Source organism: Nonomuraea sp. NPDC003214, from assembly GCF_053590035.1.
This window is the reverse complement of the sequence record NZ_JBSFSX010000009.1, coordinates 393,984-450,133: the sequence shown is the minus strand read 5'-3', so window position 1 is coordinate 450,133 and position 56,150 is coordinate 393,984. Positions and strand designations below refer to the sequence as shown.

49 protein-coding genes (2 of these 49 cut by a window edge) are annotated in these 56,150 nt (G+C 73.1%); 20 read left to right on the top strand and 29 right to left on the bottom strand.

All coding sequences use genetic code 11. The features are described 5' to 3' along the window. The 3 genes in view from ACWDXC_RS29995 to ACWDXC_RS29985 are tightly spaced (at most 25 nt apart) and all read left to right on the top strand, a layout consistent with a single transcriptional unit that may run on beyond the window. A protein-coding gene (locus tag ACWDXC_RS29995) for a DUF6461 domain-containing protein (RefSeq protein ID WP_449987169.1) crosses the window boundary here: on the top strand, positions 1 to 541 show its 3' portion. 8 nt of this gene lie to the left of the window's left edge; the window shows 541 of its 549 coding nt (coding positions 9–549); its start codon lies beyond the left edge, outside the window; the stop codon is at positions 539 to 541. 3 nt (positions 542 to 544) lie between these two features. Then, positions 545 to 1,519 (top strand): threonine ammonia-lyase, encoded by a 975-nt coding sequence (locus ACWDXC_RS29990; RefSeq protein WP_449987166.1) that lies wholly within the window; start codon positions 545 to 547, stop codon positions 1,517 to 1,519. A 25-nt stretch (positions 1,520 to 1,544) separates the two neighbouring features. Next, a complete protein-coding gene (locus tag ACWDXC_RS29985) occupies positions 1,545 to 2,234 on the top strand; it encodes a class I SAM-dependent methyltransferase (protein ID WP_449987164.1) in 690 nt (229 codons plus the stop codon). A 10-nt stretch (positions 2,235 to 2,244) separates the two neighbouring features. Here ACWDXC_RS29985 and ACWDXC_RS29980 read toward each other — a convergent pair whose 3' ends face one another. Both ACWDXC_RS29980 and ACWDXC_RS29975 read right to left on the bottom strand, forming a co-directional pair. Next, entirely contained in the window at positions 2,245 to 2,685 is a 441-nt protein-coding gene (locus tag ACWDXC_RS29980) for a YybH family protein (RefSeq protein ID WP_449987161.1), read from the bottom strand. 56 nt (positions 2,686 to 2,741) lie between these two features. Then, a complete protein-coding gene (locus tag ACWDXC_RS29975) occupies positions 2,742 to 3,620 on the bottom strand; it encodes a LysR family transcriptional regulator (RefSeq protein ID WP_449987159.1) in 879 nt (292 codons plus the stop codon). 111 nt (positions 3,621 to 3,731) lie between these two features. Between ACWDXC_RS29975 and ACWDXC_RS29970 the strand changes: the two genes are divergently transcribed. Next, a complete protein-coding gene (locus ACWDXC_RS29970) occupies positions 3,732 to 4,115 on the top strand; it encodes a hypothetical protein (protein ID WP_449987157.1) in 384 nt (127 codons plus the stop codon). After that, positions 4,108 to 5,679: a multicopper oxidase family protein gene (locus ACWDXC_RS29965; protein ID WP_449987155.1), complete on the top strand. Its 1,572-nt coding sequence runs from the start codon at positions 4,108 to 4,110 to the stop codon at positions 5,677 to 5,679. Before ACWDXC_RS29970 ends, ACWDXC_RS29965 begins: the two co-directional genes overlap by 8 nt. On the opposite strand, the gene ACWDXC_RS29960 is transcribed toward ACWDXC_RS29965, so the two are convergent. Beyond that, positions 5,676 to 6,017 (bottom strand): YciI family protein, encoded by a 342-nt coding sequence (locus tag ACWDXC_RS29960; RefSeq protein ID WP_364171762.1) that lies wholly within the window; start codon positions 6,015 to 6,017, stop codon positions 5,676 to 5,678. The genes ACWDXC_RS29965 and ACWDXC_RS29960 overlap by 4 nt on opposite strands. Before the next feature lie 79 nt (positions 6,018 to 6,096). Then, positions 6,097 to 6,807, bottom strand: coding sequence for a helix-turn-helix domain-containing protein (locus ACWDXC_RS29955; protein WP_449987153.1), 711 nt, complete (start codon positions 6,805 to 6,807; stop codon positions 6,097 to 6,099). A gap of 76 nt (positions 6,808 to 6,883) precedes the next feature. Between ACWDXC_RS29955 and ACWDXC_RS29950 the strand changes: the two genes are divergently transcribed. Then, positions 6,884 to 8,119, top strand: a complete 1,236-nt coding sequence (locus ACWDXC_RS29950; protein ID WP_449987151.1) for an FG-GAP-like repeat-containing protein — start codon at positions 6,884 to 6,886, stop codon at positions 8,117 to 8,119. 97 nt (positions 8,120 to 8,216) lie between these two features. Continuing rightward, entirely contained in the window at positions 8,217 to 10,967 is a 2,751-nt protein-coding gene (locus tag ACWDXC_RS29945; protein WP_449987150.1) for a hypothetical protein, read from the top strand. A gap of 261 nt (positions 10,968 to 11,228) precedes the next feature. Here the strand turns inward: ACWDXC_RS29945 and ACWDXC_RS29940 are convergent, their stop codons facing one another. The 5 genes from ACWDXC_RS29940 to ngcE form a co-directional block, all read right to left on the bottom strand. Next, a complete protein-coding gene (locus tag ACWDXC_RS29940) occupies positions 11,229 to 11,699 on the bottom strand; it encodes a DoxX family membrane protein (RefSeq protein ID WP_219510345.1) in 471 nt (156 codons plus the stop codon). Between the two features lie 519 nt (positions 11,700 to 12,218). Next, complete coding sequence (locus tag ACWDXC_RS29935; RefSeq protein ID WP_449987149.1) at positions 12,219 to 17,456, bottom strand: amino acid adenylation domain-containing protein; 5,238 nt, start codon at positions 17,454 to 17,456, stop codon at positions 12,219 to 12,221. A 191-nt stretch (positions 17,457 to 17,647) separates the two neighbouring features. Then, entirely contained in the window at positions 17,648 to 18,508 is an 861-nt protein-coding gene (locus tag ACWDXC_RS29930; protein ID WP_449987148.1) for a carbohydrate ABC transporter permease, read from the bottom strand. Further along, on the bottom strand, positions 18,508 to 19,395 hold the full coding sequence (locus tag ACWDXC_RS29925; RefSeq protein ID WP_308126015.1) for a carbohydrate ABC transporter permease: 888 nt from the start codon (positions 19,393 to 19,395) through the stop codon (positions 18,508 to 18,510). The genes ACWDXC_RS29930 and ACWDXC_RS29925 overlap by 1 nt, the downstream gene beginning before the upstream one ends. A gap of 25 nt (positions 19,396 to 19,420) precedes the next feature. After that, complete coding sequence (ngcE, locus tag ACWDXC_RS29920; protein WP_357583478.1) at positions 19,421 to 20,812, bottom strand: N-acetylglucosamine/diacetylchitobiose ABC transporter substrate-binding protein; 1,392 nt, start codon at positions 20,810 to 20,812, stop codon at positions 19,421 to 19,423. Positions 20,813 to 20,879: 67 nt separating this feature from the next. Here ngcE and ACWDXC_RS29915 point away from each other — a divergent pair, with 67 nt between their 5' ends. The 7 genes from ACWDXC_RS29915 to ACWDXC_RS29885 all read left to right on the top strand — a co-directional run bounded on the left by ACWDXC_RS29915 (position 20,880) and on the right by ACWDXC_RS29885 (position 27,869). Further along, positions 20,880 to 21,899 carry a hypothetical protein gene (locus ACWDXC_RS29915; protein ID WP_449987146.1) on the top strand — a complete coding sequence of 340 codons (1,020 nt, stop codon included), beginning with the start codon at positions 20,880 to 20,882 and terminating at the stop codon, positions 21,897 to 21,899. Next, a complete protein-coding gene (locus ACWDXC_RS29910; protein ID WP_449987145.1) occupies positions 21,896 to 22,822 on the top strand; it encodes a BadF/BadG/BcrA/BcrD ATPase family protein in 927 nt (308 codons plus the stop codon). Before ACWDXC_RS29915 ends, ACWDXC_RS29910 begins: the two co-directional genes overlap by 4 nt. After that, a complete protein-coding gene (locus tag ACWDXC_RS29905) occupies positions 22,819 to 24,294 on the top strand; it encodes a glycoside hydrolase family 3 N-terminal domain-containing protein (RefSeq protein ID WP_449987143.1) in 1,476 nt (491 codons plus the stop codon). Before ACWDXC_RS29910 ends, ACWDXC_RS29905 begins: the two co-directional genes overlap by 4 nt. An 18-nt stretch (positions 24,295 to 24,312) precedes the next feature. Further along, complete coding sequence (locus ACWDXC_RS29900) at positions 24,313 to 25,521, top strand: ROK family transcriptional regulator (RefSeq protein ID WP_357583470.1); 1,209 nt, start codon at positions 24,313 to 24,315, stop codon at positions 25,519 to 25,521. Positions 25,522 to 25,572: 51 nt separating this feature from the next. Further along, positions 25,573 to 26,469, top strand: a complete 897-nt coding sequence (locus ACWDXC_RS29895) for a Rieske 2Fe-2S domain-containing protein (RefSeq protein WP_449987141.1) — start codon at positions 25,573 to 25,575, stop codon at positions 26,467 to 26,469. Between the two features lie 56 nt (positions 26,470 to 26,525). Then, complete coding sequence (locus tag ACWDXC_RS29890) at positions 26,526 to 27,107, top strand: TetR/AcrR family transcriptional regulator (RefSeq protein WP_449987139.1); 582 nt, start codon at positions 26,526 to 26,528, stop codon at positions 27,105 to 27,107. A gap of 351 nt (positions 27,108 to 27,458) precedes the next feature. Further along, positions 27,459 to 27,869 (top strand): PPOX class F420-dependent oxidoreductase, encoded by a 411-nt coding sequence (locus tag ACWDXC_RS29885; protein WP_219510334.1) that lies wholly within the window; start codon positions 27,459 to 27,461, stop codon positions 27,867 to 27,869. Between the two features lie 39 nt (positions 27,870 to 27,908). Here the strand turns inward: ACWDXC_RS29885 and ACWDXC_RS29880 are convergent, their stop codons facing one another. Next, positions 27,909 to 29,441 carry an alpha/beta fold hydrolase gene (locus ACWDXC_RS29880; protein WP_449987137.1) on the bottom strand — a complete coding sequence of 511 codons (1,533 nt, stop codon included), beginning with the start codon at positions 29,439 to 29,441 and terminating at the stop codon, positions 27,909 to 27,911. A 182-nt stretch (positions 29,442 to 29,623) separates the two neighbouring features. Between ACWDXC_RS29880 and ACWDXC_RS29875 the strand changes: the two genes are divergently transcribed. After that, positions 29,624 to 29,932, top strand: a complete 309-nt coding sequence (locus tag ACWDXC_RS29875; protein WP_449987136.1) for a hypothetical protein — start codon at positions 29,624 to 29,626, stop codon at positions 29,930 to 29,932. A 51-nt stretch (positions 29,933 to 29,983) separates the two neighbouring features. Here ACWDXC_RS29875 and ACWDXC_RS29870 read toward each other — a convergent pair whose 3' ends face one another. From ACWDXC_RS29870 to ACWDXC_RS29835, 8 genes are all read right to left on the bottom strand, one after another. Continuing rightward, on the bottom strand, positions 29,984 to 30,964 hold the full coding sequence (locus ACWDXC_RS29870; protein WP_449987134.1) for a glycoside hydrolase family 11 protein: 981 nt from the start codon (positions 30,962 to 30,964) through the stop codon (positions 29,984 to 29,986). 152 nt (positions 30,965 to 31,116) lie between these two features. Next, the gene (locus tag ACWDXC_RS29865; protein ID WP_449987132.1) at positions 31,117 to 31,476 is read right to left on the bottom strand and encodes a hypothetical protein; all 360 of its coding nucleotides are present in this window, start codon (positions 31,474 to 31,476) and stop codon (positions 31,117 to 31,119) included. 10 nt (positions 31,477 to 31,486) lie between these two features. Continuing rightward, positions 31,487 to 32,392, bottom strand: coding sequence for a WXG100-like domain-containing protein (locus ACWDXC_RS29860; RefSeq protein ID WP_357583460.1), 906 nt, complete (start codon positions 32,390 to 32,392; stop codon positions 31,487 to 31,489). Next, positions 32,389 to 32,781 (bottom strand): YbaB/EbfC family nucleoid-associated protein, encoded by a 393-nt coding sequence (locus ACWDXC_RS29855; RefSeq protein ID WP_449987129.1) that lies wholly within the window; start codon positions 32,779 to 32,781, stop codon positions 32,389 to 32,391. The genes ACWDXC_RS29860 and ACWDXC_RS29855 overlap by 4 nt, the downstream gene beginning before the upstream one ends. Before the next feature lie 74 nt (positions 32,782 to 32,855). Next, entirely contained in the window at positions 32,856 to 33,302 is a 447-nt protein-coding gene (locus tag ACWDXC_RS29850; RefSeq protein WP_449987127.1) for a nuclear transport factor 2 family protein, read from the bottom strand. A gap of 13 nt (positions 33,303 to 33,315) precedes the next feature. After that, complete coding sequence (locus tag ACWDXC_RS29845; RefSeq protein WP_449987125.1) at positions 33,316 to 33,507, bottom strand: ferredoxin; 192 nt, start codon at positions 33,505 to 33,507, stop codon at positions 33,316 to 33,318. Beyond that, positions 33,507 to 34,412, bottom strand: coding sequence for a pyridoxamine 5'-phosphate oxidase family protein (locus tag ACWDXC_RS29840; RefSeq protein WP_449987123.1), 906 nt, complete (start codon positions 34,410 to 34,412; stop codon positions 33,507 to 33,509). The genes ACWDXC_RS29845 and ACWDXC_RS29840 overlap by 1 nt, the downstream gene beginning before the upstream one ends. Positions 34,413 to 34,440: 28 nt before the next feature. After that, positions 34,441 to 34,893 (bottom strand): VOC family protein, encoded by a 453-nt coding sequence (locus ACWDXC_RS29835; RefSeq protein WP_449987121.1) that lies wholly within the window; start codon positions 34,891 to 34,893, stop codon positions 34,441 to 34,443. Between the two features lie 99 nt (positions 34,894 to 34,992). Between ACWDXC_RS29835 and ACWDXC_RS29830 the strand changes: the two genes are divergently transcribed. Continuing rightward, positions 34,993 to 35,607 carry a CGNR zinc finger domain-containing protein gene (locus tag ACWDXC_RS29830; RefSeq protein ID WP_449987119.1) on the top strand — a complete coding sequence of 205 codons (615 nt, stop codon included), beginning with the start codon at positions 34,993 to 34,995 and terminating at the stop codon, positions 35,605 to 35,607. Positions 35,608 to 35,701: 94 nt separating this feature from the next. Continuing rightward, positions 35,702 to 36,709 (top strand): serine hydrolase domain-containing protein, encoded by a 1,008-nt coding sequence (locus ACWDXC_RS29825; RefSeq protein ID WP_449987117.1) that lies wholly within the window; start codon positions 35,702 to 35,704, stop codon positions 36,707 to 36,709. Between the two features lie 135 nt (positions 36,710 to 36,844). Here the strand turns inward: ACWDXC_RS29825 and ACWDXC_RS29820 are convergent, their stop codons facing one another. After that, entirely contained in the window at positions 36,845 to 37,747 is a 903-nt protein-coding gene (locus ACWDXC_RS29820; RefSeq protein WP_449987115.1) for a GntR family transcriptional regulator, read from the bottom strand. A gap of 97 nt (positions 37,748 to 37,844) precedes the next feature. On the opposite strand from ACWDXC_RS29820, the gene ACWDXC_RS29815 reads away from it, so the two are divergent. After that, on the top strand, positions 37,845 to 38,936 hold the full coding sequence (locus ACWDXC_RS29815; RefSeq protein ID WP_449987113.1) for an FAD-dependent monooxygenase: 1,092 nt from the start codon (positions 37,845 to 37,847) through the stop codon (positions 38,934 to 38,936). Positions 38,937 to 38,985: 49 nt separating this feature from the next. On the opposite strand, the gene ACWDXC_RS29810 is transcribed toward ACWDXC_RS29815, so the two are convergent. From ACWDXC_RS29810 to ACWDXC_RS29790, 5 genes are all read right to left on the bottom strand, one after another. Next, positions 38,986 to 39,939 carry a GNAT family N-acetyltransferase gene (locus ACWDXC_RS29810; RefSeq protein ID WP_449987112.1) on the bottom strand — a complete coding sequence of 318 codons (954 nt, stop codon included), beginning with the start codon at positions 39,937 to 39,939 and terminating at the stop codon, positions 38,986 to 38,988. A gap of 61 nt (positions 39,940 to 40,000) precedes the next feature. Then, a complete protein-coding gene (locus ACWDXC_RS29805; protein WP_449987110.1) occupies positions 40,001 to 42,238 on the bottom strand; it encodes a heavy metal translocating P-type ATPase in 2,238 nt (745 codons plus the stop codon). Positions 42,239 to 42,261: 23 nt separating this feature from the next. Further along, on the bottom strand, positions 42,262 to 43,215 hold the full coding sequence (locus tag ACWDXC_RS29800) for a hypothetical protein (protein WP_449987108.1): 954 nt from the start codon (positions 43,213 to 43,215) through the stop codon (positions 42,262 to 42,264). A 91-nt stretch (positions 43,216 to 43,306) separates the two neighbouring features. Continuing rightward, positions 43,307 to 44,695 (bottom strand): MFS transporter, encoded by a 1,389-nt coding sequence (locus tag ACWDXC_RS29795; RefSeq protein WP_449987106.1) that lies wholly within the window; start codon positions 44,693 to 44,695, stop codon positions 43,307 to 43,309. Positions 44,696 to 44,837: 142 nt separating this feature from the next. Continuing rightward, positions 44,838 to 46,439 carry an ABC-F family ATP-binding cassette domain-containing protein gene (locus ACWDXC_RS29790; protein ID WP_449987104.1) on the bottom strand — a complete coding sequence of 534 codons (1,602 nt, stop codon included), beginning with the start codon at positions 46,437 to 46,439 and terminating at the stop codon, positions 44,838 to 44,840. A 254-nt stretch (positions 46,440 to 46,693) separates the two neighbouring features. Here ACWDXC_RS29790 and ACWDXC_RS29785 point away from each other — a divergent pair, with 254 nt between their 5' ends. Beyond that, on the top strand, positions 46,694 to 47,350 hold the full coding sequence (locus ACWDXC_RS29785) for a TetR/AcrR family transcriptional regulator (protein WP_449987102.1): 657 nt from the start codon (positions 46,694 to 46,696) through the stop codon (positions 47,348 to 47,350). Positions 47,351 to 47,381: 31 nt separating this feature from the next. Then, on the top strand, positions 47,382 to 48,911 hold the full coding sequence (locus ACWDXC_RS29780; protein ID WP_449987100.1) for a serine/threonine protein kinase: 1,530 nt from the start codon (positions 47,382 to 47,384) through the stop codon (positions 48,909 to 48,911). A gap of 90 nt (positions 48,912 to 49,001) precedes the next feature. On the opposite strand, the gene ACWDXC_RS29775 is transcribed toward ACWDXC_RS29780, so the two are convergent. The 5 genes from ACWDXC_RS29775 to kdpA form a co-directional block, all read right to left on the bottom strand. Then, positions 49,002 to 50,411 (bottom strand): MFS transporter, encoded by a 1,410-nt coding sequence (locus ACWDXC_RS29775; RefSeq protein ID WP_219517937.1) that lies wholly within the window; start codon positions 50,409 to 50,411, stop codon positions 49,002 to 49,004. Positions 50,412 to 50,535: 124 nt separating this feature from the next. Next, positions 50,536 to 53,067, bottom strand: coding sequence for an ATP-binding protein (locus ACWDXC_RS29770; RefSeq protein ID WP_449987098.1), 2,532 nt, complete (start codon positions 53,065 to 53,067; stop codon positions 50,536 to 50,538). Next, positions 53,064 to 53,894: a potassium-transporting ATPase subunit C gene (locus ACWDXC_RS29765; RefSeq protein WP_449987096.1), complete on the bottom strand. Its 831-nt coding sequence runs from the start codon at positions 53,892 to 53,894 to the stop codon at positions 53,064 to 53,066. Before ACWDXC_RS29765 ends, ACWDXC_RS29770 begins: the two co-directional genes overlap by 4 nt. Then, positions 53,895 to 55,925: a potassium-transporting ATPase subunit KdpB gene (gene kdpB / locus ACWDXC_RS29760; protein ID WP_449987094.1), complete on the bottom strand. Its 2,031-nt coding sequence runs from the start codon at positions 55,923 to 55,925 to the stop codon at positions 53,895 to 53,897. 1 nt (position 55,926) lies between these two features. Next, on the bottom strand, positions 55,927 to 56,150 hold the 3' end of the coding sequence (gene kdpA, locus ACWDXC_RS29755; RefSeq protein WP_449987092.1) for a potassium-transporting ATPase subunit KdpA. The gene runs 1,438 nt beyond the window's last position; the window shows 224 of its 1,662 coding nt (coding positions 1,439–1,662); the start codon falls outside the window, past its right edge — the gene reads right to left on this strand; it ends in the stop codon at positions 55,927 to 55,929.

Here is a 56,150-nt window from a genome sequence, read left to right as displayed (position 1 = left end):
CTCGGCCCACGCCTGGCTGTGCGCCGGGTTCACCGGCGACCCCGGCGGGCCCTGGCTGCACGCCGGGTTCGCCCGCGACCTGACGCCCGAGGAGGCCATGCGGCGCATCGGCGTCCCCCCCGGCCCCCTCGGCCAGGACGGGCACGGCGTCTCCGCCTACGCCGCCGACGGCGGGACCGTCCTGCTCGAACGCTTCGGCGACGGAGTCGTCCACGACGGGATCGCCCGCCTGTCGGCCGGCACGGTCGCGGCCGTCGTCCGGGTCACGCACAGCGGCGCGGACTTCGGCTACTACGCCGACGGGGAGCTGATCACCGCGTTCGGCCTGTTCTCCTACCGGCTCCGGCAGGGCGCCGACCCCGACCGGCTCGCGGACGACCTGCGGGCGCTCGGCGTCGACGTCGACGGCGAGCGGCCCGAGTTCCCCGGCCACCCCGTCGCCGGCGCGCTGGCCCTCGCCGAACGCGCCACGGGCGTCCGCCTGTCCAGCGCCAACCGCGCCGCCCCCGTCCTGACCGGCGTCGGCCGACCGGAGAGCTGACCGATGCCGCCCGCCGAGCCCGGCACGCGCCTCGACCTCGGCCGGATCCGCGCGGCCCGCGCGGTGATCGACCCGCGCTTCCTGGACACGCCTCTGTACGAGTGCGACGCGCTGGGGCAGCGGCTCGGCTGCACGGTGAGCGTCAAGCTGGAGACGGCGAACCCGGTCCGCAGCTTCAAGGCCCGGGGCACCGAGCTGGTCGCGAGCCTGCTGGCCGATCAGGGCAGGCCGGAGGTGGTGTGCGCGAGCGCGGGCAACCTCGGCCAGGCGCTCGCCTGGTCGGGCCGCCGCCGCGGCCTGGGCGTGACCGTCGTGGCCGCGCGCCGGGCGCCCGCCGCCAAGCTCGACCGCATCCGCGCGCTCGGCGCCGAGCTGGAGCTGGTGGCGGGCGACTTCGACCAGGCCCGCGAACGGGCCGCCGAGCTCGCGCGAGAGCGGGGCGTCCGGCTGGTCGAGGACAGCCTCGACCTCGAGACGTGCGAGGGCGCGGCGACCATCGGGCTGGAGCTGGCGGCCGGGACGCCCGCGTTCGACACGATTCTGATCGCCCTGGGCGGCGGGGCGATGGCCGCCGGCGTGGGACACGTCATGAAGACGCTGCTGCCGGAGGTCGAGGTGATCTGCGTGCAGCCGCACGGCGCGCCCGCGATGACCCGCTCGTGGCACGCGCGCGAGGTCGTCACCACCGACACCACCGACACCATCGCCGACGGCGTCGCCGGCCGCCGCCCGATCCCCGCCGTCCTGGCCGACCTGCTGGCGGTCGCCGACGACGCCGTCCTGGTCCAGGAGGCGTCGATCGTCACGGGTCTGCGGCTGCTGCTGGAGCACGCCGGGCTCGTCGCCGAACCGTCGGCGGCCCTCGGCGTGGCCGCCGTGCTGGAGGACCCGGACCGGTTCGCCGGACGCCACGTCGTCACCGTCGTCTGCGGCGGCAACGTCGACCTCGGCCCCTACCGGCGCTGGGTCGGCCTGTAGCGGGCGCTCACGCGATGATGGCCCGATGCGCACCGCTTACCATGACGCGCTCGGCGACCACTTCGCCGGGCATGCCGAGACGAGCCCGTACAACGCCTACACCGACAGGCCCGCGATGCTCGCGCTGGCCGGCGACGTGTCGGGGGCGCGCGTCCTGGACGTCGGCTGCGGAGCGGGCCACTACGCGGCCGAGCTGGTGGCGCGCGGCGCCCGGGTGGTCGGCGTGGACGGCAGCGCCACCCTGCTGGGCCACGCGCGGGCCCGCGTCGGCGGCCGGGCCGAGCTGCTGCTGCACGACCTGGAGGAGCCGCTGGGCTTCGCCGCCGACGCGTCGTTCGACGGGGCGCTCTGCGCGCTCGTGTACGAGCACGTCCGCGACCGGGCGCGGCTGCTGGGCGAGCTGCGCCGCGTGCTGCGGCCGGGCGGCTGGCTGCTGGTGTCGACCACCCACCCCACGGCCGACTGGCAGCACTTCGGCGGCTCGTACTTCAGCCACGACTGGCGGGACCTGCCGCTCGGCGACAGCGGACTGTCCATCCACTACCAGCGCCTGCCGCTGGAGACGTTCCTGGGCGAGCTGCTGGCGGCGGGGTTCGTGCTGGAGCACCTGGCCGAGCCCCGGCCCACCGCCGAGCTGCGGGAGGTCGACGAGGCCGCCTACGACCGGCTGCACCGGGCGCCGTCGTTCCTCGCGGTCCGGCTCAGGCGCCCCTGACCCGCTCGGGTCAGGGCTGGAGGTCGGCGACGCCCCGGCCGCTGGCCAGGTCGAACGGCACGGACACCTGGTCGTGCGCGATCAGCCAGCGGCCGTCGGCCTTGCGGAAGCAGAACGTGCCCCGCACCCACATGCCGCTCGTCGCCGTGCCGTTCTTCAGCGTGCCGCTCAACCGGCCGAAGCAGTGCCCGAACGCCACCTCGTCGCCCACGGTGAGCGTGAGGTCGCGGACCTCGTAGTCGACGGTCTCGAAGACCGCGAACACGTTCGTCCAGTTCTTCATCTTCGCCTCGACCCCGACGTGCTGCAGGGGCGGCTCTATGTCGAAGGACACGACGTCCGCCGCGTAGAGGCTCCGCAGGCCGTCGAGGTCCTTGGCCCGGAGCCCTTCGACGATCTTCCCGACGTGCTCCCGGATCGCGGCCTCGTCGCTCTCGCGCTGTGTGGGCATGATGATGCGTCCTCTCGTGTGGTGTCATCGGTACGACGACGCAGCCCCCTCGAACGTCAGGCCGGGTCCCAGTCCCAGCCGGTGATCGTGGAGCGCATCAGGCGGGCTGCGGTCGGCAGGCGGCTGCCGGTGGCCCAGTAGAGGGTGACCGTGCGCCGGCAGTCGGGGCTGTCGACGGGGATCCAGGACCCGGCGAACCCGGCGGAGACGCGCCTGGCGAAGCCGGGGACGAGGCCGATGCCGAGCCCGGCGCTGATCAGCCCGGCGATGGCGCTGGGCTCGTCCACCTCGCAGACGATCTTCGGGGTGAGGCCGCGCGCGGCGAACAGCCGCTCCAGCAGGCGGCGCTGCCAGTGGCCCGCGCGGGCGCTGACGAGGGGCTGCCCGGCGAGCTCGTCGACGCTCACGCGGGCGCGGCCGGCGAGCGGATGGCCGGGCGGCGTGGCCACCCCCACCACGTCGTCGAGCAGCCGGACCGCCGTCAGGCCCTCGGCGGCGATGGGCTGGGAGGCCACGCACAGGTCGACCTCCTGTGCGCGCAGGGCGCGGGCCATGTCGTCGGCGGGCATCCAGCGGAGCTCGACCTCGATGTCGGGATGGGCGCGCTTGTAGGCGGCCAGCGGCCCGGTGAGCGTGAGGAACGTCTCCGACGCCAGCCGCACGCCGCCGACGCCCTCGCTGACGGCGTCGGCGACGGCCCGGACGCCCGCGTCGAGCTCGCCCAGGGCGCGTTCGACGTGGCCGAGGAAGAGCCGGCCCACGTCGTTGAGCCGGAGACGGCCGCTGCGCTCGAACAGCGGCGTGCCCAGCTCGTTCTCCAGCCGGGCGATCGTGCGGCTGAGCGACGGCTGGGCGACGCGCAGCTCCTCGGCGGCGCGGCTGAGGTGCTCCAGCCGGGCCACGGCCACGAACTGGCGCAGTGCGTTCAGATCCATCATGCCTCCCGCTGCATGACAGCATAGCAATATTGATCTTCGACAAGATAACCGTCGAGTCATAGTGTCGGACGCGTCGACGAAACGGACGACGTGACAGGAGGATCCGTCATGACGACGCCGACGGCATGGGCCCTGCGGGCCGTCGTCAGCGCGCACCTGGTGGCGATCGCCGCCCAGCCGGTCTTCGCCGGGGTCTATCTGACCGGGGACTACGGGAGCCTGCGCTGGCACGCGGTGGGCGCCGACGTGACCACCTCCATCGGCTACGTGCAGCTGGTGGTGGCCGTCGTGGCGTGGGTGCGGATGCGGCAGGTCTGGCCGTTCCTGGCCACGCTGGCGGTGGTCGCGGCCGAGACCGTGCAGTACTTCGCCGGGATGGAGAGCGCGCTGTGGCTGCACGTCCCGCTCGGGGTGACGACCGTCGCGGGGGTCGTCGTGCAGTTCATCGCCACCTGGCGGCCTCTCGGACGGCGGCAGGTCCGTCATGCCTGAGGCTCACGGGGTGACCAGGCGGCGGCTGTTCGGCATCGGCGGGACGCTCGGGCTGGTGGCCGCCGCCGGGCTGTCGACCTCGGCCGCGCTGGCCCGCCGCCCGGGCGTCACCGGCGCCGAGCTGCGCAGCGCCGTGCCGCTGCCGCCGCCGTTCCGGGTGCCGCTGCCGCTGCCCGCCGTGCTCAAGCCGGTCAGCACCGCGGGCGGCGTCGACCGCTACGCGATCACCCAGCGCGAGGTGACCGCGGAGATCCTGCCCGGCGTCAGGACGCCGCTGTGGACGTACGAGGGCGTCTTCCCCGGGCCCACGATCGAGTCGCGGCGCGGCAGGCCGGTCACCGTCACGCACCGCAACGACCTGCCCGTGCCCACCGTCGTGCACCTGCACGGCGGCCGGACGCCGGCGGACTCCGACGGCTACCCGACCGACCTCGTCCTGCCCCGGGAATGGGACCACGGCGGGCACGTCATGCACGACCCGCGCGCGGTGGTGTCGGAGCTGACCAGGGAATACACGTTCCCGCTCGACCAGCGGCCCACCCTGCTCTGGTACCACGACCACCGGATGGACTTCACGGCCCCGGCGATCTGGCGCGGCCTGGCCGGGCTGCACGTCGTGCGCGACGACGCCGAGGACGCGCTCGGCCTGCCCGCCGGGCCGCGCGAGCTGCCGCTCATGATCGCGGACCGGGCGTTCGCCGCCGACGGCGGCCTGGACTACCCGTCGCTCGACCCCACGCTGCGCGGACGGCCGGGCGTGCGCGAGGAGTACCTGGCCGGCGTGCTCGGCGACGTGATCCTGGTCAACGGCGCGCCCTGGCCCGTGCACGAGGCCGACGCCGCCCGCTACAGGCTGCGCCTGCTGAACGCCTCCAACGCCCGCCACTACGAGCTCGAAGCGGTCACCGGCGACGGGCGCCGCCTCGACCTCGTCCAGATCGGCGCCGACCAGGGGCTTCTCGCGGCGCCGGTCACCCACCGGGTCCTGCCGATGGCCCCCGCCGAACGCTACGACGTGGTCGTCGACTTCTCCGGCGTCCCCATCGGCGGCCTGGTCAGGCTGGTGAACCGGCTCGGCTCCGGCCGGACGCGCGACGTGATGGCCTTCCGCGTCGCGCGCAGGGCCGCCGACGACAGCCGCGTCCCGCGTACGCTCTCCACCGATCTGCCCCGATGGCGGCGGTCGGACGCGGTCCGGGTGCGGGACCTCTCGTTCCGTGCCGGGAGGATGCACGGCCGTCACGGCTGGCTGATCGGCGGGCTGCCGTTCGACCCCGCCCGCACGGACGTCACCGCCCGCCTCGGCGACGTCGAGATCTGGCGGCTCGTGGCGGACGTCCACCACCCCGTCCACCTGCACCTGGTCGGCTTCCAGGTGCTCTCGCGCCGGGGCCGGCCGCCGCTCCCCCACGACGCCGGGCTCAAGGACACCGTCGCCCTGCGGCCGGGCGAAGGCGTGGAGATCATCACCCGCTTCGACGGCTACCGGGGGCGCTACCTGTTCCACTGCCACAACGCCGAGCACGAGGACATGGCCATGATGGCCAACCTGGAGATCGTCTAGCCCTCGTACTCGACGACCGGGCGCACGTCGACGCCGCCGTAGCGGGCGGTGGGCACCTTCGCCGCCCAGGCGGTGGCGGCGTCGGCGTCCGGCACGTTCACCACGCACATGCCGGCGACGACCGGGCCGGACGAGACGGCCACCCCGTCGGCCACGACCGTCGCGCCGTCACGCACGCTGACCGTCCTGGCGGTGCCGACGTCGTAGAAGCCGGTCGCGTACACGAAGACCCCCGCGTCGCGCATCTCCTTGTCGAAGGCGAGCCAGTCCGCGAGCTCCCCCTCGGTGGGGCCGGTCACGGCCGGGTCGTACTGGTAGACCAGGGCGAACTGAGGCATAGGACGTGCTCCTGTCGTGAAAAGGTCGTGCGTGCCGCCCGATCGCGGCGGCACGCGGGGAACGCTACGGGAGCGCGGCTCACCCTCTCTTGTACAGAAGCGACAGGGGCTCGTCCGGGTCCGGGCGGCGCAGCTCGGTCGCCGTGCGCCCGACGAACCGGGTGAGCGAGCGGGCCAGGTGCGACTGGTCGTAGTAGCCCAGCCGGTGCACGACGTCGAGCGGGGCCAGCCCCTCGCCGAGCAGCACGGCCGCCTGCCGGGCGCGTTCGATCTGCCGGATCGCGCCCCGCGTCAGCCCGGTCGCCGCGACCACCCGGCGCTGCACCGAGCGCGGGCTCAGCCCCCGGGCGTCGTCGCCCGCGAGCACGCCGGCCACCAGCGGGTCGCGCACCAGGACGCCGGCCCGTACGAGCCGGTCCACGAAGTCCTCGGCCGTGCCGAAGCGCGGCAGCTCCCACTCCTCGCCGCGCAGCACCAGCGTGCGCGCGGTCACGTGCCGGGCCGGCACGGCGGCGTCGACCAGCCTCGGGACCGGCAGGTGCGGCATCGCGGCGCCGTGGGCGAAGATGATCCCGAACAGCGCCGCCTCCCCGCCGACCTCGACCGTGCTCGGCCCCGTCTCCGGCCCGCGCACCACGACGTGCGTGCGGCCCCGGTCCGCCCAGACGACCAGCTCCCAGTTCGTGTACGCGACCGACCGCATCCGCGTGGCCGTGGAGACGCCCTCGCTGCGGTAGACGCGCTCGATGTACGGCGAGTCCGACGGCCGGTCCTCGGTCTCGAAAGCCATCCCACCTCCCGCGCCAGTGTCACACGGGCCCTGCGCCGAGTGGCCGTGGGTGGGACGGATCCGCAATCATCGGGATATGTCACGGCGGCTCGTGCTCGCATTCACGGCACTCCTCATCACGCTCACCGCGTGCGATCCCGGCGCGGGCGCGGCCCCGGCCACCCCCACCGGCGCCGCCTCCCCCGCGGACCGTTGCGCCAAGGCGAGCGCGCGGGACTTCGACGGCGACGGACACGACGACGTCGCCGTGGGCAACCGCATGCTCACCGGCGGGCAGGTGTCGATCCTCAGCGCGGGCAAGCTCGTCCACCTGCGCATCCCCGACCTGGCCGCCGACGCCATCGGGGCCTCGGTGGCGCTCGCCCGCGTCAACGCCGACGGGTGCGCCGACGTCGTCGTCGGAGCCCCGTACACGAAGGTCGACGGCGGGCACAGCGCGGGCGCCGTCTACGTCCTGTACGGCGGGGACGCCGCGCCGTACCGGAAGATCGTCTCGCCGAACCCGCAGCCGGGCGCGCGGTTCGGCGCCGCCGTGGCCGCCCACGGCGGGACCATCGCCATCGGGGCGCCGGAGGAGAACGACAGCGGCGTCCAGCAGGCAGGCGCCGTCTACGTGACCGACGGCGACACCACCCCGCCCCGGCGCATCACCCAGGAGACCGAAGGCGTCCCCGGCAACAGCGAGCCGCACGACGGCTTCGGCGCCACCGTGGCCGTCGGCCCGCTCCCCGACGGCCGCACCGGGCTGCTCGTCGGCTCCCCACGCGAACGCGACGACGGCAGCGGCAGGCAGCTCGCCAACGGCATCGGCCCCTACGACGGCGCCGTGACCATGATCGCGGACGTGCGGGCCGAGCGGCTCGAAGCCGTCAAGCACGACGGCGGCAGCGAGTGCGAGCTCGGCGACGCCGTCGCCTACGTGCCCGGCGGCACGTTCGCCGCCACGGAGGGGCAGTGCGGCAAGGTGCTCGTCCTCGACCACGCCCGGATCCTCGACACCGTCGAGTGCGGAGCCTGCGGATCCTCCAGCACCGGCTCCGCGCTCGCCGCCGCACCCGACGGGCGGGTGGCCGTGGCCTGGGGCGACTCGGCCCAGGTGCTGTCGATGCGGGAGGGCGTGCCCGGCACCGTCGTCCCCACGCTGCCCGGCGGCAACCTGCCGGTGGCCTTCTACGGGACCAAGCTGGTGTTCGGGATGCCCCAGGAGGCGCCACCCCTGGGCGTGACCGTCTTCGACCCGGCGACGGGGCGCAGCGAACAGGTCATGAGCGCGATCCGCGACGTGGAAGGCGTCGGCGAAGCCCTCGGCTGACCACCCCCGGTGTTCCCCCCGGATGTCGGCCCCTGGTTGTCGGTGGGGGTCGGTAGCGTTCGGGCGTTGCTTGCCGTGGTCGGGTGGAGGTGGAGGCGTGGGTCCGTGGGAGGAGATCCGGCGACGGATCGAGACCGGGGATGGCGGGGACGGGCTGGTGGCGTTCCTGTTGGGACTCGGGGCGGCCGACCGTAAGGCGGTGGCCGCGGAGCTGCCCGGCTACCTGGCCGCGCGGGTGCGCGACGAGTCACGCTGGGGGGTCGCCGGCGCCGCTCCCGCCCTGCGCATGGCGGGGGCTGCTTGCCTGGGCGGGGCCGCCCAGGTCGCCGCCTGGCTCGACCGGCGCGAGCTGCGTACGGTGCCGTCGCCCAAGGCCGACGCCGAGCGGATCTCGCGGCTGGTCCGGGACCGGCCGGAGCCGTGGCGGCGCGACCTGGCCCGACGGCTGGCCGCCGGGCTCCGTCCGGGCGGTCGCGGGCTCGCGGGGCGGGTGGACGGCGAGCCCGGCTGGGACCTGGCCGCCACGCTGGTGATCGAGACGGGGATCGAACCGCCCGACAACGACGCGTTCGTGGCGGGCTGGGTGTGGCACCTGCACCACAGGCTGTGGACGGGCGCGGGCGCCGACCTGGTGCGCGACCATCCGCTGCTGGACTTCATGGCGCCCCGGCTGTTCCAGGCCGAAGGCGTCGCCCGGCCGCTGGCGCACGACCGGGCGTGGAACTCGGCGTACCAGCACCCCACGGTGATCGGGGCGCTGGCCGGGCTGGCGGGCGAAGGGCGGCTGGACCGGAAGGCGCTGATCGGCGGGTGCGCGTCGAAGTTCCTCAACGGCGGTGACGCCCGGGAGGTCGAGCCGTTCGTGGCCCTGTGGGAGGAGTTGCGGCCGGAGGTGGCGGAGCTTCCCGTGGTGGACCTGGTGCGGGTGCTGCCGTTCGCCGCCTCGCCGCTGGTGCGGCTGGCCGCCGCCGAGCTGCGCCGCGCCGACGAAGCGGGCGGGCTGGGCGACGAGCTGTTCGCCGAGGCGGTCGGCGCGCTGGCGTTCCGGCAGGAGCGGAAGTACGTGACGACGGCGCTCCAGTGGATTGCGCAGTCCGCCCCCACCCGCCCAGCCACCCCACGCCCGAAGGCCCCGTCCGACCGCGTCAGCGGCCCGCCCGGCGAGGGCCCGTCCGGTCGCGTTGATGGGGCGGTTGCGGCGTTGGGGCTGGTTTTCGGGGTGGAGGTGCCGTCGTTGCGGGATCGGGCGGTGCGGTTGGCGGTCAAGCTGGCGCCGCAGGCGAGCCGGGCGGCCCGTGAGGCGGTGCGGGAGGCTGCGGCGGTCCTGCCGCCGGAGGCCCTGGCCCGGATCGCCGCCGCCTACGGGGAGGTCGTGCCGGCGCCGCCCGAGGCCCCGGTCACCACGCCGTTGACCGCGCCCGCGCTGCCGGGCATGCCGGGGCCGATCGGCTCGGCGGCGGAGCTGGCCGCCGCGCTGTCCTCCATGAGCTGGCCGCACGACCCCATCCGCTACGAGCTGATGCTCGCCGCGCTGGTCGAGCACGCCCACCGTGACCGCGAGGGCACTGCCGAGGCGCTGCGGCCGTGGCGGAACGAGCGGTGGGGCAGCTTCGAGCACGGCTACCCGTTATGGGCTGACCCGAGCACCTGCTACCACCCTTACTCGCTGCTGTCCCTGTGCGCGCTCGCGGTGGTGTCGCCGTCGGACAGCGCCGTGCTTTCCCGCCAGATCAGCGACTACCTGGCGAGGAATCCTCCCTATGAGACCGTGCTCGACTGGTTCATCAGGGACCGCTACCGGGAGGTCGTGGCCCTGTTCGAGGCGGGTAGGAGCGTCCCGTTGCTGCTGGCCACCCCGACCGCGCGCACGGGGCGCCTCGACCCCGCAACGCTCGTCGACCGGCTCGAACTCCTGGGTGACCGCGAGCCGCTGCCTCTGGACTTCTGCCAGGCGCTGCTCCGCCTGCCCCGGGCCGTCGACCCGGTGGCGCTCGGCCGGGCGGAGAGACTGACGTCGGCGGCGGGGCGGAGGCTGGCGGCGTTGCGGACGGGCGGGGCGGCCGATCCGGTCATCACGTACGGCCCGGCGAGCGTGATGCGGAACCTCGGCGGCTACCAGAACTACGCCCCCGTCACCGAGCTGCACGCCCGCATGACGCCGGCGCCGGGCCTGCCGGAGCGGATCCGCGAGCTGTTCACGCTGGAGCCCAGGGAATACTTCGCCGGCCATTCGGACCGGATGGCGTGGTGGCCCTCGGTGCTGCCGTCCCATCGGGAAGCGCTGGCCGCGCACGTGCTGGAGTGTTTCGCCGTGGACCTGCGCCATCGTGACGCCCAGGTGGACGTGCTGCCCGCGCTGGCGTACGGGGACGGCCCGGTGGGGCGGGCCACGGCCGCCGCGATCGTGCTGGGCATGGGGCACAAGCAGCCCGCCGTACGGGTGCACGCGATCGACGCGGCGAAGATCCTCGCCCTGCGCGGGGAGCTGTCAGCCGGGGATCTCGGCTGGGCGCTGGCCACGCTTGTCGCGCTGGAGTCCGTGACGCTCAAGCGGGTCGCGCCCGCGCTGGAGGAGCTCGCGCTGTCGGGGGCGCACGGCGAGACGTGGGCGATGCTGGCGTCCGCGCTGCCCGCCCTGCTGCCGGGGGCCGGTGAGCCTGCCCGTCCGGGGCTCGCCGACCTGCTCGCGGTCGCGGTCAAGGCCGCCGCCCTGGCCGGGGCGCACACCGGCCCACAGGCCGGAGCGCGGGTCGGCATTCCCGGGCTGGCCGAGCTGGCGGCCCGCAAGGGCGCCGCCCGCACGGTCGCCGAGGCCCGCGCCCTCCTCCAGGCGATCGCCCCGGCGTGACCCGCTGGAGCGGCCGCCCCCGCCGGGGCGCGCCGACCCCGCCCGCCCGACCCGGCACGGCCGACCCAGCCCGACCGTCCCGGCACGGCCGACCCAGCCCGCGCGCGCCAGCTCGGCGCGGCCGACCCAGCCCGACCGACCCAGAACGTCCGCCCCGGCCCGGCCGACCGGCCCGGCGGGGCCTGGTGTGAGGTGTGGGCCGCGGGGGTGGGCATGGAGATGCCTCCCGGGGCAGAGCCGGGAGGCGGGGGGCTGGGCTGGTCATGCACGGGCGGGGACCAGGCGGGCGCCGAGTGCGCGGGCGCCGATCACCATGGCGGCCGCCGCGAGCACGATGTCCTTGAAGATGTACTGCGCCTCGAGCGTGGGAGCCCCGGGGAACAGGTTCGTGAAGAACAGCGCGTACGGGGCGAAGAAGCCGGCCAGCGCGCCGGCCATCACCACGAGCCCGGTCTTCAGGAACTTGCCGGTGACCAGCGTGAGCCCGATGAAGACCTCCATGGCGGCGATGACGAACTGCGCCGCGTAGCCGGACAGCATGCCGAACGACAGCTTCTCCAGCGTGGCCACGGACAAGGCCTCCGCCGGGCTGACCCCTGGGAAGAACTTGAGCGTGCCGAAGGCCACGAACACCAGGCCGAGGCTGACCCGCAGGATGTCGATGCTGTGCCGGGACAGCCAGCCGGCCAGCCCGGTGATCATGGTCTGGGTGGGGGTGACGGTGGTGTTCATCTCGCGCTCCCTGTCGGTGTCGTTCCGCGTTGGATCCAGAGTCGCGAAATCCAGGTCCGGCTACGTCGGCCCACGGGAGGCAGTCGTCCTACACCGTCGCACGTACGCGGGGACCGGCGCGTACCGCCGTGGGCCTCGGGGATCGCCCCTAGGGACGGACAAGCGCGACGTCAGGGCGCACGGGCCCGTACGACGGCGGGCGTAACGGGCCGTGCTTGACCTTTAGCCGGCTCTAGCGGCGATACTCCGGCGCTGCCTCCGATGAACGCCCGGGAGACGATTGTCCTGAAGTACCGCGTGATCGGCAGTGATCCGGGGACCCGTCGGCGGGTCAGCGTGCTGAGCCTCGACGAGTCTCAGCCATGTACGCGCACGCGTACCTGGAGAGCTGGCGGGTGCCGCCCCGCTGGTCGGGGCCTCTTCGGTCGAGCAGTTGGAGGAGAGTCTGGGCGCGGTGGACCTGGAGCTGACGGCCGGGCAGCGGGCGGTCCTCGACGCCGCCCGCTGAGCCGGTCGCCGCTATTCGCTCTGCTTGAGGCGGGCGACGCCGATCAGGTCGTCGGGGGTCGCGTCGGGGACGTGGTCGTCGAAGCGGGACAGCACCCTGGTCCGGAGCGCGCCCGCCACCAGCAGCGCGATGAACAGCCCGAAGATCACGTAGATCAGCGCGATGCCGCGTCCAGGACCGGTGCCGATCACGGCTCCGACGGTGCCGGCCAGCGCGCCGCCGGGGAGCATGAGCGGTTCGAGCGCCCGTTCGGCGAGCGGCGTCAGCACGCCGACGCCGAGCGGGATCGTGGACCAGGCCACCATCTGGTTGAGCGCGAACACCCTGCCGTGGTAGCGCTGGGGCACCTTGACCTGGATGATGGTCGCGTACACGCCGTTGACCAGCGCCAGCCCCAGCGACACGCCGAACGCGCCGATGCCGATGAGCACGAGCGACCGGGTCAGGCCGACGAGCACGCAGGACACCGCGATCACCAGCGTGAGCAGCAGCATGCCGATCATGCGCCGGCGCCGGGGGCCGCCCCACAGGCTCATCCACAGGCCGCCTGCGGCCGCGCCCGCGCCGCCGCACAGCGCGATCACGCCGACCTGCGACAGGCCGGAGAAGGAGAGCACGAGCGGCGAGTAGAGCATGAAGACCGGTGACAGCACGATGGCCAGCAGCGCGAAGAACGCGACCATCGCCCGGAAGTCCCGGTTGCCGATCGACAGCCGGAACCCGGCCTTGATCTCGGCGCCGACCGACTCCCTGCGCTGGTGGGCGAGTGTGGCGGGGAAGCGCACCACGGTCAGCACGATGGCGGCGACCAGGTAGCCGATGATGTCGGCGATGAGGATGCCGCCGAGCCCGATCACGGACATGAGCCCGACCGCGGCCAGCGGGGCGACGAACTGGGCGACGCCCGCCGTCATCTGCGCGACGCCGTTGGCGTGGCCGAGGTAGCGCTTGGGCACGAGCTGCGGGATGGCCGACGAGTACGCGACCCGCTGGAAGGCCAGCGCCACCGACAGCATGGTGAGCAGCGGGTACAGGGTCCAGGTGTCAAGCCTGTCGGTGAACAGCAGGGCGGCCGCCGCGCCCTGGATGGCGAGGCCGGCGACGCTGCTCGCGAGCATCACCTTGCGCCTGCTGGTCCGGTCGACGATGGCGCCGACCAGCGGCGCGGCGAGCACGCCCGGGATCACGGCGAGCACGGTCATCAGCGCCATCTGCGCGAGCCGCCCGGTGCTCAGGTAGATCCAGATGGGGATGGCGAACTCGGTGATGGTCGCGCCGGTGATCGTCACCATCTGGCCGAGCGCCACGGCCAGGAAGCGGCCGACGCTGGGTTCGGGTCCGGCGGCGGTCTCGGGGGCGGTGGCCTGTGGGGTGGCGGTGGCCTCGACGCTCCAGCCGGGGCCGCTGTCGCCGGGGGTGAGCGGGTCGCGGGAGAGGATCGCGGCCAGCTCCTCCGCCCGATATTTCAGGAAATAGTGACCGGCTTCGCTGATCACCGCCAGCGTCGTGCGCCCGGTCATGAAGTGCCACTCGCGGTAGCGCTCCTCGTAGTACTCCGTCGTCGGGTCCTGCTCGCCCACGACCGACACAATCGGCGCCCGCAGCGGCGCGGCGTCGGCGTCCAGCAGTCCGGTGAAGTACTCCTCCGCCTGCCGCGCGTCGTGCCGCATGTTGCGCACGATGAACGCCCGCTGCTCCTCGTCGAGGTCGCCCAGGTCGGCGCCCATCGAGGTCAGCCAGGCGAGCTGACCCCGGTCGCTGCGCCACCGGTCGCTGCCGGTGAGCTTCGCCCACAGGCCGAGCAGCCCACGCGTCGGCCGGGCGAAGGGGAAGATCCCGCCCAGGTAGACGGTCTCGATCTCGCGGCCTGCCTCCTCCAGCAGCCGGGCGATCGCCACGGTCAGCGCGCCGCCGACCCCGCAGTGCCCGTACAGCGACAGCGGCCCGCCGACCTTCTCCATGATCTCGGCCGCGCACTCGGCGGCCACCTGCGCCAGCGGCCTGGGCTCCTCGGCGAGGCCGAGGTCGTGGCCCGGCACGGCCACCGAGTACAGCGCCGTGCCCTCCGGCAGGGCGTCGGCCAGCGGCTGGTAGACGACCGCGCTGCCCCCGCCGTACGGGACGCAGACGAGCGTGCGCGTGGCCGGGCCGGGCGGCGTGAGCAGGTAGAGCAGCCCGCGCCGGGCCGACGGCTCGCCCGCCACGGCGGCCAGCCGGCGCACGGTCGGATGCTGGAACAGGTCCATCACGCTGACCGGAGCGCACTCCTCGGGCAGGTCGCGGCGGAGCCTGGCGACGACGCGGGTGGCCAGCAGCGAGTGGCCGCCCAGGTCGAAGAAGTCGTCGAGCGCGCCGACCCGGGGCAGCCCGAGCACGTCGGCCACGGCCGCCGCGATCACCTCCTCCACCGGCCCCGACGGCGGCTCGTAGGCCACGCCCTGGTCGGGGCGCTCGGCCTCCGGCTCGGGCAGCGCGGCCCGGTCGACCTTGCCGTGCGACTTCAGCGGCAGCCGGTCCAGCCACACGTAGCGGGTCGGCACCATGTACTCGGGCAGCGCGACGCCCAGCGCCCGCCGCAGCTCGCCGACCGGCATCCGCTCGCCGTCGGCCACCAGGTACGCGACCAGCTCCAGCGCGCCGGGCTCGCCCCGGGCGTCGGCCACCGCGTGCGCGACGCCGGGCAGCTTGCGCAGCGCCTCGTCGATCTCGCCCAGCTCCACCCGGTAGCCGCGGATCTTCACCTGGAGGTCGCGGCGGCCCAGGAACTCCAGGTCGCCGCTCGGCAGCCAGCGGGCCAGGTCGCCGGTGCGGTAGAGGCGCTCGCCCCGGACGGTCACGAACTTCTCGGCCGTCAGGTCCGGCCTGCCGAGGTATTCGCGGGCCAGCCGGTCACCGCCGACGCACAGCTCGCCGGGCACGCCGATCGGCACCGGCCGCATCGCGGCGTCGAGCACGTGGACGCGGGCGTGCCCGAGCGGGCGGCCGATCGGCGTGACGGGGCCGCGGATCTCGTCGTCGGGCCTGACCGTGTAGGTGGTGACGCCCACGGTGGTCTCGGTCGGGCCGTAGTGGTTGACGATCTCGCACCGGCCCAGCGCCGCGAGCTCCCTGGTCTGCTGCCAGCTCGACCCCTCGCCACCGAAGATCATCGTACGGCTGGGCAGCAGCTCCTCCGGCGGCACCTCGGCGGCCAGCGCGCCGAAGTGGGACGGGGTCATCTTCAGGTAGTCCAGGCCGTGGCCGGCGAACTCGGCCCCGGAGATCCGTGACGGGTACAGCTCCAGCGTCCCGCCGGTCATGAGCGCCAGGTAGAAGACCGTGACGCCGAAGTCGAACGAGAGCGACTGCAGCAGCCCGAACCTGGCCCCGTCCACGACGCCGAAGCGTTCGCGCACGTCGGACAGGTAGTTGAGGACCTGCTGGTGCTGGACGGCCACGCCCTTCGGCCGCCCGGTGGACCCGGAGGTGTAGATCACGTACGCCAGGTCGTCCGGCCCGGCCGCCGGCCCGACCGGCTCGCCGCTCTCCTGCGGGACGCCGAGCAGCGGCCCGGCGAAGCCGCCCACCGGGGCGTCGGCGACCAGCGCCGCCGCTCCCGAGTCGGTCAGCAGGTACGCCAGCCGCTCGTCCGGCTGCTCGGGGTCGACGGGCACGTACGCGGCTCCGGCCTTGAGCACGCCGAGCACGGCCACGGCGAGCTCGGGCGACTGCTCCAGGCAGATCGCCACCCGGTCGCCGATGCCCACCCCGGCCTCGCGCAGCAGCGCGGCGAGCCGGTCGGCGCGGCCGTCGAGCTCGGCGTACGTGAGCGTGCGCCCGGCCTGGACGATGGCGGGGTGCGACGGGCGGGCGGCGGCGGTGGCGGCCACCATCTCGTGCAGCGTGCGCGCCCGGGGCGGCACCGGTTCGGCCCGGCTCCACGCGTCGAGGAGGGCCAGCTCCCCCGGCCCGGCGAGTTCGAGCTCCGACAGCCGCACCTCGGGGTCGTCGGCCACCTGGCGCAGCACGTTGGCGAAGTGGCCGGAGAAGCGCTCTGCGGTGGCGCGGTCGAACAGGTCGGTGCTGTAGACGAGGAAGAGCCGCAGCCCGTCGGCCCCGGGCGCCGCCTCCAGCGCCAGGTCGAACTTGGCCTGCGCGGTCCCCGGGTCGTAGGGCTCGGCCGTCACGCCGTCGAGCGCGAGCTGCCCGGCGGTCTCGGCGCCCATGACGAACTCGGCCTGGAACAGCGGCGTGCGGCTGAGGTCGCGGCGCAGGTCGAGGGCGTCGACGAGCCGGTCGAACGGCACGTCGGAGGCCATCAGCGACTCCATCGCCGTGGCGCGCACCCGGTGCATGAGCTCGCGGAAGGTGGGGTCGCCGGACAGGTCGGTGCGCACCACCAGCGTGTTGAGGAAGAAGCCGATCAGCGGCTCCAGCTCCTCGCTGTCGCGGGTGGAGACCGGGGTGCCCACGCACACGTCCTGCTGGCCACTGTAGCGGGAGAGCTGCGCCTGGAACGCGGCGAGCAACGTCATGAACAGCGTGCACCGCTCCCGCCTGGCCAGCAGACCGATGCGGTCGCTGAGCCCGGCGGGCAGGGTGGTGACGACGCGGTCGCCGGCGGTGGTCTTCACGAGCGGGCGCGGCCGGTCGGCGGGCAGTTCCAGCGCGGGCGCGTTCCTGAGCCGGTCGACCAGCGCCTGGGGCGGCGTGGCGTCCCGTTCGCGCTGCTCGCGGGCGTGGTCGGCGTACTGCAGGGTCAGCGGGGCCGGGGCCGGCTCGCCGTTGTAGGCGCGGGTGAGCTCGCGCAGCAGGATGCCGAGCGACCAGCCGTCGGCGGCGATGTGGTGCAGCACGACGACGAACACGTGCTCGCCGGGGCCGAGCCGGATCAGGCCGGCCCGCAGCGGCTGGTCCTCCACCAGGTCGAACGGCCGTCCGGTCCACTCGGACACCAGCCGGGCGGCGCGTTCCTCGCCGTCGGGGCCGGTCAGGTCGACCCTGGTCAGGGTGACGCGCGGGTGCGGGTCGACGACCGCGACCGGCCGGCCGTCCTCGTCGGCGTAGCGGGTGCGCAGCACCTCGTGCCGGGCGGCGACGGCGAGGAGCGCGCGTTCGAGCGCGTCGGCGTCGAGCGAGCCGCGCAGGCGCTCGGTGACGAACATGTTGTAGGAGGCGTTGCCGGGGTCGAGCTGGTTCAGGAACCAGAGCCGCTCCTGGCCGGACGACAGCACGCGGGTATGGCCCGCGACCACGTGATCGGTAGTCATTGGGCTGTCTGCCTCCAAGACATGGGATCTATAAGAGAGCGGATTCTAATAGGAAAGAATCTTTTCTATTTAGATGATCGCCAGTCTCGCACCTACCGCGCGGCATGCGCAAGGGTGATGCAGCAGAGAGGGTGGGGTCCCAGCTTGACTTCTACGGCAAATACATCGGACCCTTCGAGTCAAGATCGCGCCTACTTGAGCGCCCCCGCGGTCATGCCGGCCTGGATGCGGCGCTGGAGGAGGACGTAGACGATCAGGATCGGCGCCATCGCGATCGTCAGGCCCGCGAACAGGCCCGAACGGTCACCGGCGTAGCCCTGCTCGACCGCGAGGTTGGCCAGCCCCTGCGACAGGACGAACTTGCTGTCGTCGCTGACCAGCACCAACGGGATCAGATACTGGTTCCACTGGCCGATGAAGTTGAAGATGCCGACGCTGATGAGCCCCGGCTTGGCCATCGGCAGCATCACCCGGAAGAACGTGGCCACCTCGCCGCACCCGTCGAGCTTGGCCGCCTCCGCGACCTCCTCGGGCAGCGTGCGGAAGAACGCCACCAGGAAGAACATCGAGAACGGCAGCGAGTACGCGGCGTACACGAGGATGAGGCCGGGCAGCGAGTTGCCGAGCCCGAGGTTCTGCACGACGAAGAACAGCGGGACGAGCGCCATGAAGACGGGGAACGTCATCCCGGCGATGAAGAAGTAGTAGAGCACGCCCTTGACGCGGAAGTCGAAGCGCGCGAACACGTAGGCGCCCATGGCCGACAGCAGCAGCGTCAGCACGACGCCGCCGCCGACGACGATCACGGTGTTGCCGAAGTACGTGCCGATGGAGGCGGTGTCCCAGGCGCGGGCGAAGTTGTCCCAGCGCAGGGCCTCGGGGAGCGACCACGGGTCGGCGACGATCTCCGGGTCGCTCTTGAACGAGCTGACGACGGCCCAGATCAGCGGCACGGTCGACACGACGGCCCACAGGACGAGGAACGCCTGGGCGACGGCGATCGTCGGGCCCGCGGATCTGCCTCGCGGCCTGCGCGCACCGGTGGCGGCCATCAGAATTCGATCCTCTCTCGGCGGGTCGCGCGGAGCGTGAAGGCGGACAGGGCCAGGGTGACGACGAAGAGCACGACGCCCATCGCCGAGGCGTAGCCGAACCGGCCGTAGGAGAACGCGTTCTGGTAGAGGTAGAACGAGCCCACCTGGGTGGAGTCGTTCGGCCCGCCGCCGGTCATGATCTGCACGATGGCGAACGCGTCCAGTGCCGCGATCCCCAGGTAGACGGCCGCTGTGCGGATGTTCTCCCAGATGAGCGGCACGGTGATGCGGAAGAAGACCTGGCTCCTGGAGGCGCCGTCGAGCACCGCGGCCTCCAGCAGCGACGCGGGGATCGCCTTGAGGCCGGCGGTGAACAGGACGACGTAGAAGCCGACGCCGTTCCAGACGAGGACGGCGAGCACCGCCCAGAAGGCCAATCTCTCGTCGCCGAGCCACGACGGCTGCACGTGCCCGAGCCCGATCGCGCGCAGCCCGCCGTTGAGCAGGCCGTTGATCGGGTTGTAGATGTTCATCCACAGCACGCCGATGATCGCGATCGACAGCACGTACGGGAAGAAGAACACGACCCGGTAGAACGTGGCGCCCCGGACGCCGCGGATCTCCCCGCTGCGGGGGCCGCCCGCGGCGTTCAGCATGAACGCCAGGAACAGCGCCAGCCCGATCGTGACGAGCGGCAGCGTGATCAGGAGGATCAGGTTGTTGCCGAGCGCCTTCCAGAAGACCGGGTCGCCGAAGAGCTCGGCGAAGTTGGCCAGGCCGATCACGTCGAACTCGGCCGACAGGCCCCGCCAGTCGGTGATGGCGATGTAGAACGCCTGCACGTACGGCGAGGCCACGAACACCGTGTAAAGGATGAGCGGCGCGGCGAGGAAGCCGACGATCACACGGCGCTGGTGCCGGTTTCGCATCTCAGTTCCGGGCCGCGTCGGTGAGGCGCTGCGCTTCCTTGGCGAGCTGGTCGGCCTTCACGTCGCCGTTCATGAACCGGCCCATCACCTTGGCGATGTCGTTCCACAGGCGGCTGTTGCGGGTGTCGACGGTCAGGCCGAAGATGTTGTCGCCGGCCTCCTTGAGCGCGTCGTTGATGGAGACGAGGCCGTGCTTGGCGTCGGCGGGCAGCGTGGCGTTGCGGTTGGAGGAGAGCGCGCCGGCCTGGGCGATGAAGTTGGAGCCGCCCTCGTTCGAGAGCATCGCGCGCAGGAACTCCAGGCCGCCGGCGGAGTTGGCGGCGTCACGCGGGACGATGTACGGCTCGCCCGCCTTGGCGCACAGGGCGCCGAACGGCCGGTCGTCGGCGTCGGTGATCGACGGGACGCGGCAGATCGACATGTCGAAGCCGGCCGGGACGCTGTCGCCCATCTCCTTCTCCAGCCAGGAGCCGCCGGGGACGAATCCGGCCTTGCCCTGGAGGAACTGCATCTGGGCGTCGGTGTGGTTGAGGCCCGAGCTGCCCTTGAGCACCCAGCCGTTGGCGGGGATGGCCTCGAACGCCTTGAGCGCGGCGACGGCCCGCTCGTCGGTCCAGGCGTCCTTCTCGAAGTTGTTGATCTTGTCGATGACTTCCTTGCCCGCGACCTTGTAGATCATCGAGGCCAGCCACCAGAACATGTAGTACGGGAACTGGCCGGGGTAGGTCCAGGGGGCGATGCCGGCGGTGGCCATCTTGTCGCACAGCCCGAGGTAGTCGTCCCAGGTCTGCGGGTAGGTCCAGCCCTTCTCCTCGAACAGGGAGGCGCTGTACCAGGCACCGTAGGCGCCGTAGGAGTAGTTGAGGACGACGAACTGGCCGTCGTGCGTGCCGACCTCGACCACGCCGGGGCGCAGGGTGTCGCGCACGGGCACGGCTGGATCGCTCCAAGAGGGCGCGTCCAGCAGCGGGGCCAGCGACAGCAGGGCCTTGTCGCCGACGAGCGCGCCGTAGTCGATGGCGTTGGAGCCGGAGTTGTTGACGACGTCCGGCGGGTTGCCGGCGACGAAGCGCGGCTGCAGCGTCTGCTGGATCTGCTGGGTGGAGGTCTGCTTGACCTCGGTCTTGGGATGCTTCTTCTGGTAGAGCTCGACGGGCAGCTTGATGTAGGCCTGGCCGTAGCCGCCGTCGAAGAGCACGACCTCGACGGGCGTGCCGGCGGCCACCCCGAACGGATTGCCCGCGACGGCACGGCCCGTCGGGGACGCGGCGGGCGCCTGCTTTCCGCCGGACGTGGCACAGCCGGCGGCGAGCGCGCCGGCGACGGGGGACAGCGCCAGGAACGCCAGGACCGAACGGCGGGTCGGCTGGGGCTGCGACGGACGATCATGCATTCGGGTACACCTCCACAGGATTCGTACTCCTTTGACGATCCTGAGTAAGGTAAGCTACCTTACTAACATGGCTACAGCAACAGTTTTCCCGTGGAACTCCTTTGACGAGGCCTTTCGCAGCCAGCCCGAGTCGTTGGCGGACCTCGCCGGGGCTCTGCCGGGGCAGCTTGACCGTCACGGCGGCGTCACCCGCCTCGTCGCCTTCGCGATCGGGGCCAGCCGCGCCGCCGCGCACGTGCTGGTCGCCGGGCTCACCGCGCGCGGCGTGGCGTGCGAGCTGCTGACTGGAGCCGATTTCACCGCCGACCAGGTGCGCCCGGAGACGACGTACCTGGGGGTCTCCCAGTCGGGACGCAGCGTCGAGATCGTGCGCGCGCTGTCACTGGCCCCCGAGGGGTCGCGGATGAGCGTCGTCAACCGGACGCCCTCGCCGGTGTCCGAGCTGGCCCCCCGGCACCTGTGGCTGGGCGGCGTCGCCGACTCCCGCGTGTCCACCGTCGGCTACACGGCCACCGCGCTCGCCCTGGCCATGCTGGCCGAGCACCTGACCGGCGGCGTCGACGAGCCGCGCTGGCGCTCGTTCGGCGAGCGGCTGGCCACGGTGATCGACGGGCAGCGCGCGGCAGCCGGGCGCATCGCCGCCGACCTGGTGCGCGCCGGCCACCTCGACGTGGTCTCCTCCGGAGCGGGGCTGGCGGCGGCCGAGGGCGCCTCGCTGCTGTTCCGCGAAGGCGTCGCACTGCCTGCCTCCAGCTTCGACACCCGCTCCTACCTGCACGGATTCATGGACAGCGCCCGGCCGGGCACCGTCCACGTGATCGTCGACTGCGGCAGCGAGGCGCTGCTCGCCCGCCAGCTCGCCGACCACGGCGCCACCGTGCACCTCATCGGCGCCGAACCGATCGCCTACGACGGCCCCGGCCCGCTGCACCAGATCCACCTGCCCGGGATGAGCGGCGCCGAGCTGTCCATCGCGGCCACCGTCATCTGCCAGATGGTCGTCCAGGAGGCCTGCGCGGCCACCGGCCGGCGCCCCGAGGACGCGGTGTTCACCCGCCTCGACACGAAGGTGGAGACGACCGCGTGAGCGTGGCCCCCCAGCCGCGCCCCGGCGTCGCGGGCCTCGACATCGGCGGCTCGTACCTGCGCGTCCACGTCGAGGACGCCGTCACCGGCGAGCACCTCGCCGGTCAGACCCTGCCCAACACCGACTGGAACGACCTGTCCACGGCCGGGCGCGCCGCGCTGATCCGCGCCGCCACCGGCCAGGTGGCGCCCGCGAGCCACCGGCTCGCCGCCGTCGGCGTCGGCGCCCGCGGCTGCGACTCCGAGGCGCTGACCAGGGAGCTGCACGCCGCCGTGGCCGCCGAGTTCGGCCCCGGCGTCACCGTACGGGTCTGCAACGACGCCCTGCTGGTCGGCCTGGCAGGCGGGTACGACCATGCCGTGTCGGTGATCGCGGGAACCGGGGCCGTCGTCGGCGGCCGGACCCCCGACGGCGTCACGATCCTCACCGACGGGTGGGGCTGGCTGCTCGGCGACCACGGGAGCGCGCCGCGCATCGTCATCGACGCCCTGCGGCTGTACGCCGAGAGCCTGGACCGCGGCGAGGGCGACCGGGTGTTCCGCACGTTCGTCGCGGGCGCGTTCGACGTCATCGAGGACCGCCGCCTCCCGGGAGCGCTGGAGGGCGTGCGCGAGGAGCTGGGCGAGCTCGCCGAGAGCGTCTTCGCCTGCGCGGAGGCCGGCTCCCCCAGCGCGCGGCGGGCCATCGTGGGCAACGCCCAGCGGCTCGCCGGCAACGTCGTGGCCGCGCTGCGCCTCGGGGTCCGCGCGGACGCCGTCGTCGGCGCGGGCGCGGTCATGGTCAAGCAGCCGTCGTTCCGGTCCGCGTTCGCCGAAGCGCTGGTCGAACAGGGCGTCACGCTGCCGCTGTCCGTCCTCGGCACCGAGCCGGTCTTCGGGGCCGTACGGCTCGCCCACCTGGCATATGAGGAGCAATTCGCATGACATCAGACCTGCGGCAACTCGCCCTCGGCACCGTGCTGCCCGCCTTCGAGGGCACCACCGCGCCGCCTTGGCTGCTCGACCGGCTGCGCGAGGGGATGGCGGGCGTCATCCTGTTCGGCCGCAACATCGTGTCGCCGCAGCAGGTGGCGGAGCTCGTGCGGCAGATCCGCGAGGCCCGGCCGGACGCCGTCGTGGGGATCGACGAGGAGGGCGGCGACGTCACCCGCATCCACCACGACGAGGGCAGCCCCTACCCCGGCAACCGGGTGCTGAGCGAGAACGGCGACCTGGCCGCCACCCGGGCGGTGGGCCGCGGCATCGGCGCCGAGCTGCGCGACCTCGGCGTCAACTACAACCTGGCGCCGATCGGCGACTACGTGACCGACCCGCTCAGCCCGCTGACCACCCGCTCCTACGGCCGCAGCCCGCGTGACAACGCCGAGCACGCCGCCGCCTGGATCGAGGGCCTGCAGGAGGCGGGCGTGGCGGCGTGCGTCAAGCACTACCCGGGGCTCGGCGGCTCGCTGCTGGACTCGCACCTGTCGCTCGGCCGGGTGACCGCCGGGCGGGCCGAGTTCGACGACGAGCACCTGCGGACCTTCGTCAGCGCGGCCGCCTCCGGCGTGGCGAGCATGATGACCGCGCACGTGGTGGTCGACTGCCTCGACCCCTCGGCGCCCACGACGCTCAGCCCCGCCGTGATCAGCCGCCTGCTGCGGGACGAGATCGGCTACGACGGCGTCGTCATCTCCGACGCGCTGGAGATGCACGGCGTGCTGAACCACGCCTCGTCGCTGCCCGCCGCCGCCGTGGGCGCGCTGCGCGCCGGCGTCGACGTGCTGTGCCTCGGGGCCGAGCAGTACGAGGAGGCGACCACCGCCGTCGTCGACGCGATCGTCGCCGCCGTGCGGTCCGGCGAGCTGTCCGCCGAGCGGCTGGAGGAGGCCAACCGGCGGGTCGCCGCGATGGCCCGCGCCTACCCCGGCACGGTCGGCGTGCCCGGGGCCGCCGACACCGCCGCCGAGCGCGCGGCCGGGCTGGCCGCGGCCTGGAGGGCGACCACCGTCGAGGGCGACGCGTCCATCGCGGGCGGCCCGGGTGGCACTGTGCACGTCGTCACGTTCGACGACCGGACCTCCATCGCGGCCGGGCCCGTCCCGTGGGGCATCGGGCCGGAGCTGCGCGCGGCCGGCGTCGCGTTCGCCGACCACGTCCTGACCCCGCCGATCAGCGACCTGCCCGACCTGCCGGGCCTCGGGCCGTCCGACGTCGTCGTGGCCGTCGTACGGGACCTGCCCCGCCATCCCGCCAGCGCCGAGGTCTTCGCCCGGCTGGACGCGCCGCGCCTGGTCGTCGTCGACATGGGCTACCCGGGGACGGACTACCCGCGCGCCACCGGCGTGGTACGGACCTTCGGCGCCTCCCGGGCGAGTTCCGCCGCCGCCGTACGCGCCCTGACAAGACAGGCGTGACTCCGATTGGATGACCACATGCGTTCGCCGGAACTCCCCCCGACCCAGCGCCACGTCCTGAGTCACACGCTCGGGCACGGCTCGACCACCCGGCCCCGGCTGCTCGCCGCCACCGGCCTGTCGAAGCCGAGCGTCAACGACGCCGTCAGCGCCCTGGAGGAGGCCGGCTACCTGCGCCGCAACGGCCGGCATGTCCCGGCTACGGGCAAGCCGGCCGTGCTGTTCGAGGCGGCCGACGAGGTCGGCTGGGCGCTCGGCGTCGACCTGGGCAGCTCCCACGTCGAGCTGATGGCCGTCGACCTCGCCGGGGCGCGCACCACGCACGTGTCCATCTCCGAGCCGGTCCGCCCCGGCGAGGCCCGCCGCCGCGAGCCGTCGCCGCACGTCATGGAGCGGGCGGCCCGGCAGCTCGCCGACTGGTGCGCCGGACGCGACCGGCTGCGGGCCGTGACGATCGCGCTGCCGCAGATCATCGACGCGCGCCGCAGCCAGGTGCCCGCCTCCGCCGGACAGGAGAAGGGCGCCGTCGCCACGCTGCTCGACGCGCTCACCGACCACTTCGACGGCCCGGTGCGGCTGGAGAACAACGTCAACTGCTCGGCGGTGGCCGAGATGCGGATCGGCGCCGGGGCCGACGTGCCGAGCCTGGCCTACCTGCAGCTCGGCGTGGGCGTCGGCGCGGGGCTCATCAACGAGGGCCGCCTGGTGCGCGGCGCGCACGGCGCGGCGGGCGAGCTGTCGCGGCTGCCGTTCCCGTGGGCCGACGGCGCCGAGCAGACCTCGCGCCACGCGATGGAGGAGCGGCTGGCGGCCTCCCGCCTGGTCGACTCCTACCGCTCGCAGGCTCCCGGCGCGGCCTCCGTCGGCGAGGTGGTCAAGGCGATCCTGGCCGACGTCGCCGCCGGCTCGGCCGAGGCCAAGGCCGTGCTCGACGCGTACGTGCTGGACGTCGCCAGGGCGTGCGCCGCGCTCGCGGCGGTCGTCGACCCCGACCTGGTGGTGATCGGCGGCGAGATCGGCGACGCTCCCGAGGTCGTCGAGGCGGTGCAGGCGGCGGCCCGGCCGCTGCACGAGTTCGTGGCGATCTCCAGCAGCGTCGTCGGCGCGCTCGCCACCGTGCTCGGCGCCGTCATCCTCGGCCTCGAACAGGCCCACTCCGAGCTTCTCGGCGAGTACGCGGTGCACGCGACGGCCGCCGTCGACCGGCTGCGCGCCGAGCGGCCGTAGCGCGCCGGGCTCCCCAGGCATGAGTCACCCGGCCTGGGGAAGCCAGCCGTCATGAGCAAAAAAGTCGAGGACTGGAGTGCGCTCGACGGCGCATCGAACAAGCTCGCGGGCCTGGTCGGACGGCTGACACGCCCCGACGCGATCAAGAACGCGCTGTCGGGCACCTGGCTGGGCCACTCGCTGCACCCCGTTCTTACGGACCTGCCCATCGGCGCCTGGACCATGGCCTCCTTCCTGGACGTGGCCGGAGGCGAGGCCGGGGCCGAGTCGGCGCGCCGCCTGGTCGGCGTCGGGCTGATCGCCACGGTGCCCGCTGCGGCGGCGGGGGCGTCCGACTGGTCGGAGACCTACGGGCCCGAGCAGCGGACCGGGCTCGTGCACGCGCTGTGCAACGTGACGGCGACCGCGCTCCAGGCGGCCTCCTGGGTCGCGCGCGGGCGCGGGCAGCGGCGGGCCGGGATGCTGCTGAGCGGCGCGGGCCTGGCCATGACGTCGATCGGCGCGTACCTGGGCGGACGCCTGTCGCTCGTGCAGGGCGTCGGCGTCAACCACACCGCGTTCCAGCAGCCCGTCACCGACTGGACCGACGTCGCGGCGGTGGCCGAGGTGAGCGACGGCCGGCCGCACCGCGTCACGGCGGACGGGGTGGCCGTGCTGCTCGTCCAGCACGACGGGACGCTGCACGCGCTCTCGGCCACCTGCACGCACGCCGGTGGGCCGCTGGACGAGGGCACGATCGTCGGCGACGGCTGCATCCGGTGCCCGTGGCACGGCAGCACGTTCCGGCTCGCCGACGGCAAGGTGGTGCGCGGGCCCGCGACGGTCGAGGAGCCGCGCTGGGACGTGAAGATTGACAACGGCCGGGTGCTCGTCCGGTCCACGACCGGAGACCGGGAGCCCGTCCGGGCGGTGATCCGGAGCACCGAGCGGATCACGGCACGGGCCTGACCTCGATCGCCCGCAATCCCCGGCAACGGCACGTGCCGTTCTAATAGGCTGTCCACATGACGGACACCCCACGCACCCGGGCCGACGACCGGACCGAGGCCATCCGGCGCACCACGCTCGAGCTGGCCCAGGAGGTCGGCTACGCCAAGCTCAGCATCGAGGGGGTCGCGGCCCGCGCCGGCGTCGGCAAGCACACGATCTACCGCCGCTGGCCGTCCAAGGGCGCGCTGTTCCTGGACGCGGTACTGTCACCGCAACAGCCGGACCTCGACTACCCCGACACCGGCGACGTCATGGCCGACCTCCGCACGCAGATCCACCATGCCGTCGACCTGCTCGGCCGCCCCCCGTTCGGGCCGCTCTTCCAGTCACTGATCGGCGAGGCCCAGCACAACCCGGCCGTCGCCGCCGAGCTGAACGAGCGCTTCACCAAGCCTCAGGAGGCCAAGACCGTCGCCCGGCTCACCAAGGCCAGGGAGCAGGGGCAGCTCGCCCCTGAGTTCGACCTGGACCTGGCCATGTCGATCCTGACGGGGCCGCTGTTCTTCACCCTCATGGTCACGCAGGAGCCGGTGACGCACGAGTACGTCGACCGGGTGCTCGCGGCCCTCTTCGCCGGAATGCGCCCCCGCCCCTAGCCCGGCAGCGCGCCACCATCCTGGGGTGCGCACACGGGCGCGGCCTTCCAAGTCAACTCCGTGGTCGTTCGGTGGGTGAACTCTGCGACGTTCGCGATCTCGTGAGGTCGCCGCCCTGCCCGGGATCCAGGCCCCTCACCTTGGTGGAGGCCGTCGTACTGAACCTGGGCGCCGCCGCCCAACCTCTCGGGGTCAGCCGGTGAGGCCCGCCGCGCGGACGTCGCGCTCCACGATCTCCAGGGCGCGCTCCAGCGTCTTCCACCAGTCTTGGTCTTCAACGGCCACGCCGCAGTCTGGCGTCACGCACGGCTCCCCGGCAAGGGGAAGGGCGTGACAGAAAGGAGGAGCGTCATGGCGTTCACCGAGGAGGAGATCGCGTACCTGCGGTCGCAGCCGCTGGCGCGGATCGCGACGCTGGGGCCGGGCGGGCAGCCGGACGTGGTGCCGGTCGCGTTCGAGTTCGACGGCGAGCGGTTCTGGGTCGGCGGGTCGGGCGCGTCGGTGCTGGAGACGCGCAAGTTCCGCAACGTCAGGGCCGGCAACCACCTGGTGGCGGTGGTGGTCGACGACCTGGTGTCGATGGAGCCGTTCGTGGCGCGGGGGGTGCGCGTCTACGGCCGGGCCGGGGAGCCGGTGGAACGGGTCGGCATGGTGGGGCCCGGCTTCTACCTCGGCATCACGCCCGTGGTGTCGTGGAGCTGGAACCTGGCGGGCGAGCCGGTGGGCGCCACCTGGTACGAGGCGCGCAGGACAGTGCACTGAGGGCCGGGCCCGGGGTGGTTGCCGGGCCCGGGCGCGGGGTCAGCGGGGCAGGGACGACCAGGGGAGGCCGTCGGTGGGCCAGAGTTCGGCCTGCCGCTTGAGCGTGTTCTCGACCCGGCCGCCGACGGGGCAGCGGTAGCCGTGCGGGGGCACGGTCAGCGAGATCAGGTAGTTGTCGATGGGCACCGTGCTGCACTCGTCCTTGCCGTAGATGCGGTGGCCCCAGCCTTCGTAGGTGAGCAGCACCGCCTTGCGGCCGAGCTGCCTGGCGACGTTGGCCGACCAGCCGTACGGGGTGGACGGGTCGTGCAGCGAGTTGCCGAGCAGCAGCGGCGCGCTGCCCTTGTAGCGCAGCCGGTGCTGCGGGTTGTTGGTGGGGTGGTTGAGGCAGACGGGCAGGTCCTCGATCGGCATCGGGTTGAAGCGCATGTCGGGGGCCCGGCGGGCGGAGCTGCGCAGCAGTGCGGCGTATTCGCGGTAGTTGCGCACCCGCAGGCTGTAGTCCTGGCACAGGATGACGGTCGGCAGGTGGGCGAGTTCGCCCTGCACGGGCTGGCGGCCGGGCAGCGGGGGCACCCAGTCGGGCGGGGTGCCGCCGTTGAGCGCGTTGATCATCTGGGCGAGGAGCTGCCAGGCGGGGCCTTCAGTGCCGAGGACGCCCTGCCACAGCACCTGCAGCTCGGTCATCGGCCGGTCGGGCACGCCGGGGTAGTAGAGCTCGCCGCGCCGGGCCTTGGCCAGCAGGTCCTTCCAGATCGCGCGGACGTCCTGGCCGTGCAGGGCGCAGCTCGGCTCCTGGTCGCACCAGCCGACGAACTGGTCGAAGGCGTCCTCGACGGCGGCGGCCTCGGTGTCGAGGAACTGCTTGACGCGCAGGCTGTGGTCCATGTTGCTGTCGAGAGCGAGCGCGCGGATCCGGCCGGGGAACAGCTCGGCGTACATCTGGCCGATCAGCGTGCCGTACGAGATCCCGTAGTAGGTGAGCTTCTCCTCGCCGAGTGCGGCGCGGATGGCGTCCAGGTCGCGGGCCACGCTGACGGAGTCGACGTGGTCGTACAGGGGGCCGGTGCGGGCGCGGCAGTCGGCGCGCAGCCGCTCGTTGTAGGCGGTCCACCTGTCGAAGTCGGCCTGGCTGGTCATGACGGCGTACGGCATCTCGTTGTAGACGGACGCCGAGCAGACCACGGGGTTGCTGCGGCCGACGCCGCGCGGGTCGAACCCGACGATGTCGAAGTGCCGCTGCAGTTCGGGGGTGAAGAAGCCGGGGGCGCCGTAGGCGGCTTCGACGCCGGAGCCGCCGGGGCCGCCGGGGTTGATCACCAGTGAGCCGATGCGGGCGGCGGGGTCGGTGGCCTTGCGCCTGGCCAGGGCGAGCTCGACGGTGGGGCCGTCAGGCTGGGACCAGTCGATCGGGACGGCCAGCTTGCCGCACTCGGCGGCGGGCTCCTCTTCGCACGGCGTCCAGGTGATCGCCTGGGGCGGCTGCTGGGGGCTGGCTCCGGCGGCCTGAACGGGTAAGACTGCCGCGACCGTGACGAAGGCGGTCGCCAGCAGGGTCAATCTTCTCTTCACATCGCTCCCATCGGTCATCCGGCCGAGTTAGATCATGCCGGGTCGGCAGGGCGTGCGAAGCAAGATGGGAAATGTCGTGGTTGTCGGGCAAACGGCTGTCTTGACGGTGGGGGAAACGGCGATCTAGCCTCACTTTTAGGAAACTTTCCTAAAAGTAAAACCCCCCACCCCTGGAGACTCGTATGAGCCTTCGTCATCGTGCCGCCGTTCTGGCGGGCGCCGCAGCCCTGGCCTTCGGCCCGGCCGTCCTCCTCGCCTCCCCCGCCGCCGCCGCGCCTACGGGATGCACCACCCAGTACGGCGCCGGCTGGGCGAGCAGCTTCTGCTCCTCCGGCACCGGCAAGCACCATGTCGTCGTCCTGCAGAAGCACGCGTCGCCGATCGCCGGCCCCATCCTCGTCGTCGGCCCCTGCGTGCCGGTCGGGCAGACCTCGCACACCTCCATCACCCCCTGGCCCATCGTCTCGATCCGCGCCAACACTTGCGGCTGAGCCGGCATCGGCGCGGCGGCCCCGGCCGCCGCGCCTTCGCGGTTCCCGGGGTCAGCCCGCGCTGCAGGAGACCGTCGGCCAGGTCCAGTTGCCGTTGTGCTGGATGGTCACGCCCCAGTTGTTGCCGTTGCCGTTCGGCCTGGCGGTGAGCACCTGGGAGCTGGGATAACTGGCGCTGACGTTCCAGGTGGACAGGACCTTCGCCGGGGAGGGCACGTTCATCGTCACGGTCCAGTTGCTGGAGCCGCTGACCGCGACGTTCAGGTTGTAGCGGTCGCTCCACTGCTGGCCCGCCGACAGCGTCGCCGAGCACCCGCCGCTCCCGTTGCCCCCGTCGCCGCCTCCGGTGGTGCCGCCCACCGTGATGTTGGAGCTGCCGCTGCTCTGGTAGCCCTCGGTCGCCATGATCATGTAGTCATGGCTGCCCAGGTTCATGCCGTGTCTGGCCCAGGCGTCGAAGTGATTGCCCGAGGTGATGGTGCCGCCGGTCTTCTTCGACTGCCGGACGCTCCAGTACTGGTTGAACGTCCTGGTCCCCTCGATCGACGGGGCGTTGTAGCGGGTCGTCTGGTAGATGTCGTACGTGCCGCCGTCGCTGGTGACCGTGCCCTTGTACGTGCCCGTGGGCCGGTAGGTGCCCCAGTTGTCGACGATGTAGTACTCGACGAGCGGGTTCCTCGTCCAGCCATAGAGGGTCAGGTAGGCGTTGCCTGACGGGTTGAAGCTGCCCGAATAGCTGACGGTGCGGCGTCCGCCGGTGCTCCAGCCCTTGCCCGCGACGAAGTTGCCGGTGTTGCGCCACGAGGTGCTGTAGTTGCCGCCGGAGCCCAGCTCCATGGAGACGGTGCCGTTGCTGTCGGTCCAGAACGAGTAGAAGTAGCCGTTGTTGGTGCCCGTCTGGTTGGTCGTGATGGCCGCGTGGGCGACGCCGGGGAGCATCGCCGTGGCCACGGCCACCGCCACGACGCAGGAGCGGGCGACGAACCGCCTGATGGGTCCGCGGCGTTTCGGGGGTGCGAGGGGCTCGTTCATGTGCGCGCTTCCTCCTCGAAACTATCGGCAAGTTGGCGAAAGTATCGGCTCGAATTTGTCAAGCTGTCAATGCCGCCCACTCGCCGCGACGCCGAGGCCCCGACCCACCTGCGCAATCACCTCGATGAAAATTTCGTACGACTACCGAAACATCAGCTCGCCCCCCAGATCGGCCGGTCCGGGTCGCCGGGCGGGAGCTTCGACAGGATCAGGGCGACCTGGTTCCAGTCCCCCACCTCGACGTTGTCCCTCATCAGGCGCAGCCGCCGGGCGATCTCCCCGTGCCCGGTCAGGAAGTTCGCCACCCCCTCCTGGATCTGCCCGGTCACCGCCTCGTACCCCGACGCGCCGCCCTCCCCCTTGAGGAACGTGGCGCCCAGGTCGTCGTCACCCCAGAACGCGCCGATCGCCTCCAGGTCCCTGGCCGCCTCGCCGACGAACCGCCCGAGCTCGTCCCGCTCGACGTCGAACGCGTGCGCCGCCGAGCGCATCAGGTGCTTGTGGATGTCCATGCCGTCCTCCTCAGCTCGCGGGTTTGTGCGCCATCGTGAAGTAGAGGAGCAGCCGGCCCAGCGTCTCCTTCCATGTCGGGATCAGCTCGGCGCCCTCCTGCCCGTTCATGGCGTCGTACGAGGGGCCGTATCCGATGGAGCCGCCGGCCACCCGGCTCAGGAAGTAGCGGACGTCGGGATTCTGGCTGATCCTGCCGGCCAGGGGCATCGCGGCGTCGAACGCGCCGTAGAAGGCGACCGAGGCGGCGAACTCCTTGAGCGCCTGCGTGGCGTTCTGCTCCAGCGAGCCCGGGTCCTCCCCGCGCAGCGCCTTCACGCCCGCGACCACGGCCACGTCCCCGACGGCGAAGAAGGTGCTGCCGATCGTGTACTCCGTCAGCTTGGCCAGCACGATCCTGGCGACGCTGTGCTCCAGCAGCTTGGCCAGCATGCCCGCCTGCGCCCGCCGCATGAGGAACTGGCTGATCTGGTACGCCGTCCCGGCCTGCCAGGGGAAGGTGGTGATGAAGATGAAGCTGGCGAAGTTGGCCAGCGCCAGCGTCCAGTACGTGTGCCGCGCGGTCTCGATGACCTCCGCGTACTCGGCGCACGCCTGGCTGTTCTGCCGGCAGCGCTGGGCGAGCCTGGCGGCGTAGCCGGCCGTGGGCGGCTGTGGATAGAGGCCGGCGGTGACCGCCTTCTTGAAGGCGTCGACCCCGGCCCCGCTGTTCTGCCGCCACACCGTCTCCGCGGCGGCGAACGTCTTGTCCGGGCTCCGCTCGACGCGTTCGGCCAGCCTGGCCCACACCTCGGCGGCCTGGCGGGCCTTGGCCGGGTCGCCGGTCGGGTAGTCCACGGCGAGCATCTTGAAGACGAACCCGGCGATGCCCAGCGCGCCGAACCCGTAGATGCTCGCGCGGCCCGGGTTGATCCTCAAGGCCGCCGCCCGCGGTCGCCCCCGGCGCCCGGCCGGTCGCCGCTCGGGCCCGCGCCGTCCAGCACGGTCTCGGCGATGAAGGGGGCCACCAGGTCGCCCGCCTCCCGCTCGGCGTCCCGGGCGGCCCGGCCCGCCGCTTCGAGGACCGCCGCCGCCAGCTCCGCGGAGCCGAGCCGCATGGCGCGCGGGTCGATGGTGAGCCCGGTCAGCGCCCCCGCCTGTGTCACCTCGGCCACCACCCGGCCCTCGGCGGCCTCCCCCCGTCCCTTGACGGCGGCCATCCGGCCGCTCAGCCGCTCGATCGCGGCCACGTCCTGCCGGAACTGGTCCAGCAGCCGGCCGAGCTCCTGGTCGCCGCCCGCGTTGAACGGATCGCCCGGTGAGGTCATCGCGTCTCCTGACTCTCGTGATCATCGCTGTACGAGAGTCAACCAGGAGGAAATACCGGCTATTTCCCTCTTTGTCAGGCGAGCGGCAGGGGCACGCCCCGCTCATTCTCCCCGCGCGGCCCGAAGATCCGGCGCTCGCCGGCGGCGATCGGCAGGTCGTTGATGCTGGCCTCGCGCCGCCGCATCAGCCCGCTCGCGTCGAACTCCCACAGCTCGTTACCGTAACTGCGCCACCATCCCCCGGCCGCGTCGCTCCACTCGTACTGGAAACGGACGGCGATCCGGTCGGCGGTGAAGGCCCACAGCTCCTTGCGCAGCGCGTAGTCCAGCTCCCTGGCCCACTTGCGGGTCAGGAAGCCGACGATCTCCTCCCTGCCGGTGACGAACTCGTCCCGGTTGCGCCAGACCGAGTCGGGCGTGTAGGCGAGGGACACGCGGCGTGGGTCACGGGTGTTCCAGGCGTCCTCGGCGGCCTGGACCTTGGCGCGGGCGCTTTCTTCGGTGAAGGGCGGGACGGTCATGAGCTCTCCTCGGTCAGTCTTCTTCGAGCGTGATCGCCTGGACGGGGCAGGCGCGCGCCGCCTCCTCGACGGCCGGCCAGTGCGCGTCGCCGGGCTCCGCGTCGTAGACCAGCTCGTCATCGGCGTCGAGGCTGAACACCTCCGGCGCGGCGAACACGCACTGGGCGTGGATCTGGCACAGGGCGTCGTCGACGCGGACCCGCATCACGCCCTCCTCTCGGCGGCCTGGGACGGGTTGAACCGGGAGTAGCCGCCGAACGACCAGCGTTGCGGAAGCCCTCCGGTGATCTGGACGGCCCGCTCGACCTCGAAGTCGACGAGCCGGTGGGCGCCGGGCACGGCCGCGGCCCGGCCGGGGTCCCAGTCGACGCGGGCCCGCCCGGTCAGCTGCAGCGTGTCGCCGTTCTCCCAGTCGAGGAACAGCAGCCCGCAGCGGGGTTCGACGGCGAGGTTGCCCAGCGTCATGAACATGGAGTTGCCCGTGTAGTCGGGCCAGGTGAGCCGCCCGTCGCCCGTCACGGTGACGAACCCGGGGTTCCCGCCCCGGTGCGAGGCGTCGGCGCCCTGCCCTGCCGCGTAGGTGGCGACGAAGAAGGTGTCGGCCCCGGCGATCCACCGCCGCTGGTGCCCGGTCAGCTCGCCGGTGACGGCCGCGGCCCGGCCCGGCGAGGGCAGCTCGTCGAGGTACGTACGCGTCTGGATGTACTTCGGGCAGTTCGCGTACACCTGGTGGGTGCTGGTGACGAGCCGGTCGCCGTCCCTGCGGGCCAGGCCGTTGACCCGCATCCGGCGCCGCCCGGAGGGCTCGATGACGAGCATGCCGAGGTCGCGTTCGGTGTCGAACAGGCCGGCCAGCGGATCGCCCGCGCCGGGCAGCCGGTCGGTGACGACGGTCCGGTCGTCCGGGGCGGTGACGAACCCCGGCGGGCCGGTGATCAGCCCGGCCCAGGCCGCGCCGGTGTCGTCGGCGGCCGCGATCACGACCAGCCGCTGCTCGCGGAGGAAGTTCGCGGCGACCGGCGGGACGGCCGCGCCGACACCCGCCGATCCCCATCCGTCGGTGGTCAGCCCGGCCCGGCGTTGCACCACGTGTTCGCCGTGGTGGAGCACGGTCGGCTCCTTTCCTGGCCGCTGGGTTCTAGAAGAAGCCGCACGTCGGCGCGCCCTTGGTGGGCGCGGGTGCGGTGTCGGCGCCGGAGGGGGCGTAGATCTCCAGGCGGATGCCGTCCGGGTCGGTGAAGAACACGCCGCCGGACGAGGCGCCCTCGCCGTGCGGGACGACGCCGTCGTGCAGCGGCTGCACGCCGAGCCCGCGCAGGACGGCCTCCGCGCGGTGGACCGTCTCGATGTCGGGGGCCTGGAACGACAGGTGGTGCAGGCCGGGCCGGTCCGCGGGGAACGAGCCGTCGCTCTGCTGCCACAGCGTGACCATCAGGGCGCCGTCGCGGCCGAGGAGGGCGTAGCGGCGGTCGCCGTCGGTCTGCTCGTTGTAGACCTCCAGCTCCAGGACCTGGCGGTAGAAGGCGGTGGAGCGGGCCAGGTCGGTCACGTTCAGGCCGACGTGTCCGGTCCGCAGGGCCAATGCGCTCATGCGAGTCCTCCGGTTTTTCTCATGGTTAAAGGCAAGTATGAACGTTAGAAATATGGCGGACGGTCCTCACGGTGTCAAGCTGCCGGTAGCGTTAGAAGTGTGGATGTGGCAGACCTCACCGGTGGCGGCGCTCCCCAGCTCGGGGAGCTGCCGCCGATCGAACTCGGCAACACCACCCATGCCGTGCGCGGCCAGGTCCTCGACGGCCTGCGTACCGCCGAGCACCTGGCCGCGTGGCTGCGCGACGTGCGCGACCGGCTCGCCGTCCCGCTCTCGGACGCCGACCTCCTGGGCGTGACCGGCGACGACCTGCGTCACGCGCGGGAGCTGCGGGAGGCCGTCCGCGCCCTCGCCGCCGCGGCCGTCGCCGGGCAGGAGTCCGACCCCGGCTCGGTCGCGACGCTCAACGCCCACGCCGCCCGCGCCCCGCGCTGGCACGAGCTGCGCACCGGCCCCGAGCCGCAGGCCGTCGTGCGCACCGCCGGGCGCGCCGTCGACGCCGCGCTCTCCGCGCTGGCCGAGGACGCCGTCACCCTGTTCGCCGGGCCGCAGCGCCACGAGTTGCGCGCCTGCCAGGCCCCGGGATGCGTGCTTTACTTCCTGCGCGAATCCGCGCGGCGCGAGTGGTGCTCGGCCGGCTGCGGCAACCGGGCCAGGGCCGCCCGCCACTACGCCAAGGTGCGCGGCACGAAGAAGCCCACCGGGGCCGCATAGCCCGGAGCCTCCAGACTAAGCAACCTCAGTTGACTAAATTCGAAATAGTCAACTACGGTTGCTTGCATCTTCCCCTGACGCCTCTGGAGGCACCATGTCCCCGTTCCGCCCCGATCAGCTCGCCGCCGCCCTCGACCGGGCCGTGGCCGGCGGCGACGGCCCCGGCATCGTCGCCGAGCTGCGTGACCGCGACGGGACCCGCTGGTTCGGCACGGCGGGAGTGGCCGACCTGACCACCGGCCGCGAGCGGCGGCCCGGCGAGCACTTCCGCATCGGCAGCTTCACCAAGGCGTTCGCCGGCACGGTCGTCCTGCGCCTGGCCGCCGAGGGCAGGCTGAGCCTGGACGACACGGTGGCCACGTGGCTGCCCGGCGTGGTCGAGGAGCACCTGGGCGGCGACGGCTCCGCGATCACCGTCAGGCAGCTGCTCAACCACACCAGCGGGCTGCCCGACGCCGTCATCGGCCAGGAGCCCCCGCGGCCCGAGAAGCCGGGCACACGCTTCATCTACTCCAAGCTCAACTACACGCTGGCCGGGATGATCGTCGAGGGTGCGACCGGCTCCACTCTGGCCGCCGAGATCGACCGCCGCATCGCCGGCCCGCTCGGCCTGACCGGGACGTACCTGCCGACGGGTGCCGAAACGGTCCGCGAGCCGCGCGCCCGGCACTACTCCCGCTCCGACGAGGGCGGCGCGCCCGCCGACCTCCACGACGTGACGGACGCCGACCTGAGCTGGGCCGGGGCCGCGGGCGGCATGGTCTCGACGACCGCCGATCTGCACCGGTTCCTGCGCGCCCTGCTGCACGGTGAGCTGCTGCCGCCCGCCCAGCAGGAGGAGATGTTCACCACGGTCCCGACCGACGGCGCGGACTGGGTGCCCGGCACCCGCTACGGCCTCGGCGTCTACGAGCAGCGGCTCCCGTGCGGGGTGACGCTCTGGGGCGGCGGCGGCTTCATCCAGGGCTCGACCTCGTTCGCGATGGGCGACCGCCAGGGCCACCGCACGCTGGTGGTCAACCTCAACGGCGACTGGAACGACTTCCTGAAGACCTTCGACGACCTGTACGAAACGGCCTTCCGCCCGGCCCGGGACGCGTGAGCGCCCGGCGTCGGCGACGCCGGGCGCGGACGGCGAGCGGCAGGCGGACACGGTGAAGGCGTGCGGCCTCGGGCCGTGCATGGTGCATGGCGCATCGGTGCACGCGGAACTACTGGCCGGTGTGGCGGGCTGGCTCTAGCTCGTCGCCGACCGTTCGATCAGCCTGTCGATGCCGTCGAGCAGCGGCTGCAGGCCGAACTCGAAGAACGCGTCGAGGTCCAGGTCGTAACCCTCGCTCGGCAGCCCGGCGAGCACCTTGGCGAACGTGGGCATGCGGCGCAGGTCGAGGGCGCTCATCCGGGCGTCGACCCACTCCTGGTCGGACACCCCGGTCGCCGCCTGGACCTGGGCCTCGTGCTCCAGGTTGGCCGCCAGGCCCTGGACGTGGCTGAAGACCAGCACCTGGAGGTTGAGCATGGTGACCGAGCCGAGGCCGAGGCCGTCGAGCGCGGCCAGCAGGGACTCGGCGTAGACCATCAGGTTGGGCAGCGGCAGCGGCCGGTTGAGCGGCGTGACGTGGGCCAGCCACGGGTGCCGACGGTGCACCCGCCACAGCAGCCGCGCGATCAGCTCGATCCGGTCCCGGCGCCCCTCCGGCAGCGTCTCCGGCCACTCGGCGTCGCCGTAGGCCGCGTCGGCCATGAGCGTCACCAGCTCCTCCTTACCGCCCACGTAGCGGTAGGGCGACATGGCCGAGACGCCGAGCCGGGCCGCGACGCCGCGCATGGACAGCACGGCCAGCCCCTCGGCGTCGGCGATCTCCATCGCCGCCGCGACGACGCGCTCGCGGGTCAGGCCCTGCTCCCCCGGCGGGCGGCGCCGCTGCGCGCGGTCGGCGACGACGGTGCCGGAGCGCGGCCTGGCCTCGACCAGGCCCTCGTGGCCGAGCGCGGCGAGCGCCTTGGCCGCCGTGGCGAGGGCGACGCCCCACTTCATGGCGATCTGCCTGGTCGACGGCACCCGGTCACCGGGCGCGAGCTCGCCGTCGTCGATCCGCCGCCGGAGGTCGTCGACGATCTGCTGGTACGGCGCGGGCATGCGTTCTCCTTCTGTACTAGTACAGAACTTACCAGGTTCCCCTTCCCAACCTCTGTATTTACGCTGTACGTTCAGTCGTACACGAGAGGGGTTCACCATGAAGAAGGCACTCATCTCCGGCGCGGGGACCGCCGGATCCGCGCTGGCGTACTGGCTGGACCGCCAGGGTTTCGCCGTCACCGTCGTCGAACGGTCACCGGCCCTGCGCACCGGCGGGCACGCGGTCGACGTACGCGGCGCGGCGCTCGAGGTCGTCGACCGGATGGGCCTGCTGGAGCGGGTCCGGGACGCCAGGACCGCCTACCGGGGCATGTCCGTGCTCGACGGCGACGGCAACGAGGTCTTCCGCACCACCGAGACCACCTACAGCGGCGGCCGGCTCGACAACGACGACGCGGAGCTGTTCCGCGACGACCTGGCGGGCATCCTGCACGAGCACGCCCCGGCCGACTACCGGTTCGGCGACTCGATCACCGCGATGCGCGAGCACGAGCACGGCGTGCGCGTCACGTTCGCCCGCGCCGAGCCGGCCGACTACGACGTGGTGATCGGCGCGGACGGGCTGCACTCGGCCGTGCGCCGGCTGGCCTTCGGCCCCGAGGAGCGCTACGTCCACCCCATCGGCCAATATGTCGGCATCTGCACGATGGACAACTTCCTCGGCCTGCGCGACTGGCAGACCTGGCTGAAGGACGGCGACGCCGGCTACGGCCTCTTCACCACCCGCGACAACAGCCGCATCAAGGTCTACCTGGGCTTCAACGCCGGGCCGATCGCCTACGACCACCGCGACGTCGAGCAGCACAAGCGCATCACCGCCGAGCACTGCGGCGGCCTGCGCTGGGAGACGCCCAAGCTGCTGGAGGGCATGTGGGCCGACCCGGACTTCTACTTCGACGCCATGGCCCAGGTCCGCATGGACCGCTGGTCGGCCGGGCGGGTGACGCTGCTGGGCGACGCCGCCTGCTGCCCCTCCCCGATGTCCGGCCAGGGCACCAGCCTGGCGCTGGTGGGCGCGTACGTGCTGGCCGAGGAGCTGGGCAGGGCTGGCCACGAATCCGCGTTCGCCCGCTACGAGGCCCGCATGCGGCCCTTCGCCGAGGTCAACCAGGCCCTCGCGCTGGAGAACCCGGGCGGCCCCGCCGCCGAGGAGTCCGTCGACCGGGCCAAGAACGCCATCACTTTGTGACGGCGACTCAAGCTCGCCATCACCCTGTGACGGCGGCTCAAGCTCGCCATCACTCCCTGACGTGCACGTACGAGGTCCTCGTCCGGAACGTGGCGAACCCGGCGCGCTCGTAGACGGAGACCGCGCCGGTGCCGTTGTCGGCGTCGACGCTGAGCCCGGCCGTGGCGTAGCCCTGGGCCCGGAACGCGGTGAGCGCGTGGGAGACGAGCGCGCCGGCCACGCCTCTGCCCCGCCACTCGGCGACCGTGGCCACGACCTGGACCCACGCCTCGGGCGCGCCGGTCGGGGCGGGCCGGTGGTGGGTGAGCAGGCAGCCCACGGCGTGCCCGCCGGCCACGGCCAGGAACGAGCCTGCGGGACGGAAGACCCCGGTGCCGGTGATGAGGCGGTTCCAGCTCTCGGCGGTGTGCGGCGTGTAGCCCCAGTGGTCGCGGAAGGCGGCGTTGCGCACCTCGCGCGCCTGGTCGTCGAGCTCGGGAGCCCAGGGGACGATCGCGACGCCGCCGGGCGGCCGGGGCGGCGGGACCGGGACCGTCAGGTCGCGCCGCCGGTCCTGGAAGACACGGGTGGGCACGAACCCGGTGCGCTCCGCCAGCACGGCCAGCCCGTGATTGTCGTCGGGGACGTGCAGCTGCAGGTGGAGCGGCTTGCCGGGATGCTTGCGGGCGTGCAGCTCCGGCGCGGTGGCGAGCACCCAGTCGATGATCCGCCTGCCGTGGCCGCGCCTGCGATGGTTGGGGTGCACGCCGCCGCCCCACAGGTCCATCAGGTGAACGGGCTCCGCCGAGTGCCTGACCGGGGCCAGTCCGACCGCGACGATCTCCCGGCCCACGCGGGCCGCCAGCGTGCCGCGCTCCAGGTCGAGCAGCGGGTTGGCGAGGCGTTCCGCCATGAGGTCGACGCTGACCTGGTCACCGGAGCGGTCGGCCGCCGCGACGGCGGCGGCGAACTCCGCCCAGGCCGGCGCGTCGTCCGGGGTGAGCGGTCCCCATGTCACGTCCATGATCCCAGGCTATTGCGCCGCCGCCGGAGGTCGTCCGGCGGCGGCGCGTCACGCCCCGAGATCACTTGAAGCTGCGCAGGCGCAGGCTGTTGCTGACCACGAAGACGCTGGAGAACGCCATCGCGGCCCCGGCGATCATCGGGTTGAGCAGGCCGAGCGCGGCCAGCGGCAGGGCGGCCACGTTGTAGGCGAAGGCCCAGAACAGGTTGCCCTTGATCGTGGACAGCGTCCGGCGCGACAGCCGGATGGCGTCGGCCGCCACCCGCAGGTCGCCGCGGACCAGGGTCAGGTCGGACGCCTCGATCGCGGCGTCGGTCCCGGTGCCCATCGCCAGGCCGAGATCGGCCTGGGCCAGCGCGGCGGCGTCGTTGACCCCGTCGCCGACCATCGCCACGACCTTGCCCTCGCCCTGGAGCCGCTTGACCACGTCCACCTTGTCGGCGGGCAGCACCTCGGCGATCACCTCGTCGATGCCCACCTCGGCGGCGACGGTGCGGGCGACCGCCTGGTTGTCGCCGGTCAGCAGCACCGGCGTCAGCCCGAGCGCGCGCAGCTGGCCGATGGCCTCCTTGCTGGTCGGCTTGACCACGTCGGCCACCTCCAGGACCGCGCGGGCCTCGCCGTCCCAGCCGACCGCGACGGCCGTGCGCCCGGCTTCCTGCGCCTCGCGCAGAGCCTGCTCCAGCGCGGGCGTCAGGTGCTGCGACCACTCCTGGAGCAGCCTCGGCCGGCCGACGAGCACCGCGTGCCCGTCGACGACGCCCTGCACGCCGAGCCCTTCGACGTTGGCGAAGCCGTCGACCTCGGGCAGCTCGCCCACCTTGGCCTGGGCGGCGTTGGCGATGGCGCGGGCGATCGGGTGCTCGGAGGCGTGCTCCAGCGCCCCGGCCAGCCGCAGCACCTCGTCCTCGTCCTGGCCGTCGGCCACGTGGATGCCGGTGAGGGTCATCCGGCCCTCGGTGACGGTGCCGGTCTTGTCCAGCACCACGGTGTCGATGCGCCGGGTGGACTCCAGCACCTCCGGACCCTTGATCAGGATGCCGAGCTGGGCGCCCCTGCCGGTGCCGACCAGCAGCGCGGTGGGGGTGGCCAGGCCGAGCGCGCACGGGCAGGCGATGATCAGCACCGCGACCGCCGCGGTGAACGCCGCCCCGACGCCGTCTCCGGTGCCGAGCCAGAAGCCCAGCGTGCCGACCGCCAGCGCGATCACGATGGGCACGAACACGCCGGAGATCCGGTCGGCCAGCCGCTGCACCTGCGCCTTGCCGGTCTGCGCGTCCTCGACGAGCTTGGCCATCTGGGCGAGCTGGGTGTCGGCGCCGACCCGGGTGGCCCGGACGATCAGCCGGCCGCCCGCGTTGACGGTCGCCCCGGTCACCGGGTCGCCCGGCCGCACCTCGACCGGCACGGACTCGCCGGTCAGCATGGAGGCGTCGACCGCCGAGCTGCCGTCCTCGATCACGCCGTCGGTGGCGATCTTCTCGCCGGGCCTGACCACGAACCGGTCGCCGACCTTGAGCTGCGCGGTCGGGATGCGGCGGCCGTCGGCCAGCTCCACGTCCTTGGCGCCCAGCTCCAGCAGCGCGCGCAGCGCCGCGCCGGCCCGCCGCTTGGACCGCGACTCGAAGTAGCGGCCCGCCAGGATGAACGCGGTCACGCCCGCGGCGGCCTCAAGATAGATGTTGCCCGAGCCGTCGCTGCGCGCGATGGTGAACTCGAACGGGTGCGTCATGCCCGGCACGCCCGCGGTGCCGAAGAACAGCGCCCACAGCGACCAGCCCAGCGCCGCGATGGTGCCGATCGAGATCAGCGTGTCCATCGTGGCGGCGCCGTGCCTCAGGTTGGTCCACGCCGCCTTGTGGAACGGCCAGCCCGCGTACACCACCACAGGAGCGGCCAGCACCAGCGACAACCACTGCCAATAGGTGAACTGCAACGCCGGCACCATCGCCATCGCGATCACCGGGACCGACAGCACCACGGAGGTGATCAGCCGCTGCCGCAGCGTGCGCAGCTCGTCATCCCGCGGCTCGGCCGCGCCCTCGCCGGCAGCCTCGTCCTGCTCGGACGGGGGCAGCGCGGCCGAGTAGCCGGCCTTCTCCACCTCGGCGATCAGCAACTGCGTGTCCACGCCCTCGGGGAAGGTGACCTTCGCCTTCTCCGTCGCGTAGTTGACCGTCGCGGTCACGCCGTCGAGCTTGTTGAGCTTGCGCTCGATCCGGTTCGCGCACGACGCGCACGTCATGCCGCCGATCGAGAGTTCGACCGCGCTCTGCCGGTCATCGGTGCGAGACGTCATCGCCCTGCCTCCAGTTCTCTCGTTCAGTGACTGTGCTCGCCGTGCCCGGTGGGCTCGGCGTCGGGGGTGGGAGCACCCGTCGCCGGGCCGGTGCGCAGCGTGAAATCGGCCGTACGGACCTTGCCCTCGTGCTGGAAGTCGAGGAAGAGCCGGTAGCCGCCGGCGCTGGGCGCCTCGGCGTAGAAGACGATCTCGGGTCCGGGCTTGGTCTTGCCGTCGCCCGGCTCGCCGTCGGGGTGCACGTGCAGGTAGGCCAGGTCGCCTGCGCGCAGCGCCACCAGATGACCATATGCGCCCAGGTAGGGTTCCAGGTCCGTCACGGGCTTGCCGTCCTTGCTGACGGTCAGCGTGAGCTTGCCGGTGCTGCCGGGGGCCAGGTCGCCGTCGAGCTTGACCTCGTAGCCGTCGACGGTCGAGGTGCGCGTCTCCTCGGGGAGCGGCTTGGGCTCGTGGTCGCCCGCGACGAGCAGGTCGGCGCCCAGGGTGAGCGCCTCGCCGCCGGTCGGGGCGAAGTCGGCGAACGCGCGGTAGGCGCCGGCGGACTCAAGGGTGAGCGGCACCGACCAGACTCCGTCGGCGGCCATCTCCGGGTGCACGTGCTGGAAGGTGTCGAGGTCGCGGGAGACGACGATGAAGTGCATCTTCTTGTCGTGCTGGACCTGGTAGTCGGTGACCGGCTCGCCGCCCGCGTCGGTCACGGTGAACCGGAAGTCGGCCTTCTTGCCGGCCTTGAGCGTGGTCAGCGGATTGAGCGTGTAGCCCTTCTCGGACACTTGGAGCCCCCCGGGGGTATCGTTCTTCGTCTGCTCGGCCTGGTGGCCGCCGCCGTGGCTTTCCGTGGGCTTCGTCGCGGCGGCGTGGTGCTCGGCGGGCGGCTCGCCGACCACCGGGCCCGTCATGTTGCCCACGCCCAGGGCGCCGCCGAACACGACGGCCAGCCCCAGGACGTAGGCGCCCAGCTTGGTGGCCGCGTTCACTTGCGGCCCGCCCTCTCACACCCGGTCCTGCTCATCTCGATCTCCTCTTCGACCCGTTCCACGTCCGCTTCCCTCTCAACACTATACCCCCCTATGGTATTTCTGCGGCAACCTCCTGCCGCGCCGGGCGGCGCATCGACACCACCGTGAGCACCGCGCCCGCGAGGGCGACGACGCCCGCGCCGATGAACGCGGCCTGGAAGCCGCCCGTCAGGTCGGCGCTCCCCTGCGAGGTCGCGATGGCCGTCATGACGGCCAGGCCGACGGCGGAGCCGACGTTGTAGGTGGTGTTGACGATGCCCGAGGCCAGCCCGCTCTCCTCCGGCCGCACGCCCGACATCGCGGACATCATGGCCGGGATGTAGGCCAGCGACATGCCGACGGCCGCGATCAGGCTGGCGGGCAGCACGTCGGTGGCGAAGGCCCCGTCCGCGCGGACCAGGCTCAGCCCGAGCACCCCGGCGCCGAGGACGGCCAGGCCGAGCACGATGAGCGGCTTGGCGCCGTAGCGGCCGAGCAGCCGGGCGGTGATGCCGATCATGAAGATCATGACCGCGACCGTCATCGGCAGCAGCGCCGCGCCGCTGGCGAACGCGCCGTAGCCGAGGACCTGCTGCAGGTAGAGGTTGAGGAAGTACCACATCGGGATCCAGGCGGCGCCGAGCAGGGCCATCGCCAGGTTCGAGGCGGCCAGGCCCGGCGTCTTCCACACGCTCAGGGGCATGAGCGGCTGCCGCACCGAGCGCTGCACCAGCAGGAACAGCCCGAGCAGCACCGCCGCGCCCGCGCCCTGGACCAGGGTGGCGGTCAGGCTCTGCTCCGGAGCCCGGACGATCGTGTAGACGGCCAGGGCGATGCCGCCCGTGACGGAGACCGCCCCGAGCACGTCGACCGATCCGCGCCTGCCCTGCGTCGCCGGCAGCAGCCCCGGGACGGCGGCCAGCGTGAGCAGGCCGATCGGGATGTACACGATGAACACCCACGGCCAGCTCAGGTATTCGGTGATCACGCCGCCGAGGAACACCCCGGCGGTGCCGCCGGCCGGCGCGGCGGCGCCGTACAGCGCCATGGCCTTGCCGAGCTCGCGCGGGTTGTGCCCGAACAGCATCATGAGCAGGGTCATCGCGGCCGGCGCGATGAGCGCCCCGCCGACGCCCTGGACGGCGCGGCCGAGGATCTCCACCCACGCGCTGCCGGCGAAGGCGGCGACCACCGATCCGGCGGTCAGCACGACCCATCCGGCGGCGAACACCTTGCGGGCGCCCAGCAGGTCCGACAGGCGGCCGCCGAGAAGCAGCAGGCCGCCGAAGGCGATCACGTAGGCGTTGAACACCCACTGCAGGTCGCCCTGGGAGAAGCCGAGGTCACGCTGCATGTCGGGCAGCGCGACCCCGATGATCGACGTGTCCATGATGACCATGAACTGCGCGGCGGCGAGCACGACGAGCGCCCACCACCTGCGCGGGTTGACGGCATTCATAACCGCTCTCCTGACACTCTGGATACCCCTGTGGGGTATCTGCGCGAGGGAACGTAACATACCCCCTAGGGGTTTGCCAAGTGGCCTGCGGAACGCCGGAGGGGCGCCCGCCTCGTGGCGAGCGCCCCTCCGGGTGGTGCGGTCAGAGCTGGAGCCTGGGCCAGCCCGCCGTGTCACGGAGCAGCTGCCGGTCGTGCGTGGCCATCACCACGGCCGCGCCCGTGGCCGCCAGGGCCTCGGTCAGCTCCTCCACCAGCGTCATCGACAGGTGGTTGGTCGGCTCGTCCAGCAGCAGGACGTGCGGCCGGGCGGCCAGCAGCACGGCCAGGTCCAGCCGCCGCCGCTGGCCGAGAGACAGCTCGCTCACCGGCTGGTGCGTGGCGGCGGGCGGCAGCAGGCCGAGCTGCGACAGCCCGACCCGCTCCCCCGACGCCGCGGCGGCCGTCTCGTACACCTCGAAGGCGCGGCGGCGGGACGGCGGCGGCGGCTCCTGGGCGAGCAGCCCGATACGGACGCCGCGCTTGTGCTGCACGCCGCCCGTCGCCGGGCCGAGCGCGCCCGCGAGCACGGCGAGCAGGGTCGACTTGCCGCAGCCGTTGGGCCCGGTGACCAGCAGCCGGTCACCGGCGCGCAGCAGCACCGAGCACGGCTCGTCGAGCCTGCCCGGCACCGTCACGTCGTCGGCCCGCAGCAGCGTCGCGCCCGCCGGACCGCCGAGGACCGGCGGGTGGAAGCGCAGCGGCGGCTGCGGCACGTCCAGGACGTGCGCCTCCAGGTCCTCCTGCCGCCGGTGCACGGCCCGCACCAGGGCGGGCGCCCGGGTGGCGCGGGTGTGCTTGCCCGTGCCCTTCTCCGGGCGCCACCCGGTGGACAGCCGGTTCTGCGCCGCGGACAGGTCCTGGGCCAGCTTCCTGCGCTCCTCCTGCTGGTCGCGGTACTCGCTCTCCCAGCGCTCCCGCTCGGCGCGGCTGCCCTCGCGGTAGCCGGCGTAGCCGCCGCCGTAGACGCGGGGGCGGCCGTCACGGGTCGGGTCGAGGTCGAGCACGGCCGTGGCGACGTCGGCCAGCAGCGCCCGGTCGTGGCTGACGAGCACCACGCCGCCCGGGTGCTCGCGCAGCCGCGCCGTCAGGTGCTCCAGCCCCGCCGCGTCGAGGTGGTTCGTCGGCTCGTCCAGCAGCAGCAGGTCGTAGCGGGAGCCGAGCAGGCACGCCAGCCGGATCCGGTAGCGCTGCCCCACGGACAGGCCGGCGAGCGGCCGGTCGCGGTCGGCGACCGCGTCCAGGGCGGCGAGCGAGACGTCGACGCGGCGGTCGGCGTCCCAGGCGTCGATGGACTCGGCGGCGGCGAGCGCCGCCGCGTACTCCTCGTCGGCGCCGGGGCGCTGCTCGGCGAGCGCCTCTGTCGCCGTCTCGAACGCGTGCAGCACGGCCCGCACCTGGGCCAGCTCCAGATCGATCAGGTCGCCTACGGTGCGGTCGCCGTCGACGGGCATCTCCTGGTCGGCGACGCCGATCGTGCCGGCGCGGTGCACGGTGCCGCTGTCGGGCGCCAGGGTCCCGGCGAGCACCTGCAGCAGGGTGGTCTTCCCGCGCCCGTTCTCGCCGACCACCCCCAGCCGGTCTCCGGCGGAGACGGTCAGATCGACCCCGGCGAGTACGGGACGGCCGCCACGGGCCAGATGCACATCGACGGCGTTGAGGTGGGCCCGCGCACGGGTGGACGACACAGTGGTGTCGGTGAACATACTTCCTCCGGAGAACCGGATCGCGGGCACGCCGAAGAGGCCGGGTGGCGATCCGGGAAAAGGTGAGATGACGGCGGAAGGCTCAGCCGCACCCGCACGGCGGGGGCTGAGGCCGTCACTCTCAGAGGAAGTACAGATACTGCATGTCTCCAAGGTAACAACCGGGACGGCGACCCCGCAAAGGCATTTCCCGGGCTTGCGGCCCTGTGATCGTTCTTCTAAGTTAGGCCCCGTAACCAGGGGGGAAGGCGGCGATGCGGACCGGCGGGCGGACGGCCATGTTCACGCTGGACGACGTGGTCGAAGCCGGGATGCGCATCGGCCTGGTCGAGCTGACCATGCAGAAGGTCGCCGACGCGCTCGGCGTCACGACCGCGGCCGTCTACCGGCACGTGCCCAGCCGTTCGGCCCTGGAGAGCCTGGTCGGCGAGGCCATCCTGGCCAAGCTGGAGCTGGTCGACGACCCCGCCGAGCCGGCCGCCGCCCACCTGGTCAGCTTCGCCTCACAGCTGCGCCGCTTCACGCTCGAACACCCGGGCACCGCCCTCTACTTCCAGCGGCTGTTCCCGCGCGGCGCCTCCGGCGTCCGGCTGCTGGAGCACCAGATCGCCGCCCTGGGCAGGCGCGGCTACGACCCGGCCGCCGCCACCGTGCTCAGCTCGGCGATCGCCACCATCACGCTCGGCGTCACCGTGGGCGAGCAGGAGCGGGCGGCCCTTCTCGCATCCCCGGCCGCCGACGAGGCGATGGCCGCGATCGCCGGGTCCGACCTGCTGCGGCAGGCCGCGGCAGGCATCCCCGCACACACCCCGGAGGACTACTTCGTGCTGATGATCACCGCGACCGCCGAGGGACTGGTCGCCCAGCTCCCGCCCGGCCGGCCGATCACCGTCCCGGGGACCGCGCCCTGAGCGCCGGTCGGCGCGGCTGCGAGGAGGCTCGGTGCCCGAGCCGCTGAACCTCCTCCCCGACGACCCGCGCACGGTCGGGCCCTACCAGCTCGAAGGACGGCTCGGGGCGGGCGGCCAGGGCGCCGTGTACGCGGCCCGCGGCCCCGAGGGCGAACGGGTCGCCGTCAAGCTGCTGCACCCGTACCTGATCGCCGACGAAGAGGCGCGCGTGCGCTTCCTGCGCGAGGTGGAGACCGCCAAGCGGGTCGCGCCGTTCTGCACCGCCCAGATGATCGACTCCGGGTTCGCCGGGAGCAGGCCGTACATCGTCAGCGAGTTCGTGGACGGGCCGTCGCTGCAGGAGTCCGTCCGGGCCAGCGGGCCGCGCGGCGCGGCGGCGCTGCAACGGCTGGCGATCAACACGGCGACCGCGCTGGCCGCCATCCACGCGGCCGGGGTCGTGCACCGCGACTTCAAGCCGGGCAACGTGCTGCTCGGCCCCGACGGTCCCGTGGTGATCGACTTCGGGATCGCCAAGGCGCTGGACCTGAGCCAGTCGGTCGTCACCAGCCAGCCGATCGGCAGCCCCGCCTACATGGCGCCCGAGCAGATCGCCGGCCGCGAGGTGGGGCCGCCCGCCGACCTGTTCACCTGGGCCGCGACCATGCACTACGCGGCCACGGGCAGCCGGGCGTTCGGCGGCGACACCATCCCCGCCACCCTGCACGCGGTCCTCAACTCCGAGCCCGACCTCGACGGGCTGGAGGTGCGCTTCGCCCGACTGCTGCGCGAGTGCCTGTCCAAGGACCCCGCCAAGCGGCCCACCGCCGCCCAGGTGGTCGAACGGCTCCGCGCGCTGCCCCCGCCCGCCTGGCAGCACGCCCCGGTTTCGGCCTCGGCGAAGAACGGCAGGAAGCCGGCGCGGCGGCGCGCGGTCGTCGCCGCCTCGGTCGCCGGCGCGCTGGGCGTGGCCGCCGGGGTCGGCTTCTACGCGCTGGCGCCCGCCACCGCCCAGCAGCAGGCGGCGGCCCCGACGTCCTCGGTCACCGGCACGCCCGGCACCCCCACCGGCAGCCCGCCGCCGCCCACGACGCCGCCCACGACGCACCTGCCGTCGATCACCGCGATGCAGGGCGACGTCTCCGACCTCGCCAAGAGCTCCGCGGCCACCCCGACCAAGGCGCCCCGCAGGGCCTCCACGGCCCCGCCCGCGGACCCCGACCCCGACCCGCCGAGCAGCCGCAAGCCCACCACCGCCCCGAAGACGGCCAAGCCGACCCCGAAGGTCACCCATCAGTCGACGACCCCCAAGACCCCGGCGGACCAGGAGACCACCCGCCCACCGGCGCCCGCCCCCTCCACCGGCCAGGTCAGCTGGAACGACGCCACGGCCTACTGCAAGGAGCAGGGCTACAAGGGGATCTCGTACATGTCCGGGTGGCAGGGCATGAAGTGCCAGGGCAGCGACCACGAGATCTCGCCGACGACGCTGTGCGCGTGGAAGTACCCCGCCTACTCCAACGCCGTCGGCGAGCAACCGTCCAACCCGTACACCCCGATGGCCACCTGCCGCCTGTCATGACCCCGCCCCCACCGGGGGGACCCGCTCGGGGGGCAGAACCCCGTCAGGGGCGGGGCCACCGAGGGGGGCGGGGGCGTCAGGGGTGGGTTGTCAGGACGGGCGGCGGTCGTTGCGGGCCGCCAGAGCCATGCCCGCGGCGGCGGTGAGGACGCCGATCAGGGCGTAGCCGAACGCGGTCCGGTAGCCGGCGACCAGCGCCTCCGGGCCGCCCGGCGCGTCCGCCGTGACGGAGGCGGCGGCGCCGACCAGGACGGCCAGACCGAACGCGCCGCCGAGCTGGTCCACCGAGCGCTGCACGCCGGAGGCGACCCCGGCGTCCGCCTCGGTGACCCCGTGCAGGGCGGCGTTCTGCAGCGCGATCAGCCCGATCGCCATCCCGGCCGCGACGGCGACCATGCCGGGCACCACGTCGATCCACAGCCGGCCGTCGACCGGCAGCCGGGCCAGCCAGCCCACCCCGGCCGCCGTGCACAGCAGCCCGGCGATCGCGGTGTGCTTCATGCCGAGCACCCGGATGAGCCCGGCCACCCGCGTGACGGCCAGCAGCAGCGCGGCGCAGAACGGCAGGAACGCCAGCCCGGACTGCAGCGGGCTCAGCCCGAGCACGTTCTGCAGGTAGAGGGTGGCCAGGAAGAACGTGGTCGACAGCGCGGCGCTGAGCAGCACGGTCGCCGCGTTCGCGACGGCCCTGGTGCGGTCGGTGAAGAAGCCGAGCGGCACCAGCGGCTCCCGGGTCCTGGCCTCGACCAGGACGAACAGGCCCAGCGCGAGCGCCCCGGCGCCGAGCGGGACCAGGACCCCGGGGTCGGTCCACGGGTGATGGGCGGCCCGCAGGATGCCGTACACCAGGGCGACGGGACCGAACGTGAGGAGCGCGGCCCCCGGCAGGTCCAGCCGCCCGCCCGCGCGGGGGCCGTCGCCGCGCACCAGGAGCGGCGTCACCAGCACCACCACGAGCGCGAGCGGCACGTTCACGAAGAAGATCCACCGCCAGTGCAGCAGCTCGGTGAGCACCCCGGAGAGCAGGACGCCGACCGCGAGCCCGCTGCCGGAGATCGCGCCCCACACGCCGAGGGCCTTGGCGCGTTCGGCGGGTTCGGTGAACAGCAGCGCGATCAGCGACATCGCGGCGGGTGAGGCCAGCGCCTCGCCCACGCCCTGCCCGAATCGGGCGAGGACGAGCGTCTCCAGGGTGGGGGCGAGCCCGGCGGCCAGCGACGCCACCCCGAAGACCGCGGCGCCGGCGAGGAACAGCCGTCGGCGGCCGAGCAGGTCGGCGATCCGGCCGCCGAACAGCAGCAGCCCGCCGCCGACCAGCGCGTATCCGTTGACGACCCAGGCGAGGGCAGCGGCGTCGGCGCCGAACTCCCCGCCGATGGACGGCAGCGCCACGTTGACCACGGTGACGTCGACGGCGATGAGGAACTGCAGGAGGGAGAGCAGGGAAAGGACGAGCCAGGACCGGCCGAGGGCGCGGTCAGGCTCCTGAACGAAAGCCATGTCGAAGGGAACTCCAGGCCAGGCGCTCGTCACGGACGAGAGCCGAAAAGAAGGAACGGGCACCTGTCGCGCCGCGGTGGGGCGCGCCTGGAGTTACTTGGTGAACGAGGCCATGCGCGGGAGGTTAGCAGATGGACAGGGTGACGGTCATGGTCAGGCCGCCTCCCGGCGTCTCCTCCGGTACGAGGGTGCCGCCCATCGCCTCGGTGAGGCCGCGCGAGAGGGCCAGGCCGAGCCCGACGCCGGAGTGGTTGTCGCGGTCGCCGAGCCGCTGGAACGGCTGGAATACCCGGTCGTGCGCCTCCGGCGGGATGCCGGGGCCCCGGTCGGCGACGCGGATCTCGACCCGGTCGCCGTGCCGGCTGGCGGAGACGGTGACGCGCTCGCCCGGCGGGCTGAAGCGTACGGCGTTGGCCATGAGGTTGGCCAGGACGCGCTCCAGCAGGGCCGGGTCGGCGAGGATGTCGGGCAGGCCGGGCGGGAGGTCGGCGTCGACGCGGTCGCGCAGCGGGCCGAGGTCGTCGACGGCTCGCGGGAGGATCTCCTGCACGGCGGTCGGCTGCTGGTGCACGCCGAGGACGCCGGCTTGCAGGCGGCTCATGTCGAGCAGGTTGTCCACCAGGCGGGCGAGCCTGTCGAGGGATTCGCCGGCGGTGGCGAGCAGTTCGGCGCGGTCGGCGTCACTCCAGGCGATCTCGGTGTTGGCCAGGCTCTCGACGGCGGCCTTGGCGGAGGCGAGCGGCGTGCGCAGGTCGTGGCTGACGGCGGCGAGCAGCGCGGTGCGCATCTTGTCGGCCTCGGCGAGCGGGCGGGCCCGTTCGGCGGCCTCCTGGAGGCGTTGCTGGCGCAGCGCGACGGCGGTCTCGGCGGCGAAGGCCTCCAGGACCGCGCGGTCGGCGGCCTCCAGCGGGCCGCCCCGGGCGGCCACGATCAGGTCGTCGTCGACGACCACGTCGGTGTCGGCGCGGCCGGGGCAGGTGGCGGGGGCGCCGCCGGTGGAGGCGACGATGCGCCAGGCGTCCGGGTCGTCCTGGTGGTCGGGCGCGCGGGCGGCGCCGGGCTGCCGTTCGAGCAGGGTGACCGTGGTGAGTCCGAACGCCTCGCGCATCCGTTCCAGCAGCGACGGCACGGCCGCCTCGCCGCGCAGCACGTGCCCGGCCAGCGTGGACAGCAGCTCGGCGTCGGCGCTGGCGCGGGCGGCCTGGCGGGTGCGCCGGGCCGCGATGTCCACGATCGTGCTCACCGCGACGGCCACCAGCACGAACACGGCCAGCGCGAACAGGTTCTCCGGGTCGTGGATGGTGAACTCGCCGGTGGGCGGGGTGAAGAACCAGTTGAGCAGCAGCGATCCGCCCACCGCCGCGGTGATCGCCGGCCACATGCCGCCGGCCAGCGCGACGCCGACGGTCAGGCAGAGGAAGAACAGGATCTCGCTGGTCAGCGACAGCACGTCGCGGAAGGCCGACAGCGTGAACGTCAGCAGCGGCATCCCGGCCACGGCCAGCGCCCAGCCGGTCAGCTGCCGCGCGCGGGTGAGCGCGGTCCGCGAGCGGACCGGCCTGCGGCGCCCCCTCTTGGCCTCCTCGTGCGTGATCATGTGGACGTCGATGGAGCCGGAGCGGGCGGTGGTCTCGACGCCGACGCCGCGCGAGAGCACCTGCGCGAACCGGCCCCGCCGGGAGGCGCCGAGGACGAGCTGCGTGGCGTTGACGCCGCGGGCGAAGTCGAGCAGCGCGCGCGGCACGTCGTCGCCGACCACCTGGTGGTAGGTGCCGCCCAGGCTCTCGACCAGCGTGCGCTGCCGCGCCAGGCTGGCGGGGTCGGCCCCGGCCAGGCCGTCGGCGCTGGTGACGTGCACGGCCAGCAGGTCGGCGCCCTTGCTGCGGGCGGCGATGCGGGCCGCCCGGCGCACCAGCGTGTCGCCCTCGGGGCCGCCGGTCAGCGCGACGACCACGCGCTCGCGGGTCTCCCACGTGCCGGCGATGCCGTGGTCGGCGCGGTAGCGGTCGAGCTGGTCGTCGACCTTCCCGGCCACCCACAGCAGGGCCAGCTCGCGCAGCGCGGTCAGGTTGCCGACGCGGAAGTAGTTGGCCATCGCCGCGTCGACCTTCTCGGGCGCGTACACGTTGCCGTGGGCCATGCGGCGGCGCAGCGCCTCGGGCGACATGTCGACCAGCTCGACCTGGTCGGCGCGGCGTACCACCTCGTCGGGGACGGTCTCGCGCTGCGGCACGCCGGTGATCTCCCGCACCACGTCGTTGACCGACTCCAGGTGCTGGACGTTCACCGTGGAGATCACGTCGATGCCCGCGTCGAGGATCTCGTCGATGTCCTGCCAGCGCTTGACGTTCCGGGAGCCGGGCACGTTGGTGTGGGCGAGCTCGTCGATCAGCGCCACCTTGGGCGCGCGGGCGATCACGGCCTCGGTGTCCAGCTCGGTGAAGGTGGCGCCCCGGTGCGTCAGCGTCCGGCGCGGGATCACTTCCATGCCCTCCAGGAGGGCGGCGGTGCGAGGGCGGCCGTGGGTCTCGACGAGCCCCACGACCACGTCCCGGCCGCGCTGCAGGGCGCGGCGGCCCTCGCCGAGCATCGCGTACGTCTTGCCCACCCCGGGCGCCGCCCCGAGGTAGACGCGCAGGCGGCCTCGGCTGCTCATGACCGGTCGAGGGCCAGGTTCAGTTCGAGCACGTTCACCGCCGGCTCGCCCATGAAGCCGAGCGCCCGGCCGGTGGTGTGCCGGTCGATGAGCCGTTCGACGGCGGCCCGGTCGAGGCCGCGCTCCCCGGCCACGCGCGCCGCCTGGAGGCGGGCGTAGGCGACGGAGATGTGCGGGTCGAGGCCGGAGCCACTGGCGGTGACCGCGTCGGCGGGCACGGCGGGCGGGCCCGCCGCTCCCCTGACGGGCACGGTACGGCCTGCCGCGTAGTCCTCGCCGGGCGTGGCGCACTCGACCTTCAGCCCCTGGTAGGAGGCGGTGAACGGAGTGGCCGGGCAGGGCTGGTTGACGCTGACGGCGCGGCCGGGGAAGACCTTCAGCACCGCGCCGACCCCGTCCGGCGTGCAGTACGGGCGGGCGCCGCTGACGCCTTCGAGCTCGCCGACGGCCTTGGAGCGGGCGCAGACCTGGGTGAGCAGCGACTGGCGACCCTCCTCGCCGGGCGTGGGCAGCGTGTCGACGACGTCCTCGGGGCCGAGGTTGCTCGCGCCGGTCGCGGTCGGGTCGTAGCCGGCGGCCGACGGCCTGGACTGGAAGTACTTCCTGACGGGCTCGCCGTCCGGGCCGGTGAAGGACTGGCCGATGAGCGCGCTGCCCACCTCCCTGCCCCCGGCCCGCACGATCGAGCCGTCGGCGTGGTCGTCGAACAGCGCCTGGGCGACGCCGGTGGTGACCAGCGGGTAGACCAAGCCGAGCAGCACGGTCAGGACGGCGACCGCCCGGATCGCGGCGACATACCGGCGGAGCCGGCTGGGCAGACGTTCCATTTACGACATCCCCGGAAGGAACTGGACGAGCAGGTCGATGAGCTTGATGCCGGCGAACGGCGCGACGACGCCGCCCAGGCCGTAGACGTACAGGTTGCGGCTGAGCAGCTTGGACGCGCTGGACGGACGGTATCGGACGCCCCTCAGAGCCAGCGGGATCAGCGCGACGATGACGAGCGCGTTGAACACCACCGCTGACAGGATCGCCGACTGCGGGCTGGCCAGGCGCATGATGTTGAGCGTGTCGAGGCCCGGGTAGACGGCCGCGAACATCGCCGGGATGATCGCGAAGTACTTCGCCAGGTCGTTGGCGATCGAGAACGTGGTCAGCGCGCCGCGCGTGATGAGCAGTTGCTTGCCGATCTCCACGATCTCGATGAGCTTGGTCGGGTCGGAGTCCAGGTCGACCATGTTGCCGGCCTCCTTGGCCGCGCTGGTGCCGGTGTTCATGGCGACGCCGACGTCCGCCTGGGCCAGGGCGGGGGCGTCGTTGGTGCCGTCGCCGGTCATCGCGACGAGCCGGCCGCCCTCCTGCTCCCGTTTGATCAGCGCCAGCTTGTCCTCGGGGGTGGCCTCGGCCAGGAAGTCGTCCACCCCGGCCTCGTCGGCGATGGCCCTGGCCGTCAGCGGGTTGTCGCCGGTGATCATGACGGTGCGGATGCCCATCCGGCGCATCTCGTCGAACCGCTCGCGCATGCCCGGCTTGACCACGTCCTTGAGGTGGATGACGCCGAGCACCCGGCCCTTCTCGGCCACGACGAGCGGGGTGCCGCCGGAGGCGGAGATGCCGTCCACCAGGTGGCCGACCTCCTCCGTGGGGTGGCCGCCGGCGTCGCGCACCCACTTCATCACCGCCGTGGCGGCGCCCTTGCGGATCTCGCGCCCGCCCACGTTGACACCGGACATCCGGGTCTGCGCGGTGAACCGCACCCACTCGGCGTCGGCCACCTCGCGTTCGCGCAGCCCGTACACCTCCTTGGCGTGCACCACGACGGAACGGCCCTCGGGGGTCTCGTCGGCCAGGCTGGAGAGCTGGGCCGCCTCCGCGAGCTGCTGCTCGGTGACCCCGGAGACGGGAACGAACTCGCCGGCCTGCCGGTTGCCCAGTGTGATCGTGCCGGTCTTGTCCAGCAGCAGCGTGGACACGTCGCCCGCCGCCTCGACCGCCCGGCCGGACATGGCCAGCACGTTGCGCTGCACCAGGCGGTCCATCCCGGCGATGCCGATGGCCGACAGCAGTGCTCCGATCGTGGTCGGGATCAGGCAGACGAGCAGCGAGACCAGCACGATCCCGGTGACGCCGTCGGCGTTTAGCGCGAGCGAGTCGGGCACGCCCGGGTTGACGAGCTTGGCGTACACGGCGAGCGGCTGCATGGTCACGGTGGCGACCAGGAAGATGATCGTCAGCGCGGCGAGCAGGATGTTGAGCGCGATCTCGTTGGGCGTCTTCTGCCGGTTCGCGCCCTCGACCAGGCCGATCATCCGGTCGATGAAGCTCTCGCCGGGCTTCTGGGTGATCCGGACGACGATCCGGTCGGACAGCACCTTCGTGCCGCCGGTCACCGCCGACCGGTCGCCGCCGGACTCGCGGATGACGGGCGCGGACTCGCCGGTGATGGCCGACTCGTCCACCGAGGCGACGCCCTCGACCACGTCGCCGTCACCGGGGATGATCTCTCCGGCCTCGACCACGACGAGGTCGCCCTGGCGCAGCTCGGGGGCGCCGACCTCGGTCCACTCGCCGGACCCGCGGCTCGTCAGGCGGCGCGCCCGGGTGTCGGTCCTGGCCTTGCGCAGCGTGGCGGCCTGGGCCTTGCCGCGTCCCTCGGCGACGGCCTCGGCCAGGTTCGCGAAGATCACGGTCAGCCACAGCCACGCCACGATCGCCCAGGCGAACACCGACGGGTCGAGCACGGCCAGCACGGTGGTGAACGCCGCGCCGATCTCCACGATGAGCATCACCGGGTTGCGCCACAGCGTGGCCGGGTTGAGTTTCTTCAGCGCGTCAGGCAACGACGCGAGTGGTGACATGTCAGGACAGTCCTTCTGCGAGCGGGCCGAGCGCGAGCGCCGGGAGGAAGGTGAGGGCGACCAGGACGACGGACACGCCGACGACCAGGCCGACGAACTGCGGCCGGTGAGTCGGCAGCGTGCCCGCGCCCTCGGGGACGGACGACTGCCGGGCCAGCGAGCCGGCCAGCGCCAGCACCAGGATGATCGGCAGGAACCGGCCGAGCATCATGCACAGGCCGAGCG

Coding starts and splice junctions, on each gene's coding strand:
- ACWDXC_RS29785 (WP_449987102.1), top strand. CDS start 46,694: ATGCGGACCGGCGGGCGGACGGCCATGTTCACGCTGGACGACGTGGTC.
- kdpB (WP_449987094.1), bottom strand. CDS start 55,925: ATGTCACCACTCGCGTCGTTGCCTGACGCGCTGAAGAAACTCAACCCG.
- ACWDXC_RS29930 (WP_449987148.1), bottom strand. CDS start 18,508: ATGGCCGCCACCGGTGCGCGCAGGCCGCGAGGCAGATCCGCGGGCCCG.
- ACWDXC_RS29835 (WP_449987121.1), bottom strand. CDS start 34,893: ATGAGCGCATTGGCCCTGCGGACCGGACACGTCGGCCTGAACGTGACC.
- ACWDXC_RS29770 (WP_449987098.1), bottom strand. CDS start 53,067: ATGAGCAGCCGAGGCCGCCTGCGCGTCTACCTCGGGGCGGCGCCCGGG.
- ACWDXC_RS29960 (WP_364171762.1), bottom strand. CDS start 6,017: ATGCCTCAGTTCGCCCTGGTCTACCAGTACGACCCGGCCGTGACCGGC.
- ACWDXC_RS29885 (WP_219510334.1), top strand. CDS start 27,459: ATGGCGTTCACCGAGGAGGAGATCGCGTACCTGCGGTCGCAGCCGCTG.
- ngcE (WP_357583478.1), bottom strand. CDS start 20,812: ATGCATGATCGTCCGTCGCAGCCCCAGCCGACCCGCCGTTCGGTCCTG.
- ACWDXC_RS29865 (WP_449987132.1), bottom strand. CDS start 31,476: ATGGACATCCACAAGCACCTGATGCGCTCGGCGGCGCACGCGTTCGAC.
- ACWDXC_RS29985 (WP_449987164.1), top strand. CDS start 1,545: ATGCGCACCGCTTACCATGACGCGCTCGGCGACCACTTCGCCGGGCAT.
- ACWDXC_RS29870 (WP_449987134.1), bottom strand. CDS start 30,964: ATGAACGAGCCCCTCGCACCCCCGAAACGCCGCGGACCCATCAGGCGG.
- ACWDXC_RS29905 (WP_449987143.1), top strand. CDS start 22,819: ATGACATCAGACCTGCGGCAACTCGCCCTCGGCACCGTGCTGCCCGCC.
- ACWDXC_RS29975 (WP_449987159.1), bottom strand. CDS start 3,620: ATGGATCTGAACGCACTGCGCCAGTTCGTGGCCGTGGCCCGGCTGGAG.
- ACWDXC_RS29815 (WP_449987113.1), top strand. CDS start 37,845: ATGAAGAAGGCACTCATCTCCGGCGCGGGGACCGCCGGATCCGCGCTG.
- ACWDXC_RS29980 (WP_449987161.1), bottom strand. CDS start 2,685: ATGCCCACACAGCGCGAGAGCGACGAGGCCGCGATCCGGGAGCACGTC.
- ACWDXC_RS29805 (WP_449987110.1), bottom strand. CDS start 42,238: ATGACGTCTCGCACCGATGACCGGCAGAGCGCGGTCGAACTCTCGATC.
- ACWDXC_RS29855 (WP_449987129.1), bottom strand. CDS start 32,781: ATGACCTCACCGGGCGATCCGTTCAACGCGGGCGGCGACCAGGAGCTC.
- ACWDXC_RS29775 (WP_219517937.1), bottom strand. CDS start 50,411: ATGGCTTTCGTTCAGGAGCCTGACCGCGCCCTCGGCCGGTCCTGGCTC.
- ACWDXC_RS29875 (WP_449987136.1), top strand. CDS start 29,624: ATGAGCCTTCGTCATCGTGCCGCCGTTCTGGCGGGCGCCGCAGCCCTG.
- ACWDXC_RS29895 (WP_449987141.1), top strand. CDS start 25,573: ATGAGCAAAAAAGTCGAGGACTGGAGTGCGCTCGACGGCGCATCGAAC.
- ACWDXC_RS29850 (WP_449987127.1), bottom strand. CDS start 33,302: ATGACCGTCCCGCCCTTCACCGAAGAAAGCGCCCGCGCCAAGGTCCAG.
- ACWDXC_RS29990 (WP_449987166.1), top strand. CDS start 545: ATGCCGCCCGCCGAGCCCGGCACGCGCCTCGACCTCGGCCGGATCCGC.
- ACWDXC_RS29950 (WP_449987151.1), top strand. CDS start 6,884: ATGTCACGGCGGCTCGTGCTCGCATTCACGGCACTCCTCATCACGCTC.
- ACWDXC_RS29845 (WP_449987125.1), bottom strand. CDS start 33,507: ATGCGGGTCCGCGTCGACGACGCCCTGTGCCAGATCCACGCCCAGTGC.
- ACWDXC_RS29965 (WP_449987155.1), top strand. CDS start 4,108: ATGCCTGAGGCTCACGGGGTGACCAGGCGGCGGCTGTTCGGCATCGGC.
- ACWDXC_RS29935 (WP_449987149.1), bottom strand. CDS start 17,456: ATGACTACCGATCACGTGGTCGCGGGCCATACCCGCGTGCTGTCGTCC.
- ACWDXC_RS29820 (WP_449987115.1), bottom strand. CDS start 37,747: ATGCCCGCGCCGTACCAGCAGATCGTCGACGACCTCCGGCGGCGGATC.
- ACWDXC_RS29890 (WP_449987139.1), top strand. CDS start 26,526: ATGACGGACACCCCACGCACCCGGGCCGACGACCGGACCGAGGCCATC.
- ACWDXC_RS29970 (WP_449987157.1), top strand. CDS start 3,732: ATGACGACGCCGACGGCATGGGCCCTGCGGGCCGTCGTCAGCGCGCAC.
- ACWDXC_RS29915 (WP_449987146.1), top strand. CDS start 20,880: ATGGCTACAGCAACAGTTTTCCCGTGGAACTCCTTTGACGAGGCCTTT.
- ACWDXC_RS29900 (WP_357583470.1), top strand. CDS start 24,313: ATGCGTTCGCCGGAACTCCCCCCGACCCAGCGCCACGTCCTGAGTCAC.
- ACWDXC_RS29765 (WP_449987096.1), bottom strand. CDS start 53,894: ATGGAACGTCTGCCCAGCCGGCTCCGCCGGTATGTCGCCGCGATCCGG.
- ACWDXC_RS29955 (WP_449987153.1), bottom strand. CDS start 6,807: ATGGCTTTCGAGACCGAGGACCGGCCGTCGGACTCGCCGTACATCGAG.
- ACWDXC_RS29790 (WP_449987104.1), bottom strand. CDS start 46,439: ATGTTCACCGACACCACTGTGTCGTCCACCCGTGCGCGGGCCCACCTC.
- ACWDXC_RS29940 (WP_219510345.1), bottom strand. CDS start 11,699: ATGAACACCACCGTCACCCCCACCCAGACCATGATCACCGGGCTGGCC.
- ACWDXC_RS29810 (WP_449987112.1), bottom strand. CDS start 39,939: ATGGACGTGACATGGGGACCGCTCACCCCGGACGACGCGCCGGCCTGG.
- ACWDXC_RS29825 (WP_449987117.1), top strand. CDS start 35,702: ATGTCCCCGTTCCGCCCCGATCAGCTCGCCGCCGCCCTCGACCGGGCC.
- ACWDXC_RS29795 (WP_449987106.1), bottom strand. CDS start 44,695: ATGAATGCCGTCAACCCGCGCAGGTGGTGGGCGCTCGTCGTGCTCGCC.